This window comes from Streptomyces sp. NPDC059787, from assembly GCF_042732315.1.
Classification (GTDB): Bacteria; Actinomycetota; Actinomycetes; order Streptomycetales; family Streptomycetaceae; genus Streptomyces; species Streptomyces atrovirens.
Genome location: NZ_JBHWHX010000034.1, coordinates 1 through 49,402, shown reverse-complemented (window position 1 = coordinate 49,402; position 49,402 = coordinate 1). Strand labels below are relative to the sequence as shown.

The 49,402-nt window shown below is 73.1% G+C and carries 48 protein-coding genes and 1 pseudogene; 20 read left to right on the top strand and 29 right to left on the bottom strand.

Features of this window, described 5'->3' with window-relative positions; all coding sequences use genetic code 11:
• Nucleotides 1-105 precede the first annotated feature (105 nt).
• The 4 genes and pseudogenes from ACFV5H_RS27245 to ACFV5H_RS27230 form a co-directional block, all read left to right on the top strand.
• Nucleotides 106-864: pseudogene (locus ACFV5H_RS27245) on the top strand (substrate-binding domain-containing protein); the annotation flags it as partial.
• Nucleotides 865-964: 100 nt separating this feature from the next.
• Nucleotides 965-2,266, top strand: coding sequence for an alpha/beta fold hydrolase (locus ACFV5H_RS27240; RefSeq protein ID WP_385059430.1), 1,302 nt, complete (start codon nt 965-967; stop codon nt 2,264-2,266).
• 57 nt (nt 2,267-2,323) lie between these two features.
• Complete coding sequence (locus ACFV5H_RS27235) at nt 2,324-3,067, top strand: PIG-L deacetylase family protein (protein WP_385197677.1); 744 nt, start codon at nt 2,324-2,326, stop codon at nt 3,065-3,067.
• Nucleotides 3,068-3,072: 5 nt separating this feature from the next.
• Entirely contained in the window at nt 3,073-3,963 is an 891-nt protein-coding gene (locus ACFV5H_RS27230; RefSeq protein WP_385197697.1) for a sigma-70 family RNA polymerase sigma factor, read from the top strand.
• A 292-nt stretch (nt 3,964-4,255) separates the two neighbouring features.
• Here the strand turns inward: ACFV5H_RS27230 and ACFV5H_RS27225 are convergent, their stop codons facing one another.
• Nucleotides 4,256-5,698: a cytochrome P450 gene (locus tag ACFV5H_RS27225; protein WP_385054686.1), complete on the bottom strand. Its 1,443-nt coding sequence runs from the start codon at nt 5,696-5,698 to the stop codon at nt 4,256-4,258.
• A 118-nt stretch (nt 5,699-5,816) separates the two neighbouring features.
• Here ACFV5H_RS27225 and ACFV5H_RS27220 point away from each other — a divergent pair, with 118 nt between their 5' ends.
• Complete coding sequence (locus ACFV5H_RS27220; protein WP_385197676.1) at nt 5,817-6,425, top strand: TetR/AcrR family transcriptional regulator; 609 nt, start codon at nt 5,817-5,819, stop codon at nt 6,423-6,425.
• Between the two features lie 88 nt (nt 6,426-6,513).
• Nucleotides 6,514-7,242: a DUF2470 domain-containing protein gene (locus ACFV5H_RS27215; RefSeq protein ID WP_385054692.1), complete on the top strand. Its 729-nt coding sequence runs from the start codon at nt 6,514-6,516 to the stop codon at nt 7,240-7,242.
• 41 nt (nt 7,243-7,283) lie between these two features.
• Here ACFV5H_RS27215 and ACFV5H_RS27210 read toward each other — a convergent pair whose 3' ends face one another.
• Together ACFV5H_RS27210 and ACFV5H_RS27205 are read right to left on the bottom strand one after the other, a co-directional pair.
• Complete coding sequence (locus tag ACFV5H_RS27210) at nt 7,284-8,519, bottom strand: aromatic acid exporter family protein (protein ID WP_385054694.1); 1,236 nt, start codon at nt 8,517-8,519, stop codon at nt 7,284-7,286.
• A gap of 80 nt (nt 8,520-8,599) precedes the next feature.
• Entirely contained in the window at nt 8,600-9,088 is a 489-nt protein-coding gene (locus ACFV5H_RS27205; protein WP_385054697.1) for an FBP domain-containing protein, read from the bottom strand.
• Between the two features lie 173 nt (nt 9,089-9,261).
• Here ACFV5H_RS27205 and ACFV5H_RS27200 point away from each other — a divergent pair, with 173 nt between their 5' ends.
• Both ACFV5H_RS27200 and ACFV5H_RS27195 read left to right on the top strand, forming a co-directional pair.
• Nucleotides 9,262-10,242, top strand: a complete 981-nt coding sequence (locus ACFV5H_RS27200; RefSeq protein WP_385197675.1) for a phosphotransferase family protein — start codon at nt 9,262-9,264, stop codon at nt 10,240-10,242.
• 91 nt (nt 10,243-10,333) lie between these two features.
• On the top strand, nt 10,334-11,623 hold the full coding sequence (locus ACFV5H_RS27195; protein WP_385054702.1) for an ROK family protein: 1,290 nt from the start codon (nt 10,334-10,336) through the stop codon (nt 11,621-11,623).
• A 304-nt stretch (nt 11,624-11,927) separates the two neighbouring features.
• Here the strand turns inward: ACFV5H_RS27195 and ACFV5H_RS27190 are convergent, their stop codons facing one another.
• The 5 genes from ACFV5H_RS27190 to ACFV5H_RS27170 all read right to left on the bottom strand — a co-directional run bounded on the left by ACFV5H_RS27190 (nt 11,928) and on the right by ACFV5H_RS27170 (nt 16,529).
• Entirely contained in the window at nt 11,928-12,209 is a 282-nt protein-coding gene (locus ACFV5H_RS27190) for a hypothetical protein (RefSeq protein ID WP_385054705.1), read from the bottom strand.
• 67 nt (nt 12,210-12,276) lie between these two features.
• Nucleotides 12,277-13,308 carry an SDR family oxidoreductase gene (locus ACFV5H_RS27185; protein WP_385054708.1) on the bottom strand — a complete coding sequence of 344 codons (1,032 nt, stop codon included), beginning with the start codon at nt 13,306-13,308 and terminating at the stop codon, nt 12,277-12,279.
• A 47-nt stretch (nt 13,309-13,355) separates the two neighbouring features.
• Nucleotides 13,356-14,324 (bottom strand): SDR family NAD(P)-dependent oxidoreductase, encoded by a 969-nt coding sequence (locus ACFV5H_RS27180; RefSeq protein WP_385197673.1) that lies wholly within the window; start codon nt 14,322-14,324, stop codon nt 13,356-13,358.
• A 286-nt stretch (nt 14,325-14,610) separates the two neighbouring features.
• A complete protein-coding gene (locus ACFV5H_RS27175) occupies nt 14,611-15,807 on the bottom strand; it encodes an aromatic acid exporter family protein (protein WP_385197695.1) in 1,197 nt (398 codons plus the stop codon).
• Nucleotides 15,808-15,872: 65 nt separating this feature from the next.
• Nucleotides 15,873-16,529, bottom strand: a complete 657-nt coding sequence (locus ACFV5H_RS27170) for an HAD family hydrolase (protein WP_385197671.1) — start codon at nt 16,527-16,529, stop codon at nt 15,873-15,875.
• A gap of 234 nt (nt 16,530-16,763) precedes the next feature.
• Here ACFV5H_RS27170 and ACFV5H_RS27165 point away from each other — a divergent pair, with 234 nt between their 5' ends.
• Nucleotides 16,764-17,573, top strand: coding sequence for an SDR family oxidoreductase (locus ACFV5H_RS27165; protein ID WP_385197670.1), 810 nt, complete (start codon nt 16,764-16,766; stop codon nt 17,571-17,573).
• A 67-nt stretch (nt 17,574-17,640) separates the two neighbouring features.
• Nucleotides 17,641-17,886 carry a hypothetical protein gene (locus ACFV5H_RS27160; RefSeq protein ID WP_385054720.1) on the top strand — a complete coding sequence of 82 codons (246 nt, stop codon included), beginning with the start codon at nt 17,641-17,643 and terminating at the stop codon, nt 17,884-17,886.
• Nucleotides 17,887-17,919: 33 nt separating this feature from the next.
• Here ACFV5H_RS27160 and ACFV5H_RS27155 read toward each other — a convergent pair whose 3' ends face one another.
• From ACFV5H_RS27155 to ACFV5H_RS27145, 3 genes are all read right to left on the bottom strand, one after another.
• Nucleotides 17,920-18,465, bottom strand: coding sequence for a VanZ family protein (locus ACFV5H_RS27155; protein ID WP_385054722.1), 546 nt, complete (start codon nt 18,463-18,465; stop codon nt 17,920-17,922).
• Between the two features lie 59 nt (nt 18,466-18,524).
• Nucleotides 18,525-19,196, bottom strand: a complete 672-nt coding sequence (locus ACFV5H_RS27150) for a DUF4230 domain-containing protein (RefSeq protein ID WP_385054724.1) — start codon at nt 19,194-19,196, stop codon at nt 18,525-18,527.
• Between the two features lie 131 nt (nt 19,197-19,327).
• The gene (locus tag ACFV5H_RS27145) at nt 19,328-19,708 is read right to left on the bottom strand and encodes an anti-sigma factor antagonist (protein WP_385197668.1); all 381 of its coding nucleotides are present in this window, start codon (nt 19,706-19,708) and stop codon (nt 19,328-19,330) included.
• A 612-nt stretch (nt 19,709-20,320) separates the two neighbouring features.
• On the opposite strand from ACFV5H_RS27145, the gene ACFV5H_RS27140 reads away from it, so the two are divergent.
• Entirely contained in the window at nt 20,321-20,713 is a 393-nt protein-coding gene (locus tag ACFV5H_RS27140; protein ID WP_385054797.1) for a VOC family protein, read from the top strand.
• Between the two features lie 41 nt (nt 20,714-20,754).
• Here ACFV5H_RS27140 and ACFV5H_RS27135 read toward each other — a convergent pair whose 3' ends face one another.
• Complete coding sequence (locus tag ACFV5H_RS27135; protein WP_385054730.1) at nt 20,755-21,066, bottom strand: DUF4235 domain-containing protein; 312 nt, start codon at nt 21,064-21,066, stop codon at nt 20,755-20,757.
• A gap of 65 nt (nt 21,067-21,131) precedes the next feature.
• Nucleotides 21,132-22,160: a glutathione S-transferase family protein gene (locus ACFV5H_RS27130; RefSeq protein ID WP_385054733.1), complete on the bottom strand. Its 1,029-nt coding sequence runs from the start codon at nt 22,158-22,160 to the stop codon at nt 21,132-21,134.
• Between the two features lie 101 nt (nt 22,161-22,261).
• On the opposite strand from ACFV5H_RS27130, the gene ACFV5H_RS27125 reads away from it, so the two are divergent.
• A complete protein-coding gene (locus ACFV5H_RS27125; protein WP_385054735.1) occupies nt 22,262-23,227 on the top strand; it encodes a cation diffusion facilitator family transporter in 966 nt (321 codons plus the stop codon).
• A 61-nt stretch (nt 23,228-23,288) separates the two neighbouring features.
• Here ACFV5H_RS27125 and ACFV5H_RS27120 read toward each other — a convergent pair whose 3' ends face one another.
• Together ACFV5H_RS27120 and ACFV5H_RS27115 are read right to left on the bottom strand one after the other, a co-directional pair.
• A complete protein-coding gene (locus tag ACFV5H_RS27120) occupies nt 23,289-23,735 on the bottom strand; it encodes a nitroreductase family deazaflavin-dependent oxidoreductase (RefSeq protein WP_385054738.1) in 447 nt (148 codons plus the stop codon).
• 88 nt (nt 23,736-23,823) lie between these two features.
• Entirely contained in the window at nt 23,824-24,456 is a 633-nt protein-coding gene (locus tag ACFV5H_RS27115) for a LysE family transporter (RefSeq protein ID WP_385054741.1), read from the bottom strand.
• A 244-nt stretch (nt 24,457-24,700) separates the two neighbouring features.
• Between ACFV5H_RS27115 and ACFV5H_RS27110 the strand changes: the two genes are divergently transcribed.
• Nucleotides 24,701-25,669: an aldo/keto reductase gene (locus tag ACFV5H_RS27110; RefSeq protein ID WP_385054743.1), complete on the top strand. Its 969-nt coding sequence runs from the start codon at nt 24,701-24,703 to the stop codon at nt 25,667-25,669.
• Between the two features lie 7 nt (nt 25,670-25,676).
• On the opposite strand, the gene ACFV5H_RS27105 is transcribed toward ACFV5H_RS27110, so the two are convergent.
• Both ACFV5H_RS27105 and ACFV5H_RS27100 read right to left on the bottom strand, forming a co-directional pair.
• Complete coding sequence (locus ACFV5H_RS27105) at nt 25,677-26,303, bottom strand: DUF4232 domain-containing protein (RefSeq protein ID WP_385054745.1); 627 nt, start codon at nt 26,301-26,303, stop codon at nt 25,677-25,679.
• A 13-nt stretch (nt 26,304-26,316) separates the two neighbouring features.
• Nucleotides 26,317-28,695 (bottom strand): SpoIIE family protein phosphatase, encoded by a 2,379-nt coding sequence (locus ACFV5H_RS27100; RefSeq protein ID WP_385197666.1) that lies wholly within the window; start codon nt 28,693-28,695, stop codon nt 26,317-26,319.
• Between the two features lie 221 nt (nt 28,696-28,916).
• On the opposite strand from ACFV5H_RS27100, the gene ACFV5H_RS27095 reads away from it, so the two are divergent.
• From ACFV5H_RS27095 to ACFV5H_RS27080, 4 genes are all read left to right on the top strand, one after another.
• On the top strand, nt 28,917-31,160 hold the full coding sequence (locus ACFV5H_RS27095; protein ID WP_385197665.1) for a glycoside hydrolase family 9 protein: 2,244 nt from the start codon (nt 28,917-28,919) through the stop codon (nt 31,158-31,160).
• Nucleotides 31,161-31,277: 117 nt separating this feature from the next.
• On the top strand, nt 31,278-31,523 hold the full coding sequence (locus ACFV5H_RS27090) for a hypothetical protein (protein WP_030863804.1): 246 nt from the start codon (nt 31,278-31,280) through the stop codon (nt 31,521-31,523).
• A 3-nt stretch (nt 31,524-31,526) separates the two neighbouring features.
• Complete coding sequence (locus ACFV5H_RS27085) at nt 31,527-31,904, top strand: toxin Doc (protein WP_073935323.1); 378 nt, start codon at nt 31,527-31,529, stop codon at nt 31,902-31,904.
• Between the two features lie 375 nt (nt 31,905-32,279).
• Complete coding sequence (locus tag ACFV5H_RS27080; RefSeq protein ID WP_385197663.1) at nt 32,280-33,923, top strand: RICIN domain-containing protein; 1,644 nt, start codon at nt 32,280-32,282, stop codon at nt 33,921-33,923.
• Nucleotides 33,924-33,965: 42 nt separating this feature from the next.
• Here ACFV5H_RS27080 and ACFV5H_RS27075 read toward each other — a convergent pair whose 3' ends face one another.
• From ACFV5H_RS27075 to ACFV5H_RS27065, 3 genes are all read right to left on the bottom strand, one after another.
• Nucleotides 33,966-35,135, bottom strand: coding sequence for a lactate 2-monooxygenase (locus ACFV5H_RS27075; RefSeq protein ID WP_385197662.1), 1,170 nt, complete (start codon nt 35,133-35,135; stop codon nt 33,966-33,968).
• An 88-nt stretch (nt 35,136-35,223) separates the two neighbouring features.
• A complete protein-coding gene (locus ACFV5H_RS27070; RefSeq protein ID WP_385054760.1) occupies nt 35,224-35,919 on the bottom strand; it encodes an alpha/beta fold hydrolase in 696 nt (231 codons plus the stop codon).
• 35 nt (nt 35,920-35,954) lie between these two features.
• The gene (locus ACFV5H_RS27065; RefSeq protein ID WP_385054763.1) at nt 35,955-36,512 is read right to left on the bottom strand and encodes a hypothetical protein; all 558 of its coding nucleotides are present in this window, start codon (nt 36,510-36,512) and stop codon (nt 35,955-35,957) included.
• Nucleotides 36,513-36,849: 337 nt separating this feature from the next.
• Here ACFV5H_RS27065 and ACFV5H_RS27060 point away from each other — a divergent pair, with 337 nt between their 5' ends.
• Entirely contained in the window at nt 36,850-37,284 is a 435-nt protein-coding gene (locus ACFV5H_RS27060; protein WP_385054766.1) for a subtilase-type protease inhibitor, read from the top strand.
• A 159-nt stretch (nt 37,285-37,443) separates the two neighbouring features.
• On the opposite strand, the gene ACFV5H_RS27055 is transcribed toward ACFV5H_RS27060, so the two are convergent.
• The 3 genes from ACFV5H_RS27055 to ACFV5H_RS27045 are packed head-to-tail and all read right to left on the bottom strand — an operon-like array spanning nt 37,444 to nt 39,311.
• Nucleotides 37,444-37,641 carry a CDGSH iron-sulfur domain-containing protein gene (locus tag ACFV5H_RS27055; RefSeq protein WP_385054769.1) on the bottom strand — a complete coding sequence of 66 codons (198 nt, stop codon included), beginning with the start codon at nt 37,639-37,641 and terminating at the stop codon, nt 37,444-37,446.
• Entirely contained in the window at nt 37,622-38,308 is a 687-nt protein-coding gene (locus ACFV5H_RS27050) for a HemK2/MTQ2 family protein methyltransferase (protein ID WP_385054772.1), read from the bottom strand. The genes ACFV5H_RS27055 and ACFV5H_RS27050 overlap by 20 nt, the downstream gene beginning before the upstream one ends.
• A complete protein-coding gene (locus tag ACFV5H_RS27045) occupies nt 38,298-39,311 on the bottom strand; it encodes an iron-containing redox enzyme family protein (protein ID WP_385054775.1) in 1,014 nt (337 codons plus the stop codon). The genes ACFV5H_RS27050 and ACFV5H_RS27045 overlap by 11 nt, the downstream gene beginning before the upstream one ends.
• A gap of 79 nt (nt 39,312-39,390) precedes the next feature.
• Here ACFV5H_RS27045 and ACFV5H_RS27040 point away from each other — a divergent pair, with 79 nt between their 5' ends.
• The gene (locus ACFV5H_RS27040; RefSeq protein ID WP_385054778.1) at nt 39,391-39,999 is read left to right on the top strand and encodes a flavodoxin family protein; all 609 of its coding nucleotides are present in this window, start codon (nt 39,391-39,393) and stop codon (nt 39,997-39,999) included.
• A 10-nt stretch (nt 40,000-40,009) separates the two neighbouring features.
• On the opposite strand, the gene ACFV5H_RS27035 is transcribed toward ACFV5H_RS27040, so the two are convergent.
• The 6 genes from ACFV5H_RS27035 to ACFV5H_RS27010 all read right to left on the bottom strand — a co-directional run bounded on the left by ACFV5H_RS27035 (nt 40,010) and on the right by ACFV5H_RS27010 (nt 47,513).
• On the bottom strand, nt 40,010-40,186 hold the full coding sequence (locus ACFV5H_RS27035; RefSeq protein ID WP_385054780.1) for a hypothetical protein: 177 nt from the start codon (nt 40,184-40,186) through the stop codon (nt 40,010-40,012).
• A gap of 29 nt (nt 40,187-40,215) precedes the next feature.
• Nucleotides 40,216-41,226, bottom strand: a complete 1,011-nt coding sequence (locus ACFV5H_RS27030; RefSeq protein ID WP_385054783.1) for a Ppx/GppA family phosphatase — start codon at nt 41,224-41,226, stop codon at nt 40,216-40,218.
• Between the two features lie 107 nt (nt 41,227-41,333).
• Entirely contained in the window at nt 41,334-44,159 is a 2,826-nt protein-coding gene (locus ACFV5H_RS27025; RefSeq protein ID WP_385054785.1) for an NHLP bacteriocin export ABC transporter permease/ATPase subunit, read from the bottom strand.
• Between the two features lies 1 nt (nt 44,160).
• The gene (locus tag ACFV5H_RS27020; protein WP_385054787.1) at nt 44,161-46,383 is read right to left on the bottom strand and encodes an NHLP family bacteriocin export ABC transporter peptidase/permease/ATPase subunit; all 2,223 of its coding nucleotides are present in this window, start codon (nt 46,381-46,383) and stop codon (nt 44,161-44,163) included.
• Nucleotides 46,380-47,186 carry an HlyD family efflux transporter periplasmic adaptor subunit gene (locus ACFV5H_RS27015; protein WP_385054789.1) on the bottom strand — a complete coding sequence of 269 codons (807 nt, stop codon included), beginning with the start codon at nt 47,184-47,186 and terminating at the stop codon, nt 46,380-46,382. Before ACFV5H_RS27015 ends, ACFV5H_RS27020 begins: the two co-directional genes overlap by 4 nt.
• Before the next feature lie 111 nt (nt 47,187-47,297).
• Nucleotides 47,298-47,513: a hypothetical protein gene (locus ACFV5H_RS27010; protein WP_030863769.1), complete on the bottom strand. Its 216-nt coding sequence runs from the start codon at nt 47,511-47,513 to the stop codon at nt 47,298-47,300.
• Between the two features lie 572 nt (nt 47,514-48,085).
• On the opposite strand from ACFV5H_RS27010, the gene ACFV5H_RS27005 reads away from it, so the two are divergent.
• Nucleotides 48,086-49,354 carry a S1 family peptidase gene (locus tag ACFV5H_RS27005; protein ID WP_385054793.1) on the top strand — a complete coding sequence of 423 codons (1,269 nt, stop codon included), beginning with the start codon at nt 48,086-48,088 and terminating at the stop codon, nt 49,352-49,354.
• The last annotated feature ends 48 nt before the right edge of the window (nt 49,355-49,402 follow it).

Here is a 49,402-nt window from a genome sequence, read left to right as displayed (position 1 = left end):
GTCCGGGGGGGCGCCGCCCCCCCCCCATGCTGGGCGGGCTTCTCCTCCTAGTGGCCCCCCTTTTTTTGGGCCCCGCCCGGGGGCGCCCCCCCCCCCCCCCCCCCCGAGGCCGGGCTCGGCGTGATGGTCTGCAACAGCGCCCAGAACCCGGGCGAGGAGGCCGAGTACCTCTCCCTCTTCGCCGAGCAGCGGGTGCGGGGCGTGCTGCTCACCCCGGCGGACGCCACCGGCCGCAACATCGAGGCGTTCCGCCGGCACGGCATCCCCTTCGTACTGGTCGACCGGGTCGCCGAGGGCACCACCGAGTGCTCGGTCTCCGTGGACGACGTGGCGGGCGGCGCGCTGGCCGTGCGGCACCTCGTCGACGCCGGGCACCGCTCCATCGCGTACGTCTGCGGCCCGCCCGGACTGAACCAGGTCCGGGACCGCCGCACCGGCGCCCTGAACGCCCTCGCCGAGGCCGGACTGGGCCCCGACTGCCTGCGCGAACTGCCCACCGAGCGGCTCGACGTCGCCGCCGGCCGCGACGCGGGTGCCCGCCTCCTCGGACTCGCCGACCGGCCCACCGCCGTGTTCTGCGCCAACGACCTGCTCGCCCTCGGTGTGCTCCAGGCGATGTACGCGGCCGGCGTCGGTGTCCCCGACGACCTCGCGATCGTCGGCTACGACGACATCGAGTTCGCCGCCGCGGCCGCCGTACCGCTGACCTCGGTGCGGCAGCCCGCGGTCACCATGGGTGCCCTGGCGGCCGAGCTGCTGCTGGAGGAGACCGAGAGCGAGAACGCGGCCGAGCCGCACGAGCACCGCCGGGTCGTGCTCCGCCCGGAACTGGTGGTCCGGCGCTCCAGCCTGGCGGCCCGCTGACGGGCATTCGGCAAAATTCCATGATCCCGGGCTCGTTGGCCGGACGAACATGTGCTGAACTGGGTCACGATCCGACAATCCGTTCGTCCCTGGAGCCCTGTTGTCCGTCAGCTACCGCCAGCCCGGAGTGGTCCTCACCGACCGTCGCTTCACCGTGCCCCTCGATCACGACAACCCCTCGGGGGAGACGATCGAGCTGTACGCGCGCGAGGTCGTCGCCAGTGACAAGGCCGGCCAGGACCTGCCCTGGCTGCTCTACCTCCAGGGCGGCCCCGGCTTCGGGGCGAACCGTTTCGTCGGGAAGCCCGCCTGGCTCGGCCGTGCCCTGGAGGACCACCGGGTCCTGCTCCTCGACCAGCGCGGCACCGGCCACTCCACCCCCGCCGGCCGGCAGACGCTCCCGCTGCGCGGCGGCCCCGCCGAGCAGGCCGACCACCTCACCCGCTTCCGCGCCGACTCGATCGTCCGGGACTGCGAGGCCATCCGCCCCGAGGTGACCGGCGGCGCCCCCTGGACCGTCCTCGGCCAGAGCTTCGGCGGCTTCTGCACCGTCGCCTACCTGTCCATGGCCCCCGAGGGCCTGAACACCGCGCTGATCACCGGCGGACTGCCCTCCCTGGACGCCCACGCCGACGACGTCTACCGGGCCGCCTACCCGCGTGTCGAACGCAAGGTCGCCGCGCACTACGCCCGCTACCCGCAGGACGTCGAACGCGCCCGCCGCATCGCCGACCACCTCCTCACCCACGACGTGGTCCTCCCGGGCGGCTACCGCCTCACCGTGGAGGCCTTCCAGTCCCTCGGCATCATGCTGGGCGGCAGCGAGGGCAGCCACCGGCTGCACTTCCTCCTGGAGGACGCCTTCGTCCGCACCCCGGGCGGCCACGAACTCTCCGACGCCTTCCAGGAGCAGGCGCAGGGCCTGCTGTCGTACGCCGGACACCCGCTCTACGCGCTCGTCCACGAGGCGATCTACGGCCAGGACGCCCGGCCCACCGCCTGGTCCGCCGAGCGCGTGCGGGCCGAGTTCCCGCGGTTCGACGCGGCCAAGACGCTCGCCGGCGACGAGCCGCTGCTGTTCACCGGCGAGACCATCCACCCGTGGATGTTCGACTGCGACCCCGCGCTGCGCCCGCTGCGCGAGACCGCCGAACTGCTCGCCGCGCGCACCGACTGGACGCCCCTGTACGACCCGGCGCGCCTCGCCGTCAACGAGGTCCCGGTCGCGGCGGCCGTCTACCACGACGACATGTACGTCGACACCGCCCACTCCCTGCGGACGGCCCGCGCGATCCGCGGCCTGCGCACCTGGGTCACCGACGAGTTCGAGCACGACGGTCTCCGGGCCGGCGGTCCCCGCGTCCTGGACCGGCTGCTCGCCCTGGCGCGCGACGAGGCGTGAGTCCGGGGCCGGGCGCGGGCCCGGTGGGATGTCGGTGCGGCGGGTTAGTCTGCGGACATGACCGAGCCGACGATCAGTCAACTCCCACCCATGCCCGACGACTGGCGGCGCGCCCTGGCCGTGGTGGCCCACCCGGACGACCTCGAGTACGGCTGTGCGGCGGCGATCGCGTCCTGGACCGACGCCGGCCGCGAGGTCTCCTACGTCCTGGCGACCCGTGGTGAGGCGGGCATCGACACCCTGGAGCCGGCGAAGTGCGGCCCGCTCAGGGAGCGCGAGCAGCGGGCGAGCGCGGCCGTGGTCGGCGTCTCGGAGGTCGGCTTCCTCGACCACGCGGACGGGGTCGTCGAGTACGGCCCCGCGCTGCGCCGCGACATCGCCGCCGCCATCCGCCGGTACCGGCCCGAGCTGGTGATCACCCTGAACCACCGGGACACCTGGGGCGGCACCTACTGGAACACCCCGGACCACGTGGCCGTCGGACGGGCCGTGCTCGACGCGGCCGGTGACGCCGGCAACCGCTGGATCTTCCCGGAGCTGGTCGAGCGGGGCCTCGAACCCTGGAACGGCGTCCGCTGGGTGGCGGTCGCCGGTTCCGGCAGCCCCACGCACGCGGTGGACGTGACGGACGGACTGGAGCGTGGGGTCGCGTCGCTGCTCGAACACCGTACCTACATCGAGGCGTTGACCGACGAGGACCCGGAGGCGTACGCCCGCGGTCTGCTGACCGGTTTCGCCGAGGAGACGGGGAAGCGGTTCGGCAACCGGCCCGCGGTCGCCTTCGAACTGTTCTCCCGGTGAGCCCCGTGGCCGGAGACAAGGAACTGCTGGCGGAGCGCTTCGAGGAGCACCGCGGGCATCTCAAGGCGGTCGCCTACCGCATGCTCGGCTCGCTGCCCGAGGCGGAGGACGCCGTCCAGGAGGCCTGGCTGAGGCTGGGCCGCACCGACACCGGCGACATCGACAACCTCGGCGGCTGGCTGACCACCGTGACCGGCCGGATCTGCCTGGACCTGCTGCGCTCGCGGACCGCGCGCCGTGAGCAGCCGATGGACGAGACGTTCGTCCCGGACGCGGTGATCAGACCCCTCTCCCAGGTGGACCCGGAACAGGAGGCGCTGCACGCCGACTCGGTGGGCGTGGCGATGCTGGTGGTCCTGGAGACGCTGGAGCCCGACGAACGGCTGGCGTTCGTCCTGCACGACATGTTCGCCGTGCCGTTCGACGACATCGCCCCGGTGGTGGAGCGCAGCTCGGCCGCGACCCGGCAGCTCGCCAGCCGGGCCCGCCGCCGGGTACGGGACACGGCCCCTCCGTCCGACCCCGACCTCGGCCGGCAGAAGCAGGTCCTCGAAGCGTTCATGGCCGCCGCGCGCGGCGGTGACTTCGAGGCGCTGGTCGCCGTCCTCCACCCGGACGTGGTGCTGCGGGCGGACGCGGGCGCACTGGTCCGGGGCGTGGCCGGATCCAAGATCCTCCGGGGCGCGAAGACGGTCGCCGAGTCGGCGATCATGTTCGCCCGCCACACCGCGGACGGCCGAATGGCCCTGGTCAACGACTCCCTGGGCCTGCTCAGCGTGGTCGACGGCCGCATCCGATCGGTCATGTCCGTCACCGTCACCGACAACCACATCACCGCCATGTACATCCTGGCCGACCCCGACCGCCTCACCCACCTGGAGCCACCGAAGGACTGACCACTCCCGCGGGGACCTGCCACCGTTCCCGCGGCCCTCACCGTTCCCGCGGGGACCTGCCGCCGTTCCCGCGGCCTTCGCCGTTCCCGCGGGGACCTGCCGCCGTTCCCGCGGGCAGCCGCATGCCGCGTCCCCGCGGCTCCCCGCCGTTCCCCGCGGGCAGCCGTATGCCGCCCGTTCCCGCGGGCAGTCGTGCCGCTGGGGCGGCACGGGTGGGCGCGACGGCACCCCGCGAGCGCCGGGCTGCGCAAACCCACCCCCGCCCCACCCCGACGCACCTGAGACCCGAGACTCACCCCCGCCGTTCCGGATGCAGCCGCAGCCCCTCCGGCATCAGCGTGAGCCGCTCGGTCACCCGCAACCGATACCCGGGCTCGGCCCGCAACTCGTACCGCCGCAGCAGCAACCCCAGCACCAGCACCGCCTCATGCAGTGCGAACTGCCGCCCGATACACGCCCGAGCCCCCGTCCCGAAGGGCTTGAACACATGCGCGGGCCGCCCCCGCACCGCCCCCGCATCGAACCGCTCCGGATCAAACCGCTCCGCATCCGCCCCCCACACCTCGGGATCCCGGTGCAGCATCAGCGTCAGCACCAGCGTCCACGCCCCCCGCCGCATCGGATGCTCCCCACCCAGCACCGTGTCCCGCGTAGCCTCCCGGGCGAAGGCCGGCGCGGTCGGCCACAACCGCAGCGACTCGTCCAGCACCCTGCGCACATAACGCAACTTGGCCACCTGCTCGTACCCGGGCGCCACCGCGTCGCCCCAGACGCGGTCCACCTCGGCACGGGCACGGGCCGCGACATCGGGATGCCGGGAAAGATAGTGCAGCGCGAAGGAGAGCGCGCCCGAGGTGGTCTCATGACCGGCGACCAGGAATGTGATCACCTGTCGGCGGACGTTCTCCGCCGACAACCGCTCCCCGGTCTCCGGATGCGAGGTCTCCAGCATCCGGTCCAGCAGATCCCCGCCCCCGCCGCCCTCCGCCCGCCGGACCCGGACCACCTCGTCGACGATGCGGTCGAGACACGCGATGTCGGCCGCGTTCCGTCGCCCCGCCCGGCGCAGCAGCAGCGGGCTCAGCGGCGCGGGAACGCTGTTCAGCCGCTGGGCGTGGCTGAGCGTCCCGACCATCGCCGTGACGAACGGGTGCGGACGGGACCGTTCGAAGGACCCGAAGTCGTGCCCGAACCCGGTGCGCGCGATCGTCTCCAGCGTCAGCCTGGTCATGTCCCCGGGCACGTCCACCGACCGTCCCCCGGCCGCCGCACGGTCCCAGTGGTCCGTCAGCCGCTCCGCCACGGCCAGCATCATCGGGTGGTAACCGGCCATGGCCTCCCGGCTGAACCCGGGGGCCAGCACATCGTGCGCGAGCTGCCAGTTGGGCTCGTGGTTGTACGCGGTGAACAGCCCGTCGCCCGCGACCGGCCGCAGATTGGCGACGCCCAGCCCGACGTGCTTGGCGAACCGCGACTCGTCGGCCAGATCGGCCACCAGCCCGGCACCCCAGGTGAACACGAACTCCTTGCCGAAGGCGCTCCGCCGGAAGACCGGCCCCAGCCGGCGGGCGTACTTCAGTGAGTCCTGCACGGGCGTGCGCCTGCTCGCCCCGAGGACGTCACCGAGCAGCGGCAGGCGGTACGGCGGGTGGGGGATGCGGTGCAGTTCCGGCCAGCCGTGTTCCGCGCTGCGGAACCCCTTCGGCGGTACGGCCCGTGTCGTCGTCTCCGCCATGACGCGATCTCCTTCGGCCCGGCGCGCGAGTGCGACGCGTTGACGTGTTGTACGCGAGTTCAATAAGGCGGGTTCAGTCTGGTCCGGCCGCTGAACGGGCGTCAAGTAAAGTGCGGGGATGGCCGTGAACCAGGGCGGGCGCACGCGCCGTCGGCTCAGCACCGCGGAGCGCCGGGAGCAGCTTCTGTCGGTCGGTGCGCGGCTGTTCTCGGAGAGCCCCTACGACGACGTGTGGATCGAGCAGGTCGCCGAGATCGCCGGGGTCTCACGGGGGCTGCTCTACCACTACTTCCCGACCAAGCGGGACTTCTTCGCGGCGGTGGTGGAGCGGGAGAGCGAGCGGATGCTGCGGATGACGGCGGCGGTTCCCGGCGTCCCGGTGCGCGAGCAGCTCGCGGCGGGCCTCGACGCGTACCTGGAGTACGTCGAGGCCCACGCGCACGGCTACCGCGCCTTCCACCGTGCCGACGCGGCGGGGGACCAGGCGGTGCGCCGGGTCTACCAGCGGGCGCTGGCCGCGCAGGAGCGGCAGATCCTGGCGGCGCTCGCCGCGGATCCCGAGTTCGGCCCCGTCTTCGAGGCGCGACCGGACACCCGGCTCGCCGTGCGCGGCTGGCTGGCCTTCACCACGGCGGTCTGCCTGGAGTGGCTGCGCGGCCCGGAACAGGACCGCGAGCAGGTGCGTGACCTGTGCGCACGCGCCCTGCTGGGCGTCCTCGCGCCCTGAAAGGTCTGGTGAGGATCACCCCACCCGGTTGGCGCGCACCCCGATCTTCGATAGGTTAGGCAAGGCTTACCTAAGAGGAGGTTCGGGGATGGCTGACGACACACACGGCTGGACGGCCGCGCCCGGCGCGGCGGAACGGGCCCGCTCGGTGCTCGCCGCCGCATGGTCCTGCGCGGTGACCGCGGAGGGCACCAGGGAGGAGCTCGTCGGCGCGCACGGTGTGACCGACGACGGAAGGGTGCTGCTGCACGTGCCCGAGGACAGCGCCCTGCTCGCCGCCGCGATCTGCGCACCCCGCGGCGAGCCGTCCGCCGTGCTGGAGTTCGCCGACGTGGCACCCGTCCCCGTACGCAACCGGATCCGCGCCCGGCTGTGGCTGGCCGGCTGGTTCGCCGTGCGGGACGGCCACCTCGTCTTCCGGCCCACGCGCGTGGTGCTGCGGCAGCCGTCCGGTGCCCTGGTGGTCGACGCCGACGAGTTCGCCGCCGCCGGGCCCGACCCGCTCGCCGCCGCCGAGGCCCGGCTGCTGACCCACCTCGCCGACTGCCACGCCGACGCGGTCGAACGGCTGACCCGGCTGGTCGACCACGGCAGCCTGCACGGCGCGGTCCGCGTCCAGCCGCTCGCCGTCGACCGGCACGGACTGACCCTGCGCATCGAACGCCTCCGCGCGGACGGTGACGTGCGCCTGCCGTTCCACGCGCCCGCCGACGACGTCTCGCAGCTCACCGAGCGCGTGCACGTGCTGCTCGCCCAGGCGGGCGCCGCCTCCTGCCCCCGTGCGCTGCAGCGGCAGCGCACGGACGGCGAGGGATGACACGGAGGACTCGGCCACACGGGTGCCTCCGGCCGGGTACGTCACTGGGAACGGTGGGAGGCGCCCTCGCGCCTGCGGTGCAGCCGCTCCCGCATCCGGGTGAGCCGCGGCAGCCGCTCGCGCTGCTCCCGCGAGTGCCGGTCCAGCTCCTCGAGCAGCCGGCGCGTGCGGTGCTCGGTGTCCATCTCGTCGAGGATGCGGTTGACCTCGGTCAGCACGGCGCCCAGCAACTGCCACTGGCGGGCGTCGCGCCGGGCCTCCTCGAAGAGCAGCCGGGCCAGCCTGTCGCGGGTGGCGGCCGCCTGCCGCAGCTGGGAGGCGAGCCGCTCCTCCGCCGACTCGGCGTTCGCGCTCACGCTCGTGGTCACCAGCACCGAGAAGCTGACCACGGCGTCCGCGATCTCGGACAGCAGCTCCTCGAAGACGGCGCCCGTCTCCGGATCGAACAGCCGTTCCGGGTCGCGCTCCTTGGTCAGGTCGGTCAGTGTGCGCGCCAGCACCCGCAGCACCACCGTGCAGATCTCCAGCGTGTCGAGGCCGGTGCGCAGCACCACCCGGTGCAGCAGGCCCTCGCGCACCCGCGGATTGAGCCGCAGGCTGTCCTCCGCCTGCCGGAGATCCGCGTCGACCTCGGTGATGTCGTGGTCCAGTCGGCGGGCCTCGTGCAGCCGGGCCTCCGCGTGGTGCGGGGGTGTGCGGCCCGCCGCCTCCTCGCCGATCCGCAGCATCAGCTGCCGTACCCGGCGCGCCAGCTCCTCGATCGACTCCCCGGCCTCCTCCACCCACACGGGCGGGGCGAGCAGGAGGTTGAACCCCATCCCGACGAACGCCCCGATCAGTGTCTCCACGATCCGGGCCCAGGCGGTGTCCCCGTGCGTGGTCACGCCGAGCACCAGCATCGCGCTGATCGCCACCTCGGGCACGAACTCGTCCACCCGCACCAGATGGCCGATGATCAGCGACGCCAGGATGAGCAGGCCCAGACTCCACCAGGTCAGGCCCACCAGGAGGCTGAAGAGGATCGCCACGACGACGCCGGTCACCACGGAGTTCACCCGGCGCATCCCGGTGGTGAGCGTGGAGTACAGGGTGACCTGGACGACGAGCAGCGCGGTGAGCGGCGCGGTGAGCGGCGCGGCCTCCGGACTCAGCCGTACCGCGATGACGTAGGCGACCGTCGCCGCGGCGGTCGACCTCACCATCTGCACGGTCATCGGGTCCCGGCGCCGCTTGACGAACTCGACGGCCGGCGCGGTCATCTCACGTACCACTTGCATCCTCGGACGGTTCCCCTTCCTCGGACGCATCGAACGTGTTCACCTGCGACGGCAGTCCCCCGGAGGACAGACGGCCGCTCCTACAGCTTGTCGAGGAAAGCGAACAGGTGGCCCCTGGTGCGGGCGATCTGCTCCTCCAGGGTGAGGCTCTCCTCGAAGCGGGCACCGGTCTCCGGGACCTTCCTGCCGCGCAGATAGAGGGAGCAGGCGAGGTCGGTGCACATGTAGGCGCCGACCGAGTTGCCCTCTCGGCCGGCCGGGCCCGCCTTGCGCGCGGTCATCAGGGCGACACCGCCGCGCGGGTGGGTCGTCAGGCACAGGGAGCACATGCTGCGGTGCAGGAAGCCGCGCCGGGCCGGCTGGAAGCGCATGGCCACCCCGACGAGACGGTCCTCCCGCTCGGTGACGAGATAGCTGCGGTCGGGTGCGCCCGGATCGCGCCAGCCCAGGAAGTCGAGGTCGTCCCAGGGGCGTTCGCCCAGGTCGCGCGGTACGGCCAGCCGCTTGGCCTCACCCTTCGAGCAGTTGATGAACGAACCGCGGATGTCCTGCTCGGTGAGTGCTCGCATGGGGTCGTCTCCTGGCGTGTTCTCTGTGTGCTCTTTCGAAACCTAGGGGGTCTAGGTTTCTGGTTCAGGGTAGATATCCGGTGTCGGGGGGAGCCAGCGATTTTCACCGGGGACCGCGCCCCCGTGCGTTCCGTACGCTGTACCGCAGTCGCCGAAGGGGAGGGGTGCGGACGATGGGGGACTCCTGGGAGCGGGCCCGCCGGGTGCTCGCGGAGGCGGGACTGCCGCCCGGCACGCTCGCCGGGGTGCGCCCGCTGAGCGGGGGCACCTACAACACCGTCGAGGAACTCCTCCTCGCCGACGGCAGCCGCTATGTGCTCAAGGTCCCGCCCCCGCCCGCCACCCCCGGCCTCCGGCACGAGCGGCGCCTGCTCGTCTCCGAGGCGGACTTCTGCGCCGGAGCCGCCGAGGCCGGCGTATCCGCCCCGCACGCCGTGTCCGTCGGCGGCGACACCTCCGTACCGTATCTGCTGATGACCGCCTGTCCGGGCGAGCCCTGGACGCGGGTGGAGCCGGCCGGCGGGGAGCGGGCGGCGCTGCGTACGGAGCTCGGCCGTCAGGTGGCCCGGCTGCACCGGGTGACCGGGCCGGGGTTCGGCTACCCGTCCGGCGCCCTCGGCCCGCTCGCCCCCGACTGGCGGACCGCGTTCACCACGATGACCGACGCCGTCCTCGCCGACGCCCGGGACTACGGTGCCCGGCTGCCCCGCCCCGTCGACGAGGTGGCGGCCGTGATCCGTACCGCCGCCGGGGCGCTCGACGAGGTCACCGTGCCGGTTCTCGTCCACTTCGACCTGTGGCCGGGCAACATCCTGGTGGAGCGCCCGGCGGCGGGGGAGGCCCGGATCGGCGGGATCGTCGACGGGGAGCGCATGCTCTGGGGCGACCCGCTCGCCGACTTCGTCTCCCTGGCGCTGCTCGGCGACATCAGGACGGACGAGGCGTTTCTCACCGGATACGGGGAGGCCGGGGGCCGGGCCGTCTTCGACCCGGCGGCCCGTGTCCGGCTCGCCCTCTACTGCGCCTACCTCTACCTGATCATGCTCACCGAGACGGTTCCGCGGGCGAGCGGGGACGAGCACGAACGATGGCTTCAGGCCGCCGTCGCCCCGGAACTGGAGGCCGCGTTGGACGAAATCGGCGAACCCTGTTAGTTCACATCATGAAATAAGGGTGCTGAAAAGTCGCGCCCGGCCGGTTCCCGGCGGTATGTTGCAGGTCGGACAGGGTTTCGGAAGGAGCCACATGGCGGGGCGGAACGGGCGCACGGTGCGCGACCTCAGGCGGGCCAACCGCACGGCCGTGCTGCAACGGCTGTACTTCGACGGCCCGCTGAGCCGCTTCGAGCTCGGCCCCGCGACCGGGCTCAGCTCCGGATCGGTGAGCAACGTCGTCGCGGACCTGGTCGCCGACGGCCTCGTGGAGGAGGCCGGCAGCGTCGACTCCGACGGCGGCCGCCCACGCACCCTGCTGCGGGTGGCACCGGTCAGCGGCCACATGATCGGCGTCGACGTGGGCGAGACCCGGGTCCGCGTCGAACTGTTCGACCTGACCCTCACCGAGCTCGCCCGCGCGCAGCGCCCGCTGGAGCAGCAGCGCTACGAGGTCGAGGTCATCGTCGACCACATCCGCTCCGGCATCGCCGAGGTGCTCGCCGGCGCCGGCCTCGCCCCCGAGCGGCTGCTCGGCGTCGGCATCGGCGTCCCCGGCATCGTCGAGCACACCCCCGACCGGGGCGCCGTCGTGCACGGCCAGACCATCGGCTGGGACGCCGTCCCCCTGGAGTCCCTGCTGCGCGCCGGGTCCCCCCTGCCCGACACGGTGCCGTACTTCATCGACAACGGCGCCAAGACCCTCGGCCAGGCCGAGATGTGGTTCGGCGCCGGACGCGGCGCCCGCAACGCCCTCGTCGTCCTCTTCGGCTCCGGCGTCGGCGCCTGCCTGGTCACGCCCGAGGTGGAACACGGCCGGGCGGTCGAATGGGGGCACCTGACCGTACGGGTCAGGGGACGCCGCTGCCGCTGCGGCGCGCTCGGCTGCCTGGAGGCGTACGCGGGTGCCGAGTCACTGCTCGCCCGGTGGCGCGAGGAGGGCGGCCGGGTGCCCGGGGGCACGGACGAGGAGACGGCACTGACGGCCATGCTCGCCGCCGCCTACCCGGCCGACGACAGCGCCCCCGACCCCGTCGCGCTGGCCGTGCTGGAGGAGACCGCCGAGTACCTGGGCGCGGGCCTGTCCGACCTGATCAACCTCTTCCAGCCCGAGCGCATCCTCATGGGCGGCTGGGCCGGCCTCCAGCTCGGCTCCCGCTTCCTGCCGGCCGTGCACCGGCACGCCCTGTCGTACGCGCTGCGCCACCCGGCCGAGAAGGTGACGATCGAACTGGGCCGGCTCGGCCCCGACGCGGTCACCGTCGGCGCCGCTATCCTGCCGCTCGCCGACTTCTTCGCCCGCGGCGGCCGCCGCCCCGACCCGGACCCGCAGTCCCCGCCGCCCGCCTGGCACACGGCCCTCCAGGAACGCACCCCGCGCTAGGGGGTGCCGTCCGGGTCGGGCCGGCTTCGGACGACGGCGCCTCGCGGCCGGGCCGAGCGGGGGCGACGGGGGTCCCTCCCGCGCAGGGGCCCTCCCGCTCGGGCGAAGCCGGGCGTGGGGGAGTCGAGGACCGACGACAACGCCGCTGGGTCCTCCCTCCGGGGGAGCGCGTACCAGGGCCCGCGGCCCCGGCACGATCCGAACGACGCCCCCAGCGGGGCCGCGGGGCCCGGCGCGACGGCCCTGCGCGGCGGGCCGGCCGTGTGACGTGGACGCCGCCGCCGACCCGCCCCGCGCGGGCCGGTCACGCGGAGGACTCGTCCGGCACGGGCTGTTCCGGGTTGGGGGACGCCGAGTGCGGGGCACCCTGCCGGCCGGTACCGGCCTCGTCCGTGTCCGGCACGTCGGACCCGGCTTCGCCGGACTCGGGCTCCTCCGACTCGTCGGCCTTCTTCCCGCTCTCCCGCTCCGCCGCGGCGGGCGCGACCTCCCAGGGGTCCTCACCGGGGCCGGCCTGCTGGTCGGGCAGGTCGCGGGGGACACCGGCGCCGTTCTCGCCGGGCCCTTCGAGGCGGTGGTCGGTCACGACGCTCTCCCTTCGTTCGTACACGACCCTCGCGGGTACCTCCGCGCGGACCGGTGAAACCCGGTGCTCAGCCGACCTTGCGGCCCCGCATCGGTTCCGTGTCCTCCCCGGCGCCCTGCTCCATGCCCAGCAGGAACTCCTCGACCACCTGCGTCGCCGTGTGCTCCGGCCGCCAGCCGAGCTCCACGCGCGCACGCGTGCAGTCCATCAGCGGCAGCCTCAGCACGGCGTCGAACAGATGCGGCGACGCCGGCAGCAGCCGCAGCCCCCACGCGGCGGCGACCGCCGAGCGCGCGGCGGTACGCGGCAGCCGTACCCGGCGCGTGCCGAGCATCTCCCCGAGCAGCTCCGCGTCGACCGTCGGCTCCGCGGCGAGGTTAAAGGCGCCCCGCGCCTCGGCGGACAGCACGGCCAGCCGGTAGGCGTGGGCCGCGTCGTCGGTGTGCAGCGCCTGCACCCGCAGCCCCGGAACGTCCGGGAGGACGGGCAGCAGATCGGGCCGCGCGAGCTGGCCCGGCAGGAAACGGCCGCCGAAGATACGGCGCTGCTCGCTCCCCGACTCCCGCTTGAAGAGGAACGCGGGCCGCATCCGTACCACCCGCGTCCCCGGATGATCACGCTCGAACGTGTCCAGGGCCCGCTCCAGGTACGCCTTCTCCCGGCAGTACGCGGCGTCCGGCCAGCCGTGCGTCGGCCACGACTCGTCCACCGCGTGGTCCTTCGGGCCCGGCGAGTACGCCCCGACCGACGAGGCGTGCACCAGAGCCGGCACCCCCGCCTCGGCCACCGCGTCGAACACCCGCATGCTGCCCAGCACATTGGTGCGCCAGGTGGCCGCCGGATCGTGCGTCGGCTGGAACGCCCACGCCAGATGGACCACCGCGTCCGCGCCGGTGAACTCCCCGACGAGATCGGACCGGTCCGAGGCCAGGTCCACCGCCGACCACTCGGTCCCCGGAAGCGACAGGTCGGGGATCCGCCGTGCCAGGCCCCGTACGGAGCCGACCTCCGGTTCCTGCGAGAGGACCCGCACCACGCTGGTCCCGACATTGCCGGTGGCGCCCGTGACGACGACCCTCCTGCCCGCTGTGCTGCTCACCTTCCGCTCCTCTCGGCCGCTGCTCCGCGGAACCGGCCGAGTACCCCTCACGCGAAGGCGTTCACGCCCGTCAGACGGGCCGAGAGTTCCCACAGGCGGGCCGCCTGCTCCGGGTCGACCGCCCAGTCCTTGACCCCGGTGCGGCCGTCGTCGTCCGAGGCCGGCTCGGCGACGTCGCAGTCCTCCAGGTAGAGCCCGCCCATGCCGTCCAGCCGTGCCGAGGTGGCGGCCCAGACCTGGGTGGCCGCGCCCTGCTGCGGGGTCTTGAAGCCCTCCGGGTTCAGCGGGTTTCCCTGCTCGTCGATCCACCCCCGGTCCACCATCTCCTGCCGGGGCAGATGCCGCTGGAGCGGGGTGAGGATGCCGCCCGGGTGGAGGGAGAAGGCACGGACGCCACGGTCCCGGGCGAGGCGGTCGAGGTGCACGGCGAACAGCACGTTGGCGGTCTTCGCCTGCCCGTACGCCTCCCACTTGTCGTAGCCGCGCTCCCAGTGGACGTCGTCCCAGCGGATGCCGGAGGCGTGGTGCCCGCGCGAGGAGACGGACACCACGCGGGCGCCGCCGGGCTCGACGGCCGGCCACAGACGGTTGACGAGGGCGAAGTGCCCGAGGTGGTTGGTGGCGAACTGGGCCTCCCAGCCGGGCCCGACCCGGGTCTCCGGACAGGCCATGATCCCGGCACTGCCGATCACGATGTCCAGGGTCCGCCCGGACGCCAGGAAACGGTCGGCGAACAGGCGCACGCTCTCCAGGTCGCCGAGGTCCAGCTCGGACACCTCGACGTGCTCCAGGCCCTCCAGCGCCTCCCGCGCGGAGCCGGGGCGGCGAGCGGGGACGACGACCCGGGCACCGGCCTTGACGAGGGCGCGGGTGGTCTCCAGGCCGAGTCCGGAGTAGCCGCCGGTGACCAGCGCGAGCCGTCCGGTCAGGTCGACGCCCTCGAGGACGTCGTCCGCGGTGCTGCGGGCACCGAAGCCCGAGCCGATCCTGTGCTGGGTGCTGCTGTTGTCGTTCATGTCCGTCACGCTACGAATTGGAGCGCTCTCGAAGTCAAGCGACGCCCGGAGCGGGGCAGGAGGAAGCCCCGGCCGCGACGGGGGAATCACGGCCGGGGCGGCTCGGTGGTGGGTACGCACGGCGGTCGCCTCTCGGCGAGGGGCTCCACAGGGCTTCAGCCGGACGATCGTCCCTGTGGGCGAATGGTGAGGCCCGGGGACACTGTCCCGTCCGCACCCACGGTCTGTTCAACGGGGAACCACCCCTCGGTGTTCCGCTTCCGGTCGCTCGTGGGCGTGACGTGTGTCACCGGTCCCGCGCACCGCTGTCGAGGTCGGCCCAGAGGTTCTCGGCCTGGAGCACCAGCGTGCCCAGGACGGCCGTCCGCGCGGCGCCCTCACCGGCATGGACGCGCAGACTGTCCTGGAGCTTCTCGTGAAGGTCCCGCATCACGGTCTCGGTCCGCTCGTCCAGGAGGGCGTCCACGCGCGTGCCGCCGTCCAGGAGCCGGTCGGCCTCCGCGTGGCAGGCGTCGCCGAGCAGCTCCAGCAGTTCCGCGTAGCAGCTCAGCACCGCGGCGTCCGGCGCGGCGGGCGTACGGTCCTCGTCGGCGGCCACCGCGAGCGTGCGGGTCAGCGCCGTGACATGTCCGGTGACGCGGCTGAACCGCTCGTCCTCGTACTCCGGCGGCAGCGCCTCCGTCGGCGCCCGGTGCACGGCGCGCAGGACGCCCGAGGTCAGCCGCAGGCTCTCCCTGCTCCAGCCGCGGGCCGAGCGCAGCGCCTCCAGACGGCTCTGCAGCCGTGCCGCGGCGTCGAGCCGGCCCGTGGCGGTCTGCGCGTCCCACTCGCCCCCGCGCAGATCCCCGGCGACGGCGTGCAGTACGTCACCCGCCTCACGGGCGAGCGCCGCCAGGTTCTCCCGTACGTCCCGCAGGTGGACCGGCGGCAGGACCAGCGCGTTGACGGCGACACCGATGACCGCGCCGAGCGCCGCCTGCCCCAGCCGGTGCCCGACGGCGACCGCGCTCACCGTTCCCGTGGCGATCGTGAAGACGGCCGTGGTGGCGGCGTAGATGCCCTGGTCGCCGAAGCGCGACCAGTTCGACAGCAGCACCAGCACCGGCACGGACAGCGCCAGGGCGCCCGTGGTGTCGCCGGTGACCGCCTGCGCCCCCGACGCCACGAGGGCTCCCACGCAGATCGCCGTGAACTGCCGTGCCGCCTGCACCAGCGAGCTGTAGACGGTGGCCTGCACCAGGACCAGCGCCACCCAGGGCGCCATCAGGGCCATCGGGTCGTCGAGCCACACCCGCGCCAGCAGCCAGGCCAGCAGCGCCGCCGCGGCGGCCTTCAGCGACTGGACGAGCAGATCCCGTTCCCGCCCCGGCCCCCGCCACGCGGCCCGTGCCGCGCGGCCGACGGACCGCGCGTCCCACCGCACGGCGTCCCGCACCCGCGCCACCGGAGCCGTCCGCCTCACGGCGTCCCGGACCCGCGCCATCGGAGCCGTCCGCCTCACGGCGTCACCCCGCCCGGCCTTTTCCCGCACTCGTGACATGCCCTGCGTCATGCCAGAGGGCTGTCCGACAGGGACGCCAGGAGATGCGCCGGGTCGGCGTAGACCGCGTCCGCGCCGGCCTCCTCCAGGTCGGCGCGGGGAATGCCGCCGCACAGCACACCCACGCAGCGCACCCCGGCACGGCTGCCCGCCCGCATGTCCCACACCGTGTCACCGACGAACACCGCCCGCTCCGCGGGCACCCCGGCCAGCTCCAGGGCGTGCTCGACGGGCTCCGGCGCGGGCTTGCCCTCCGCCACGTCGTCGGCGCTCGCCGTCGCGCCGATCGCCTCGTCCGCGTCGATCGCCCGGCGCAGCGCGCTCAGCTCGGCACCGCTCGCCGAGGTGGCGAGCACCACCGTCCAGCCGTCCCGGTGCAGCCGCTTCAGCAGCCGGCCGGCGTCCGGCAGCGCGGGCAGCCGGTCGAAGTACTGCCCGTACAGCGCCTTGTGCGCCGCGCTCAGCTCGTCGTCGCGGCCGGTGTCCCGGTCCTCGCCCAGCAGATGGGCGACCAGGTCGGAGGAGGGCAGGCCCACGGCCCGGTGGACGGCGTGCATCGGCACCCGGTGCCCCGCCTGCCGGAAGGCCTCCCACCAGGCCGTCACATGCAGATGGTTGGTGTCGACCAGAGTGCCGTCGACGTCGAACACGGCAGCCCGTTCCATACGTGGTCCTTCCTTGAGGGGAGCGGTACGGGTACCACCTCGGCCGCCCGCCACTCCGGAAGGCGCCTTCCGCTCCCGGGCCCACGCCGGCGGCCCGTCCACGGGCCAGGGGCGACCACCCGGTCCGGCGGCGCGCGCGTGCCGCGGTGCGGAAGACGCGGACGCGGGGGTTGGCCCCGTACGTGCGGGGTACTGCGACGTCCCGCACCCGCCGTCGTCGGTCAGGAGGCCCGTATGTCCGTTCCCGCCACCCCGAGCGGCAGGGTCGCCGTGATCACCGGCGCGGACTCCGGCATCGGCCGGGCCACCGCCGTACGCCTGGCCGCCGCGGGCATGGACGTGGGCGTCACCTGGCACAGCGACCGCGAGGGCGCCGAGGAGACGGCGCGGGAGGTGCGGGCGCACGGACGGCGGGCCGAGGTGGCGCACCTGGACCTCACCCGGCTGCCCGCCGCCGCGGACACGGTCGACGAGCTGTGCGACCGCCTGGGCCGCGTCGACGTGCTGGTCAACAACGCCGGTACGGGCACCATGACGCCCTTCCTCGACCTGGAGCTGTCGAAGGTGCGCGAGGTCCTCGACGTCGATCTGATCGGCCCGTTCCTGTGCGGGCAGAAGGCGGCGCGGCACATGATCCGGCAGGGCGACGGGGGCCGCATCGTCAACGTGACGTCCGTGCACGAGCACCAGCCCCGCGTGGGCGCCGCGCCGTACTGCGCCGCCAAGGGCGGCCTCGGACTGCTCACCCAGGTGATGGCGCTGGAACTCGCCGAGCACGGCATCACCGTCAACGCGGTCGCCCCCGGGGAGATCGCCACGCCCATGACCGGCCAGGAGGACACCGACCCGCACACCGAGAGCCGTCCCGGCGTCCCCCTGGGACGGCCCGGCGACGCCCGTGAGGTCGCCGCGGTCATCGCCTTCCTCGCCGGGCCCGACGCCTCGTACGTCACCGGTGCCTCCTGGAGCGTGGACGGCGGAATGCTCCGGATGGGACCGCAGGCCGGGTCGCACCTGACGAGTGACGACTGGCGGCGGCCCTGACGGGAGGCGCGCCCGCGCACCGCGCCCGCACACCGCGTTCGCACCGTTCGCGCTCTACCCTCGATGCATGACCGAAAGCGCGAGCCCGTACATGTCGCACCCGCGGATCATGGTGCTCGGGGTACAGCCCGGGACTCCGCCGTTCCGGATCGTGGAGATCGACGGACAGGTGGTCGGCGAGGCGAAGACCGTCACCGACGTCCTGCACGCCGCCGCCGCGTTCGGGATCACGGTCCACGACCTGGACGACCCGGACGTGGTCCGCTGGGTGGGCGGCGACAAGTTCACCTGGACTCTGCGCGGAGCCCCATGACCCCCTCGGGACCAGAAGCAGCGGCCCCGGGGGTCAGGCCTTCGGGCGGCGTGCGTGTACGGCCCGGCTCAGGCGGCGGCCCACCAGCAGGTAACCGAGCAGCGCCCCGCCGGTGTTCAGGATGACGTCGTCGATGTCGAAGGCGCGTCCGGTCACCAGGGCCCCCTGCGCGCACTCCACCAGCAGCATCACGACGGCCGTCAGCACCAGCACCCGCAGAAAGCCGCGCGTGCGCGGTGCGACGACCGGCGCCAGCACACCGAAGGGCACGCCGAGCAGGATGTTGCCGCCGATCTGGCGCACGGCGTCACGCAGCGCGGGCTGGTCCAGATAGGCCCTCAGCGAGCGGCCCGGATGCAGATTGGTGTGGGTCAGCGCCTCCGAGGCGGGGGAGGGGTGCAGGGTGAGCCGGGCCAGGACCACGGCGAAGACGACCATGAACATGAAGGCGCACAGCATCGCCAGCAACCGCGGAAGCAACGGAAGAGGCCGCCGCGGGCCGCCCTCCGCGGTGCCGCGCCCGGACGGTCGCGGACGCCGGTGGAACAGTGAGCGCGGATGCGGGACGGCGCGGGCCATTCTGTCCTCCAGTCGTCAACTTCCTTACGTGGTACGCCGATTACCCCCGGCCGTGCGGGTCACTCGCCGTAGCTGACCCGCACCTCCTCGAACCCCAGGGAGCGCAGCAGTCCTTCGAGCATCTCCGTGGTGTTGGTCTCGGCCCGGGTGGTGAGTCCGCTCTCCTTCGCCGCGTCGCCGATGTGCCGCACGGCGAGCTTCTGGACGGCCTGCTCGCTGTTGGGGTTGTCCGAGAAGAGGTCGCCGAGCCGGTCGAACAGCCCGCGCTGCTTGGACACGGCGTAGGAGCGCTCGGGGTCCAGGGCCGGCTTGCCCAGGCGGGCGTGCGGCAGCCGCAGCGTGGCGGACGTACGGTCGTCGTCGACCCGTACGTCGTCCTTGTCCAGCTTCCCGAGGTCGACATAGGCGTCGACGGTGCCCGCGCCCACGTACAGCGTGCGGCTGCCGCGGACGGCGTCCGGCAGGAACTTCGCGTCCTTCTCCAGGTCCACCACCACCTGGAAGTTGCCCGAGGCGGCGTCGTAGCGGCTGATGTCCTGGATGGACTCCAGGAGCGCGGGCCCGGAGCGGTCCTCGGTCTCCGTGCCGAACAGGTCCTTCAGGCCCGGCAGCAGGCTCAGCCGGATCCCGGCGAACAGCACGACGAGCAGCAGCACCACCGCGCCGAGCGCCTTCACCCATCCGGGTACGCGCGCGATCCGTCCCTTGACGGGAGTCGTCGGAGTCGTCATGGCGACGGCCCTCCTTCCTCCCTGACCGAATGCCCCTCAGTTCCCGGTACAGACAGGGAAGTCGAGGAACGGACGACCGCACCGGGGGCACGCGGGGGCGCACGGCGGGCGTCAGGCCGCGGACCCGGTGGTCAGGCCGGTCCTGAGGGGGCCTCGGGCCGTTCCAGGGCCGCGTCCAGGGTCGGCCACGGCGGCAGCAGGCGGGAGGTGCCGGTGATCCGCAGCATGCGCAGGGTCAGCGGGTGGGCGCACACCAGACGCAGCCGGCCGGGCCCGTCCGCGAGCCGCTGCCGGGCCCGGTACAGCAGGCGCAGCCCGGAGAGGTCGAAGAACTCGACGTGGGTCAGGTCGATCACGATCCGGGCGTCCGGTTCGGCGGTCGCCATGTCCAGATGCGGGACGATCTCCGCGGCCGCGGCGATGTCGATCTCACCGCGGAGCTCCAGCACCGTGTGTCCCCGGTCGTGGCGGACGCGCAGATGCCGGGTCAGCGGTGCAGGTTCGTACCGCACGACGCCATCGCCTCCAGCCTGCTCTGTGCAACGGGGGTGTGAACCGGTCCCAACGCCGGTTCACACCCTGCAAGTTACCTTCGGTCGAGTGCATTTGAGCATGTTCGATTGACATATGTCTTCGAATTGCGACCGACTTCTTTCGAACCGGCCGGTCGGCCCGGGAAAGCCTCGCCGGAGCGTGGCGGAATCCTTGCTTCCGGCAGCGGGCGAACTTGATCAACAGGATTGCCGACCCGATAAGTTCCTTACGGACGACGCGAGTTGACCATTCCGCGACGGGTCGCTTCGCGGCGCGGGCCCCTGTCGCCCGGCACGGCCGTCTCACACGGTCGGCAGACCGTCCACCGGGCCCCGCCCGGCCCGCTCGGACGGCCGCCCGGGCACTCGAACTCGGCTGCCAGATGAGTGAGTCGAATCGGGAAGCGCTACGGGAACGCCCCGACCCCAAATGATCTACGTCATGGCCGCTGGTGATCTCCGTTGCCGCGTACGCCAGTTGAGGCGCGTGCGCCCGCACGTGAACATGACTGAATCCGGCGAGCGGGGACAGGTGTCACGTACAGGGCGGGGCAGGAGCGCCCCGTGCCCCGGACTCCCGCGGAGGAGAACATGACCCTGGTGACGGCCGGCGTGGTGGTGCTCGACTGTGCCGAACCCGAGAAACTCGCCGAGTTCTACAAGGAGTTGCTGGGTGCGGAGGACGTCGACGCCCATGTCAACCGGGTGGAGATCCGGGCCGCCGACGGCTTCCGTATGGCGCTGCGCCGCGACGTGAACGCGACCGCCCCGAGCTGGCCCCGCCCGGAGAACTCCCTCCAGGCGCACCTGGAGTTCGTGGTGGACGACCTGGACGCGGTGGAACGCCTGATCGTGGGCCTCGGCGGGCGACCGATGGAGGCGGGCGACGCCTCGGGGCCCACCGGGGAACGCGGCTACGCCGACCCGGCGGGCCACTCCTTCACCGTCCGCCGGGGCACGTCGACGGCGCCCAAACAGGGCTGACCCGCCGCCGTGGGGGGGCGGCGGGCCGGCCGTACGGCGCGTCAGTCGCGGCCGCCCTTGTCCGGGACCGGCCAGGTGCCCGTGGAGCGTTCGATGGCCTTGGCACCGGCCCGGTCCACGGCACTGCGCACCACCGCGAAGATGGCGCCCTGGATCGCCGCGGCCAGCAGGATCTCCCCCCAGCGGCGGTCCCGGTCCAGCGCGTCCGGCGCGTTGTCCTCGTGCCGGATCACCTTCCAGGTCTTCTGGAACGCCATCCCCGCCACGGTGCCGCTGGTCCAGCCCAGCGCGAAGCCGATCGGCTTGTACGCCAGGGGCAGCTTCTTCTTCGCCTTCTTGCTCTTCTTCGCCACGTGGATCTCCTAGGTCGGCTGTGTCGTCTCGTCGGTGGATGGATCGTCGGGGAGGACCGGGCGGCTCAGGGGCGCCCCGGCGCCGGCACCTCCTCGCCTGCCCGCACCGGACCGGGCGCGGTGCCGTCCCCGAACGGCCGGCCGCCCAGCTCCTCCCGGTGGTGGGGCGCCGTCCAGCCGGCCAGGTCGGGACCGAGGGGCACGATGCCGGACGGGTTGATGCCGGTGTGCACCTGGTGGTAGTGCCGCTTGATGTGGTCGAAGTCCACGGTGTCGCCGAAGCCGGGCGTCTGGTACAGATCGCGGACGTACGCCCACAGCACCCGGTTCTCCGCCAGCTTCCACCGGTTGCACTTGAAGTGGCCGTGGTACACCGCGTCGAACCGCACCAGCGTGGTGAACAGACGGATGTCCGCCTCGGTGATGGTGTCGCCGACCAGGTACCGCTGCTGCTCCAGCCGCCGCGCCAGCAGCTCCAGCCGCCGGAACACCGCCGTGCACGCGGCCTCGTACTCCTCCTGCCCGGTGGCGAACCCCGCCCGGTACACGCCGTTGTTGACGTCCTGGAAGACGTCCTCCGTCACCGCGTCGATCTCGTCGCGCCGCGCCCGCGGGTACAGGTCGGGCGCCCCTTCACGGTGCAGGGCCGTCCACTCCGTCGCGAGGTCCAGGGTGATCCGCTGATAGTCGTTGGTGACCAGCTTCCCGCTGGGCACGTCCACGACCGCCGGCACGCTCACCCCACCCGGGTAATCCGTCTCCCGCCGGTCGTACGCCTCGCTCAGATACCGGATGCCGAGCACCGGGTCGCGGCCGTCCGGATCCAGGGTGAAGCGCCAGCTCCGGTCGTCCTGGACCGGGTCCGTGACGGCCAGGGAGAGCGCGTCCTCCAGCCCGAGCAGCCGCCGGGACACCAGCGCCCGGCTCGCCCACGGACAGGCGCGGCTCACCACGAGCCGGTAGCGCCCGGCCTCCACCGGCCACCCGTCCCGCCCGTCCGCCGTGATCCGGTCCGCGAAGTGGGCCTTCGACCGCTTGAACGCCTTCCTGCCGTACGCGCTGTTGCCGCCGCCCCCGTCGTCGCGGCCACCCATGATGGTCTCCTTCTCGCCGTCGGTACGTCCCTGTGACCGCGTTCCCCGTTTTCCGCCGACGGCACGGTGTGGCATGGGCCGACCGGGGCAATCGGCCGAGGGTGAGTACTCGATCGGATCGCAGAACCCGGATCACGGTGCTGGTGGCGCTCGCCGCCAATCTGGTGATCGCCGTCGCCAAGGCCGTCGGCGGACTGGCCGCGTCCTCCCCCGCACTGCTGTCGGAAGCGGCGCACTCGGTCGCCGACAGCCTGAACGAGGTGTTCCTGCTGGCCGCACTGCGGCGCAGCCGGCGCCCGGCCGACCGCCGTCACCCGTTCGGCTACGGCAAGGAGCGGTTCTTCTGGTCACTGCTCGCCGCCGTCGGGATCTTCGTGATGGGCGGCTGCTTCAGCTTCTTCCAGGGCGTCGAGGCCCTCAGGAACGGTGGCGACGAGAAGCTGAGCGGCTATGTCGCCGGACTGATCGTGCTCGGCGTCGCCCTGCTCGCCGAGGGCGGCTCCCTGCTGCGCGCCCTGTATCAGGTGCGCCGGCAGGGCGGCCTGGGCAGCGGACTGCGTGATCCGGCGCTGCGCACGGTGGTCGCCGAGGACGGCACCGCGGTGGTGGGCGTCACCCTGGCGATCGTGGGCATGGCGCTGCACATGATCACCGGACAGGTGGTGTGGGAGGCGTCCGCCTCGCTCGCCATCGGGGCGCTGCTGGTCTACGTCGCCTTCCGGCTCGGCCGCGACGCCCGCGACCAGCTGATCGGCGAGGCCGCCGACCCGGAGGCGAGCGACCGGATCCGGGAACTGCTGGGGGAGCAGCCCGAGATCGACAGCGTGGAGGCGCTCTTCACGATGAAGACGGGCCTGGACACCGCCCTGGTGGCGGCCCGCGTCGACCTGATGCCCGGGATGGACAGCGAGCGGGTGGAGGAGGTCGCCGTACGCATCAAGCGGTCCATCGCCCGTGAGGTGCCCGAAGCGGAACAGATCTTCCTCGACGTCACCGAACGGGGGGACCCGGAGGCGCGGGAGGCATGGGAAAGCCCCGCCGCGACGGGGGAACGCGGCGGGGCCTGAACCACGCGTGCCCGGATCCCGGAGCTTCATGCACACCGGAACACGGGAAATTCTCCGGGGCTCAGTCCCGCTGCCCGTCCGGCTCCAGCACGAAGACCGGGATCTCGCGGTCCGTTTTCTTCCGGTAGTCGGCGTACGGGGGGAAGGCCGCGACGGCGCGCTTCCACCACTCGGCCTTCTCCTCCCCGGTGACCTCACGGGCCGTCATGTCCTGCCTGACCGGCCCGTCCTGGAGTTCGACGTGCGGGTCGGCCGTGACGTTGTGGTACCAGACCGGGTGCTTGGGCGCGCCGCCCAGCGAGGCCACCGCCGCGTAGCGTCCCTCGTGCTCGACCCGCATCAACGGGGTCTTGCGCAGCCTGCCGCTCTTCGCGCCCCGGCTGGTCAGCACGATGACGGGCCTGCCCTGCAGGGTCGTCCCCTCCGTGCCGCCGGAACTCTCGTACAGCTCCACCTGTTCGCGCACCCACTGTGTCGGACTGGGCTCGTACTCACCTTGCAGGGGCATGGCATCCATCCCGTCGCTCTCGTGTCACTGCGGCCGAGTCGATCACCCCTGCAACACCACCGCACGCCGAATTCATCCGAACCGGGTGTCAGGCGGGTGCCACCGCCATCCGCAGCGCGAGCGCCGCCATCACGCCGCTCGCCACCAGCGCGGTCACCAGCCGGCCCCGGTGGCCGGTCAGCGCCCGGCCCAGCAGGGCGCCGCCGCCGGCGAGCAGCACCTGCCAGCTCGCGGACGCGGCGAAGGCCGCCACCACGAACACGCCCTGCTCCACCGGCCCGGCCTCCTCACCGCTCTGCGAGCCGAGCACCAGCGCCGCGAAGTAGATCACGGTGGTGGGGTTGAGCAGGGTGATCCCGAGCAGCGACAGGAACGCGCGGGCGGCTCCCGGGGGAGCGGCCCCCGGGCGGGCGGTGAGCCGACGGCCGCGGTACCGGCGTACGGCGCCGGCCGCGCCCCGTACCGCCAGCGCCAGCAGCACCAGCACACAGACCCACCGCAGCGGCCCCAGGACCGGCCGCAGCACCGACGCGAGAGCCGGACCGCCGAGCGTGGCCACGAGGGCGTACAGCCCGTCGGCCGTCGCGACGCCGAGGGCCGCGCAGACCCCGGTGCGCAGGGTGGTGCGGGCGGTGAGGGAGACCAGGTAGGTCCCGACGGCGCCCACGGGGACGGCGATGCCGTAGCCGGCGAGCAGCCCCGCGAGCAGCGCGGCCGTCATGAGCGCGACGGTGCCGGACCTCCCCGGGGGCCGGGCTGCCGCTGTCGGCCCGCCGAGGGGGCGGTGGCGGACAGCGGCAGCGGGAGGGCGCTCGTAGGCATGGCAGGATCCTGGGGCCTCCCGTCCGGGGCGGGCAATCGGTTTTCCGCCCCGGACGCCGACGGGCCGGCACCCGGCTTCGAGTGCGCACCAACACGTACGCTCCCCCTGGCGACAACCGTTCCCGCAGACAGGAGCAGCAACGATGCAGTACGTGAAGCTCGGTTCGACGGGCCTGGACGTGTCACGGATCTGTCTGGGGTGCATGACCTACGGCGCGCCCGACCGCGGCAACCACGAGTGGACCCTCGACGAGGAGGCGTCCCGCCCGCTGATCCGGCAGGCGCTGGAGGCGGGCATCACCTTCTTCGACACCGCGAACGTGTACTCGGACGGCACCAGCGAGGAGATCGTCGGCCGGGCGCTGCGCGACTTCGCCCGCCGGGACGACATCGTGCTCGCCACGAAGGTGCACGGCCGGATGCGGCCCGGCCCCAACGGCGGCGGCCTGTCCCGCAAGGCGATCATGACCGAGCTGGACCACAGCCTCACCCGCCTCGGCACCGACCACGTCGACCTCTACCAGATCCACCGCTGGGACCCCGAGACCCCGGTCGAGGAGACGATGGAGGCGCTGCACGACGTCGTCAAGGCGGGCAAGGTGCGCTACATCGGAGCCAGTTCGATGTACGCCTGGCAGTTCTCCAAGGCGCAGTACACGGCGGAACGGCACGGCTGGACCCGGTTCGTGTCCATGCAGAACCACTACAACCTCCTCTACCGCGAGGAGGAGCGCGAGATGCTGCCGCTCTGCGCCGACCAGGGCGTGGGCGTCCTGCCCTGGAGCCCGCTCGCCCGGGGCCGGCTCACCCGGGACTGGGACGCCACCACCGGGCGCAGCGCCACCGACGTGTTCGGCGGCACCCTGTACCAGGAGGGGGACCGTTCGGTCGTCGAGGCGGTCACCCGCATCGCCGAACGGCGCGGCGTACCGCGCGCCCGGGTCGCCCTCGCCTGGCTGCTCCACCAGGACACGGTCACCGCGCCCATCGTCGGCGCGGCCAAGCCCCATCACATCGAGGACGCCGTGGCCGCCGTCGAACTGGAGCTCACCGACAAGGAGCTGGAGGAGCTCCGGCAGCCCTACGTCCCGCACCCGGTGGCCGGGCACTGAGGGGGCTCTAGGGGCCGGTGCCCGGCTGAAGCACCGTGAGGAACACCGAGGACGCGTTGCCGGACACCGGGACCGCGCCGGCCTTCCACGGCACCTTCAGGGGCTCCCGTTCGTCCGGTGGGGTGACGAGGAGCGCCGCCGGGGTGGCCGTACGGGCGCCGCTGACACCGGGGCTCGCGTAGCGCAGCCCCGCCCAGGCACTGGCGCCGGGCCGCAGTGTGACGGTCGCCGGGTCACCGGGGGTGCGCTCCGGGTCCCGGCCCAGCTGCTCGCCGGCCGCGTCCACGAAGGCGGCGCCCGGATGGCCGTACAGGGTGCAGGTGCGGGAGGAGACGTTCGTCAGCACGACGGGGAAGTTGCGCTGGCCCGCACCCGGGTCCATCCGGCCGACGGCGGCGCTCAGCTCGGCGGTGCGGCACCGGGACGCCGGAGACCGGTCGTTCGTGGAACCGGCGGCGTCGCTCGGGACGGCGCTGTGCGGGGAGTCCCCGGCCGGCCGTCCGGCGGACGCGGAGGGCCGCGGGGAAGGGCCCGCGGTACCGCTCCCGCTCTCGGCGCCGCAGGAGGTCAGCGCGCCCAGCAGGGCCAGCGCACCCGCCACCGCCGCCGTCGCGTGCCGTGACCCGTTCGCCATGGTCCACCTCGTGTCACATCTCGTCCGCCAGGGCCAGTTCCGACCAGATGGTCTTGCCGTCGGCGGTGTGTCTGCTGCCCCAGCGCTGGGTGAGCTGGGCGACCAACAGCAGACCCCGGCCGCCCTCGTCCCAGGTCTTGGCCCGCCGCAGGTGGGGCGCCGTGTGGCTGGTGTCGGACACCTCGCAGATCAGCGTCGAGGCGTCGTGGATCAGCCGCAGCCGGATGGGCGGGGCGCCGTACCGGATGGCGTTGGTGACCAGCTCGCTCACCACCAGCTCCGCCGTGAACGACGCCTCGGTCAGCTCCCAGGTGGCCAGTTGGTCGAGGACCTGCTTGCGGACGGGGGCGACCAGCGCCGGATCGGCGGGGATGTCCCAGGTGGCGACCTGCGCGGACGGCAGACCGCGGGTACGGGCCAGCAGCAGGGCCACGTCGTCCGTGGCGCCGCCCGGCGCGAGCACGGTGTGCAGGACCCGGTCGCAGGTCTCGTCGAGCGGGCCGGCGGCGTTGGACAGCGCCTCACGGAGCAGGGCGTGGCCGTCCTCGGTGTCCCGCCCGCGGGACTCGACCAGCCCGTCGGTGTAGAACGCCAGCACCGCGTCGTCGGGCAGCTCCAGCTCGACCGACTCGAAGGGCAGCCCGCCCAGGCCCAGCGGCGGCCCGGAGGGCAGTTCGAGGTGCCGGGCCGGGCCGCCCGGCGGGATCAGGACCGGCGGGGGGTGCCCCGCGCGGGACAGGGTGCAGCGCCGTGACACCGGGTCGTACACCGCGTACAGGCAGGTCGCGCCGACCTCGCCCGACCCGGGGTCGCCGCCCGACTCGTGCGAGAGGTGGAGCACCAGGTCGTCGAGATGGGTGAGCAGTTCGTCGGGCGCGAGGTCGATGTCGGCGAGGGTGCGCACCGCCGTGCGCAGCCGGCCCATGGTCGCGGACGCCTGGATGCCGTGCCCGACGACGTCCCCGACCACCATGGCCACACGCATCCCGGACAGCGGGATCACGTCGAACCAGTCACCGCCCACACCCGAGCGCGCGGCCGGCAGGTAGCGGGTGGCCGCCTCCACGGCGGCCGTGCGCGGCAGGGCGCGGGGGAGCAGGCTGCGCTGGAGCGCGAGGGTGGTCTCGCGTTCGCGGGAGTAGCGGCGGGCGTTGTCGATGCAGACGGCGGCGCGCGCGGTGACCTCCTCGGCCAGCAGCACGTCGTCGTGGGTGAACGACTCGGGACGGGTGAAGCGGGTGAAGGCGGCCACACCGAGCGTCGTACCGCGCGCCTGGAGCGGGACGGACAGCATGGAGTGGACGCCGAACTCCCGGACCTGCCGGGCGCGGGTCTCGTCCACCGCGAGCCACGGGTCGAGGTCGCCGGACGGCACCGAGGCCACGATGCTGTGGCCCGCGATCAGCGAGTCCGCCTGCGGCGCGGCGGCCGGGTAGACGACCACCTCGCCCGCGCGGGCGACCGACTCGGGGCTGCCCGGCGTGAGGGACTGATGGGCGACCCGGCGCAGCGAGACCGGCGTGGTCAGCGGGCCGGTGGGCTCGCCTCCGGGTTCCTCGGGCTCCAGCAGGTCCACGCTGACGAAGTCGGCGAGCGCGGGCACGCACACCTCGGCCAGCTCCTGCGCCGTCCGAGTGACGTCCAGGGTGGTGCCGATGCGGCTGCTGGCCTCGTTGACCAGTTGCAGCCGCTCCCGCGCCCGGTACTGCTCGGTGAGGTCGTGGGCCGTCGCGCACACGCCCCGCACCCGGCCGGACCGGTCGGTGAGCGGTGCGAGCCGGGCCAGCCAGGCGTGCGCGCGGCTCTCACCGGTGGCCTTCATGTACGTCTGCATGTCGTGCGGCCGGCCGGTGCGCAGCACCTGACGCAGATGCCGCTCGAGTTCGCCGTGCTGCGGCCGGCCGCCGATGTCGGTGGGCCTGAGTCCCCGCAGGTGGGGGGCGGGCAGGCCGAGAAGGTGGGCCATGGCGTCGTTGATCCCGCGCAGGCGCAGCTCTTCGTCGAAGACCATCGAGGCGCAGGGCGACTGGAACACGGCCGTCCTGACCAGCGGATCGTCGGGCAGTTCCCGGTCCGTGGCTTCCAACGGGGTGACGGCGAGCCAGTCACCGGGACCGTCGTCCGCCGGCTGTCTGTGGTGGGCGAGCACCCACACCGTGACGGTGGAGCCGTCGCGGTGCCGCAGGGTGAGGGTGCCGCTCCAGCGGGCGGCCGGGAGCCGGGGCGGGCCCGAACCCCCGGCCAGCAGCTCGGCGGCCGGGCGGCCGACGACCTCCTCGGCCGTGTGTCCCAGCAGCAGGCACGCACCCTCGTTCCACCGCGTGAGCGTGCCGTCGGCGGCGATGACGGCCCGGGCCGTCACGGCATCGTCGAACGGGTCGTCCGGCCTCATTGTCGCCACTCCATCGCGCACACTCACCGTGAACCGGTGCATCGCCTGAGTTCCAGCCTAGTGGGTCGAGGCCCGCCGCGGACTGCGAACCTCCGCTCCGGGGGAGCGTCACCAGTCCTGTCCCAACCGTTGACGGAGTGTCACACCTGCCACAACCATGTTCTGCGCACGGAAATGGGAGCGCTCCCAAACCCCCGCACCTCCCCAAGAGGAGCCCAGACGTGAACAGACGCAGAACCGCTCTGCTGTCCCTCACCGGCCTGCTGGCGACCGCGCTCACCGCGCTGCCCGCCGCCCCGGCCGGGGCGGACGAGGTCGAGCAGGTCCGCAACGGAACCTTCGACACCGGCACCGACCCCTGGTGGGCCTCCGCCAATGTCACCGCGGGCCCGTCCGACGGACGCCTGTGCGCCGACGTCCCCGGCGGCACCACCAACCGCTGGGACGCGGCCGTCGGCCAGAACGACATCACCCTGGTGAAGGGCGAGTCGTACCGCTTCTCCTTCAGCGCCACCGGCTCGCCCGCGGGTCATGTAGTGCGGGCGATCGTCGGCCTGCAGGTGGAGCCGTACGACACCTACTACGAGGTGTCCCCGCAGGTCAGCGTCTCCGGGGACACCTACTCGTACACCTTCACCTCGCCCGTCGACACCGCACAGGGCCAGGTCGGCTTCCAGCTCGGCGGCAGCGCCGACCCCTGGCGGTTCTGCGTGGACGACGTGTCCCTGCTGGGCGGGGTCGCCCCCGAGCCGTACGAGCCCGACACCGGACCCCGGGTCCGCGTCAACCAGGTCGCCTATCTGCCCTCCGGGCCGAAGAACGCCACCCTGGTCACCGATACGACCGAGCGGCTGCCCTGGCGGCTGGAGGACGACGACGGCCGGGTCGTCCGGCGCGGCTGGACCGTGCCGCGCGGCACCGACGGCTCCTCCGGGCAGAACGTCCACTCCATCGACTTCGGCGGCCACCGGGGGCGCGGGACCGGCTACACCCTGGTCGTGGACGGCGAGACCAGCCGGCCCTTCGACATCGACGCGAGCGCCTACGAACAACTGCGGCTGGACTCGGCGAAGTACTACTACACCCAGCGCAGCGGCACCGGGATCCGCGACGACCTGCGCCCCGGCTACGGCCGCCCGGCCGGACACGTGGACGTCGCCCCCAACCAGGGCGACGGCGACGTGCCCTGCCAGCCCGGCGTCTGCGACTACACCCTCGACGTCACCGGCGGCTGGTACGACGCCGGCGACCACGGCAAGTACGTCGTCAACGGCGGCATCAGCACCTGGGAGGTGCTCAGTACCTACGAGCGCGCCCGGCACGCCCGCACCGGCGAGGCGGACAAGCTCGGCGACGGCACGCTGGACATCCCGGAGAGCGGCAACAAGGTCCCGGACATCCTCGACGAGGCCCGCTGGGAGCTGGAGTTCCTGCTGAAGATGCAGGTCCCCGAGGGTGAGCCGCTGGCCGGCATGGCCCACCACAAGATCCACGACGAGCAGTGGACCGGACTGCCGCTGCTGCCCAGCGCCGACCCGCAGAAGCGGGAACTGCACCCGCCGACCACCGCCGCCACCCTGAACCTGGCGGCCACGGCCGCCCAGGCGGCACGGCTGTACCGCTCCTACGACAAGGAGTTCGCGGCCGAGACCCTGGCCGCCGCCCGCGAGGCCTGGACGGCGGCCCTCGCCCACCCGGACGTCCTCGCCGACCCGAGCGACGGCATCGGCGGCGGCGCCTACAACGACGACACCGTGGCCGACGAGTTCTACTGGGCGGCCGCCGAGCTGTACATCACCACGGGTGAACGTCAGTTCAAGGAGTACGTCCTGAACTCCCCGGTGCACACCGCCGACATCTTCGGCCCGCTGGGCTTCGACTGGTCCCGCACCGCCGCGGCCGGCCGGCTCGACCTCGCCACCGTGCCCAACCGGCTCCCCGGCCGGGACAAGGTCCTCCGCACCGTCGTCGAGGGCGCCGACGGCTACCTGGCCACGCTGAAGGCCCACCCGTACGGCATGCCGTACGCGCCGGCCGGCAACGTCTACGACTGGGGCTCCAGCCACCAGGTCCTCAACAACGCGGTCGTCCTCGCCACCGCCTACGACCTCACCGGCGCGCGCAAGTACCGGGACGGCGCGCTGCAGAGCATGGACTACATCCTGGGCCGCAACGCCCTCAACATGTCGTACGTCACCGGCTACGGCGAGGTCAACGCGCACAACCAGCACAGCCGCTGGTACGCCGACCAACTCGACCCGAACCTGCCGAACCCGCCCGCCGGCACGCTCTCCGGCGGACCCAACTCCAGCATCCAGGACCCCTTCGCCCAGTCGAAACTCCAGGGCTGCGTCGGTCAGTTCTGCTTCATCGACGACATCCAGTCCTGGTCCACCAACGAACACACCATCAACTGGAACGCGGCCCTGACCCGCATGGCCTCCTTCGTGGCCGACCAGGGCTGACACCCCTCCCCGCGGGGCCGGCGGCCACTCGGCCGCCGGCCCCCTGTCGGTACCCCCTCGCATGCCGTCTGACCTGCGCATATTTACGTTCCAGTACCCGAGCGGTACCGTGAAGGCATGCCAGCTCTCAACGTGGAGTTCAGCGACCGCGAGCTCGAGGACCTGCGGCAGATCGCCAAGGAACGCGGTACGTCCATGAAGGCGCTCGTGCGGGAGGCGGCCGCGGCGGACATAGCCCGCCACCGCGCCCTGCAGGAGGGCGCGGAGGCCTTCCGCCGGTTCTTCGCCTCCCACGCCGATGAATTCGCCGCCGCCTTCCCGGACGACGAACCTTCCGCCAGGGGCGCGGGGCGGGCCGCCTGACCGATGGCACCCGTGCTCCACATCGACGTGCCCTGGCTGCTCCAGCGGCACGAGGAGGTCCTCCCGGACCAGCCCACCGTCAACGACTTCTCCGCCCTCGTCGCGGCCGTCGCCCGCCATCGCGTGGACCCGCCACGGCTGGGCGTCGACTCCGACCCGGCCTGGCGGGCGGCGGCCCTGCTGCACACCCTCGCCGTGCTCCGTCCGCTGCCCTCGGCCAACGCCCGCTTCGCCTGTGCCACGGCGGTCGCCTACATGTTCGTCAGCGGGGTCGGCATCGACCCGCCCTACGGCGCCCTGGTCGATCTGGCGCGCGACCTGATCTCCGGCGAGGCGGACGTCTACGGCGCGGCCGACCGGCTGCGCTCCTGGCAGATCTGAACCGCGCCGGACGGGCCCCGCGGGACGCCGGGGGCCCTCTCGGGCACCCCTTGTGCCGGGCCGGATGTGAACGGCGTGAAAACCCGGGCCGAAAACCGGGGCGAGGGCCACGGGCCGGCCTTCCTTTCTGACTTTCTGTCAACGCGCAGATGTTGCTCAGGCGCCTTGTTGGCCGAGCGCGGGTTGTGCGAGAGTGAGCCACCCGTGCGGGGGGTAATGGCCGGGGTCGCACGCGAGTCGATGAACCGGGTCCGATTCACCGTCGGTGAATTCGCGCCCCCCGTGCCCCGCCCAAGAGGTATGCACCAACCGGTCTTCCTTTTCGGCGTCGGAAACCCTCGAATGGCACATGCGCTGTGGGAAGGAACCATCTCAGTGCACACCCCCCACCCCCCTCGACCCCCGTATCCCCCGCCCGGCGGGGATCCGGGCGAATCCGACGAGTTCCTCGCCGCCCGGCTCCGGGACCGTCCGGAGGGCGAGGCCGCCCACTCCGTCGCGCTGCTGACGGCGCGGCACTGGCAGTCGATGCACGACTACGCGGCCGTCTGCCTCGCGTCGTCGGGGCAGCTCGCCGCCATGGTCACCGCGGCCGCCCTGCACCGGGCGCTGGACCGGATCACCGTCGGCGAACCGGCCGTCGCGCTCCGGCCCGTGCTGCTGGTGGCCGTGCGGGACACGGTCCGCGAGTGGGCCGCGGACGACCGAATAACCGGAGTTATGCCGGAGCTGCAGAAACCGGCCGGCGGGCGCGGCATGCGCGCGGCGAACACCATGACTCCGGAAAACCGCTCACTCGCTCAACGGGCATTCCGGTCGCTGCCCGCACGCGCGCGCTGTTTGCTCTGGCACGTCGAGGTCGAGGCCGAGCCGATTTCCGTACCGGCCGGTCTGCTCGGTATGGACCTCGCCGTCGCGTCGGGCGCACTCGAACAGGCGCGGGACAAATTCCGTCAAGCTTGTGTCCACGCCCATCAGGAACTGGCACCGACGAAGGACTGCCGCTTCTACAACCGCCTCCTCGACGTCCCGATCCGCCGGGGCGGGGCCCTGCTGCCGGACGTCCGGCAGCATCTGGCGGAGTGCCGCCACTGCCGGAACGCGGCCGAGCAACTGAGCCACTTCGAGGGCGGCCTGGGCCCGCTGATCGCCGAGGCGGTGCTCGGGTGGGGGGCCCGGCGCTACCTCGACTCGCGTCCGGGACGCACGACGGCCGGCCCGCGCGGCGGACGCGCCGCCCGCCGCCGGCGCCGGGGCGGGGACGGACCGCCCGGCGGCGGCAGGCACCGCGTGCTGTCCCGCATCCCCGTTCCCGCCCGTCTGACGGGCATCGCGCTCCCGGACCCGGTGCGCTCCACCAGAACCCTGCTCACCGGCATCGGCGCGGTCTCCGCGGGGGTGCTGGTGAGCGTGCTCATCGCCGGGTCCTCCACCCCGGACGGCGGTGCCGCCGACCCGACGGGCTCCACCGGAGCGGCGGGCGGCCGCGCGGCCGTGCCGTCCGCGTCCCCGCCCGGCGCCGCCGGACTCCCCACCGCACCGGGACGGACGCGGCTGCGCAACGTCGCCTCCGGCCTGTGCCTCGACACCAGGGGCGAGCCCCAGGACGGCTCCGGGACCCGGCTGGCGGACTGCTCCTCGGCGTGGACCCAGCAGTGGACGTACGAGGACGACGGGCTGCTGCGCAGCGTGGCCGACCCCGGTCTGTGCCTGGACTCGCACAAGGACGCCGGTGTCGTCGTCCTCGGCACCTGCGCCGACCCCGGCGACCAGCGGGGCGCCGACGTGCGGTACGACCTCACCGTGCAGGGCGAACTGGTGCCCCGCTGGGACGTCCAACTGGCCCTTACTCCGGCGACCCCTGACGCGAACGCCGACATCGTCGTCAAGGTACGCGACCGGACCGTGAACCAGCGCTGGGCGGCCGAACCGGTACGGACGGCCGCGGACTCCCTGTCCATCAGCGGCACCCACACCCCGCCGGCCCGCCGTGCCGGGCTGGCGGAACCGGTGACGTGAGCCGTGCGGCCGGGGCGGGGAGGACACCCCGTCCCGGCCGGGTCAGACGGAGGCCTCCGTGAGGGCGTCGGGGCCGATCGCGTCCGGGGTGGCGTGGCCCGACAGGGCCATGGTGAGGTCGAGTTCGGCGAGCAGGCAGCGGATCACGTGTTCCACCCCCGCCCGTCCGTCGAGGCCGAGCCCGTAGACGTACGGACGCCCCAGCAGGACCGCCCGTGCGCCGAGGGCCAGGGCCTTGAAGACGTCGTCGCCGGTGCGCACCCCGCTGTCGAAGAGCACGGTGAGCCGGTCGCCGACGGCCTCCACCACGCCGGGCAGCGCGTCCGCCGCGGCGATCGCCCCGGCCACCTGACGCCCGCCGTGGTTGGACACCACCACACCGTCCATCCCGGCGTCGGCGGCGCGCCGCGCGTCGTCGGGATGGAGCACGCCCTTGAGGACGATCGGCCCGTCCCAGTTCTCCCGCAGGAACGCCAGGTCCGGCCAGGACTTGGCGGGATCGGCGAACATGCCGACGAAGTGCATCACCGCCGCGTCCGGATCCTCGTGCACCGGCTTGGCCAGCCCCGCCCGGAACGCCGGGTCCGAGAAGTAGTTCGCGGTGCCCACCCCGTGCAGGAACGGCAGATACGCCTGGTCCAGGTCGCGCGGACGCCAGGACAGCAGGGGGGTGTCCAGCGTGACGACGAGCGCCGTGAACCCGGCTGCCCTCGCCCGGTCCAGGAAGCTCCGGGCCACCTCCACGTCCTTCGGCCAGTACAGCTGGAACCAGCGCTCCGCCTCTCCCATCGCCTCCGCGACCTGCTCCATCGGCGTGCTGGACGCGGACGACAGCACGAACGGCACACCCTGCGCGGCCGCGGCCCGGGCGGCGGCCGACTCGGCGTCCGGATGCATGATCGACAGCACCCCGACCGGTGCCAGCGCGAGCGGCGCCGGCAGCGACCGGCCCAGCACCTCGACCGACAGATCGCGCTCGTGCACGTCCCGCAGCATGCGCGGCACGATCCGGCGGCGGTCGAGCGCGGCCCGGTTGGCGCGGGCGGTGCTGCCGTCCCCCGCGCTGCCGGCGACGTACCCGACCGGACCCGGACCCAGCCGCCGCTCGGTCAGCTCCTCCAGCCGGGTCAGATCGGTCGGCAGCCGGGGCACGGCACCCGTCATCCCGTTCAGGTAGATCTCGTACTGGAAGTCGGCCCAGTGCTTCGCCATCCGCCCCGCCCTGTCTCGTCGAGCCGTGTCGTCCCGGAGCATACTGGCCGGTATGCGCGGGGCGCGTCCAGCGCCGGGCGGCCGTGGATCAGCGGCCGGTGGCCGCCTCCCGCAGGATCCGGGCCAGTTCGCGCGGCCGGGAGAACATCGGCCAGTGTCCGGTGTCCATCGTCACCAGCTCCCACCGGTCGCTCCTCAACAGCTCCGCCACGGCCGGCAGGGGTTCCTCCCCGTCCAGCAGGCACTTGACGTACGTCGTCGGCAGCTCGCCGAGCGGCCGCTCCAGCACGGCCGGTTCGGTGAGCGTGGCACCCGGGTGCGGGGTCGATCCGGCGATGAACCGGGCTGTCTGCTCGTCCGTCAGGTCCTGGCCCGCGCAGTCGTCGGCGGCCGGCGGCGGCCACCGGCCGTCGTGCGCCTCGATCGACCTCCGTACCTCCTCGCTCGGCCAGCCGGACAGGAACGACTCCCCGTCCACGGGCGCGTTCGCGTCGACGAGCACCACCCTCCGCAGCCGGTCGCCGATCCGCTCGGCCGCCTGGCCGACCGGTATGCCGGCGTAGCTGTGCCCCACGAGGACGACGTCCCGCAGACCGAGCCGCTCCACCTCGCCCACGATGTCCCGCACATGGGTCCGCTGCCCCGCCGGCACCCCCTGCTTCTCCGCGAGCCCGGACAGCGTCAGCGGATGCGCCTCGTGCCCGCCCGCGCGCAGTTCGGCCGCCACCTCGTCCCACGCCCACGCCCCGAGCCAGGCACCGGCCACCAGTACGAATCGAGTCATGCCCGCACCGTAACGAACGCCACTGACAACGCCGTTCACCCGCCGTCGGTGCCGGGCTCCGCCTCCTCGGGCCCGGTGTCCGGCCCCTGGGCCCGCACCCGCTGGACGTGCTCCAGCGACTCGCGCAGCTCGGTGAGCCAGTCGTCGGTGTGCCGCTGGACCAGCCGTACGCACCAGGCCAGCGCCTCGCTGCGGCTGCGGGCGACCCCGCTCGCGATGAGGGTGTCGAGGACCTGCCGCTCCGGCTGGCGCAGCCGGGTCATGACGGGCGCGGCCACGTGCGTGAACAGGGCGCGGTGCCCGTCGCACTCCACGCCCCAGGAGACCTTCCGGCCGAAGCGGTGCTCGGCGTCCCGGGCGACCGCGATCCGGTCGTCCCGGGTGCGTTCCCGGAACTCCTGGACGCGGCCCTCGACCGCCGCCTCCCGCTCGGCCGGCGAGGCGCCCTCGGCCGGCCGGGGACCGGGAATGCGGCCGATGACGGTGATCTCCTCGCGGTCGACCGTGACCTCGGTCAGCTCCTCGAAGAGACCGTCGGGGAGCCGGCCGGTGAACCAGCCCCGCAGTTGCTCTCGCTGCTCTGCCGTAATCATGTAATGACGATTACTCGCCCTGTCCATGAACACAAGGCGTCGCGGAACGGTCTGCCGAGAGCGGAATCGGAATGTTTCAGGCCGATTGCCGAACTGCCGTATTCCGGCCGTCTGGCCACTTCGCGCACTCGCCGTCCGTGCGGTTGCAAGGGGCACGATCCCGTCTTCCCTTACTTCACGCCACTGATTCAACACGCAAGGTTACCGAAATCCGCATGCCCGACGTGAAGTTCCGGCGCGGACTCGGCAGACTCCGGCACGCCGGTTCGGCACCGACCGAGCACGAGCCGGCGACCTGTCGACACGCCTCGTCGACACGAGCGGAAGGATGCACACAATGCGGAACACCGCGCGCTGGGCCACCACCCTCGGCCTCACGGCCGCAGCCGTCTGCGTACCCCTGTCCGGGGTGGCGCCGGCCGCCGGGGGAACCGCCCCGTCCGCGCTCTACGCCCCCTCGGCCCTGGTGCTCACCGTGGGCCACGGCGACAGCGCGATGACCGTCACGCCGGAACGCGCGGTCACCCTGACCTGTGCCCCCGGCCCCTCGGGCACCCACCCGGCCGCGGACGCGGCCTGCGCGGAGATGAACCGCCTCGGCGGCGACCTGGACGCCCTGACGATGCGGGAGGGCGTCTTCTGCACCAAGCAGTACGACCCGGTGCTCGTCACCGTCGACGGGGTGTGGCGGGGACAGCGCGTCTCCTACGAGCGGATCTTCTCCAACACGTGCGTGATGAACGCTCACGGTTCGAGCGTCTTCGCGTTCTGAGACCGGGATCGCACGGTTTTCCCGTGACCGCGCGGCGGCCGGCGGACTGGGGAGTACCGGCCCTCTCGCGGAACGTGCGATCCCGCGCAAGGAGGCCGGCGGGCGGAGTGGGGCCGCCCGCCGGCCTCCGGGCTTCTCACGGACCCCCGGCCCCGGGGCTCACGCCCGGTCCCGGTGGCTGGTGTCGCACCACGGATACCGCCGACTGCGGCGACAGGTGCACAGGGCCACCCGGAAGCGGTCGGAGGTGACGACCGTGCCGTCCTCCAGTTCGACCTCCACCGGGCCCTCCACCAGCAGCGGCCCCTTGCGCCGGACGGTGACGCGACGCGGGGTGTCAGACGGGGAGTTCTGCACGGATCACCACCAGCTCTTCCGTTTCCTCGGTCCCGGACAGCAGCCCCCGCTCCCGCAGCCAGCGCTCCCTGCCCCGTACCACCGGGCCGAAGGCGATGCGCCGGCGCCGGATCACCGCGGCCTTCGTCCCGGCCGCCCGCAGCCGGCCGACCGTCAGCCCGGGGTCGCTGAGTGCCGACTGCACCAGCAGCAGGACACCGCCCGGCCGCAGCAGCGCGGGCGCCTCCCCGCAGATCCGGTCCAGGACGAGCCGTCCGTCACCGCCGGCGTCCCAGGCCCGGGCCGCGCCCCGCGGCAGCGAACCGCCGCCGGGCGCCGGGACGTACGGCGGATTGGCGAGGATCAGATCGAACGTCTCACCCCGCACCGGCGCGAACAGGTTGCCGCGCCGGACCCGGACCGGCACACCGGCCCGCAGCGCGTTCAGCCGGGCCGCGCACACCGCCCGCCGGGAGACGTCGACCGCGGTCACCCGGCAGCCGCGCCGGGCGGCCCCGACCGCGAGCGCGCCGGACCCCGTGCCCACGTCGAGAACGTCCGCGCCCGGAGGGACGGGTTCGTCGTACAGGGCGCCGGCCAGCAGCTCGGTGTCCTCCTGAGGGGCGTACACGCCCGGGGGTGCCAGTGGGCTCACGGACCGCCGGGTACCCCCGCCGTCAAGAAGCATGGGTGAACTCCTGGGGCAGGGGAGTGCGCAGCGACGAGCGGCCCGCGCTCCAGTCCGCGAGCAGCCTCTCGCCGAGGCGGTCCTCGGCGAACACGGTGGCGTCGACGCCGAAGGCGATGTCCGCCGCGAGGTGCGGCTCCACCTCCAGCAGGCCGGCGACGACCTCGTGGCGCACCACCTGCTCGTGCACCGCGTCCGCCTCCACGTGCTCGTCGTAGAAGTACTCGGCGGCGGGACCCGCGCCCGTGCGGCGCATCGCCTCGGCGAGCCGCCGCGAGCCGGGCGACGAGGTGATCTCGACCGTCGCGAAGTGGCCCACCAGCGCGCCCCTGAGGGAGCGGCGCAGCCCGAAGAGGGACATCAGGTTCACCGTCACGAGCAGTTCCGCGCAGGCCGCGTCCAGATAGCGGCCGTACGCCGTGTCCAGTCCCAGGTCGGTCATCAGGTCGGCGAAGAGACGGGCGTGCACCCGGTCGGCGCGGCCGCCGCCGTACTCGTCGAACTCGACCGCCGCCATCGCCGCCTTGGCCCGCCCCCACAGCCGGGGCAGCACCCACGCGTGCGGGTCGGCCTCCTTCAGGTGGTACAGGGACCGCTGGGCGGCGTACTCGCGGACGTGCCACAACTCGCCCCTGTCGCGCAGGAAGTGGCTGACGCCCGTGCCGTCCACCGGTTCCACCAGGATCCCGGCGAACGCCTCGTCGACGCCGTCGTGCCGACGGGCGTCCGCGCGGAGCGCGGCGAGGAAGCGGTCCTCCAGGGCGGCGCGGACACGCAGCAGCTCCGGGTCCCATTCGCGGTCCGCCGCCACGCCCGCGAACCCGCGGTAGTGCAGCTCGTAGCACAGGTACAGGGCGAGCTGGAGGTCGTCGCCGTACACGGGGGCGGCGGTGATCTCCTCGTCCGGGGGCAGCGGGCCGGTGCCCCGCAGGTGGTCCTCGACGGCGCTGCTCAGGGGGCCGCGCGGTGCTGGCAGCCGGGGTTCTTCACAGGGGTGTTCCATGAGCCCCGGGTACCCGGACGGCCCAACGGCACCCCCGTCCGCGTGGCAACCGGCCGCCCACGGGGTACTCCGTGACCGCATGAAGGCACTAGTGATCAACTGCACCCTCAAGAAGTCACCGGACACCTCCAACACCGAGGCGCTGTCCCGGACCGTCACCGAACACCTGGAGAAGGACGGCGTGGAGGTCGACGTCGTCCGCGCGGTGGACCTGGACATCGCTCCGGGCGTGGTCAGCGAGGCCGTGCACGAGGGCGACGCCTGGCCGGGCGTCCACGAGAGGATCCTCGCCTCCGAGATCCTCGTCATCGCCTCCCCGACCTGGCTCGGGCAGCCGTCGTCGGTCGCCAAACGGGTCCTGGAGCGGATGGACGCCATGCTGTCCGAGACGGACGACGACGGCCGGCCGGTCGCCTACAACCGGGTCGCGGGCGTCGTCGTCACCGGCAACGAGGACGGCGCGCACCATGTGATCAGCGAGATCACCGGCGGCCTGCAGGACATCGGCTACACCATCCCCGGCCAGGCGTGGACCTACTGGAACCAGGGCCCCGGCCCCGGACCGAGCTTCCTGGAGGGCGGAAGCGGCCACGACTGGTCCCGCAGGACGGGCCGCGCCATGGCCGCCAACCTGCTGGGCGTCGCCCGGGCCCTGGCGGCCCGGCCCCTCGGCCCGCCGCCGGAGTAGAAGAACGGCGCTAGTCGCCCCGGGACTCCTCCTGCGCCTCGGTGTTCGGGGTGACGGCCTCCCCGGCCTCGCCCCGGTGGCGGCGTCGCCCGGGGGAGTCCTCGGGGCTCCGTTCGGCCTCCTCGACCTCGCGCAGCACCTCGTCGACGGCCGTCTCGGGCTTCTTGTGGTCGTCCCGCTCGGACACGGGGTGTCTCCTCTCGTCGTACGTCCGGGTCAGCCGCGCGCGGTGGCGATGCGCAGCGGTACGGGGCCGTCGGCCGCCGTCTCCTTCTCGTTGAGGCGGATGACCTCCGCCCACCAGGACGGGCCGTCCTCGATGTGGCGCAACAGCACCCCCTCGCGCAGCGCCCAGGGGCAGATCGTCACCGTCCCCAGGCCGGTCAGCTTCATCGCCGTGTGCCCCACGACCGCGCCCGCCAGGCTCTGCGCGGAGCGCGGGGCGGAGATCCCGGGCAGCCGGGCGCGTTCGGCGGCGGGCAGGGCGGCCAGCCGGTCGATCGCCACCCGCAGGTCGGCGCAGGACAACTCCCGCTCCACGAACGGACCGTGCCGCCCCGGCGCGGCCCCGCACAGCCGCCCCAGCTGCTGGAAGGTGCGGGAGGTGGCCACCGCCGTACGGGGTCCCTCCCAGCGGATCCGGGCCGCCACGTCCCGCAGCTGGTGACGCACCCGCCGGCGCAGCGCCCGCACCTGCTCCGGGGAGGGCGGGTCCGCGTCCGCGAAGTACTCGTGGGTGAGCCGGCCCGCCCCCAGCGGCAGCGAGGCGACGAAGTCGGGCAGCCGGCCGCGTCCGAAGGCGACCTCCAGCGAACCCCCGCCGATGTCCAGCAGCGCCAGCGGCCCGCAGCGCCAGCCCATCCAGCGCCGGGCCCCGAGGAACGTGAGCTCGGCCTCCACCTCGCCGGGCAGTGTGCACAGGTCGACGCCGGTGCGGGCCCGGACCGTGCTCAGTACCTCCCGCCGGTTCGGGGCACCGCGCACCACCGCGGTCGCGAACGCCAGGGGACCCGACGCACCCCACCGCGCGGCGGTCCTGTCCGCCGCGGCGACGGCGTCCACCAGGCGCTCCACGGCCTGCTCCGGCACCGGTTTCCCGGGCGTGATCTGCTCGGAGAGCCTGAGCGGCCACTTCGCCGTGTGCACCGGCAGCGGCGCCCCGCCCGCCGTGTCCGCCACGACGAGTCTGACGGTCTTCGATCCGACATCCATCACGCTGGTTCGCATGGCCCGTGGGTACCCATTTACCGCGCGGAGCAACGGACGGACCCCCGTATACGGCCAAGACACGCCCCAGGTGTGACCTGACGGTGACCGTCCGTTGACGGTCTCCGTCACGCCATCTGCCGCCGCACCAGTTCGTGCAGCCGCCCGCCGGTGTCGGCGAGCAGCCGGCCGGGCGGGCCCTGCTGGACCACCTTGCCGCCCTCCATCACCACCACCCGGTCCGCGTCGAGCACCGTCGACAGCCGGTGCGCGATGACGATCCGGGTCGCCTCCAGAGCCTTGGTGCTCTCGATGACCGCGCGCTGCGTCTCGTTGTCCAGGGCGCTGGTCGCCTCGTCGAAGAAGAGGATCCGCGGCCGGCGGATCAGCGCCTGGGCGATCATCAGCCGCTGCCGCTGGCCGCCGGAGACCGCGCCACTGCCGGAGACGATGGTGTGCAGTCCCATCGGCATCCGCCTGATGTCCTCGGCCAGCCCCGCCATCTCCGCCGCCGCCATCGCCTCCTCCGGCGTGTACGGCTCGCTCCCGCAGATGACGTCCAGGATGGAGCCGGTGAACGGCTGTGCGTGCTGGAGCACCACACCGCACTGCCGCCGTACCGCCGACCGGTCGAGCGCGGCCAGGTCCTGGCCGTCGTACAGCACACTGCCGGACACCGGCCGGTCGAAGCCGATCAGCAGCCGCAGCAGGGTGGACTTGCCGCAGCCGCTGGGGCCGACGACCGCCACGAACTCGCCCGGCCGCGCCTCGAAGGACACGTCGTCGAGGACCAGTGGGCCGTCGTCGGAGTAGCGGAAGGACAGCCGCCGCGCCTCGATCGCCCCGGACAGCGGACCCGGCCGGGTGCTCGCCGCGCGCACCTCGGGCGTGGCGTCCAGCACCGGCCTGATCTGCTCGAACAGCGGCAGCGCGGCGACCGCCGAGACGAACGCCCCGGTGAGCTGGGTGACCGAGGTCAGCACCATCGTCACCGACGTGTTGAAGGTGAGGAACTCCGCCGCCGTCATCGAGCCGCGGGCCGGCCCGGCCAGCAGCATGAACATCGCCAGCGTGACCAGCGGCAGGTAGACCGCGCCCAGCACCGCCGTCAGGTTCTTGATCCGGCCGGCCTTCTGCTGCAGCTCACGGCTGTGGGCGAACTGGGACGCCCACGCGGCGTACGCGTAGTTCTCCGCCGCCGCCACCCGCAGCTTCGGCAGTCCGCGCAGCGTCTGGAAGGCCTGGTTGTTCAGCTTGTTGGTGAGCACCACCAGGCGGCGCTGCCAGCGCACCTGCCACAGCCCGAGCCCCAGGAACACCCCCGCGACGACCACCAGCATCCCGAGCGCGGCCAGCGCCATCGGCACGCTGAACCACAGCAGCAGCCCCAGGTTCACCGCGCCGACGGTGACCGACTGGGCCACCGTCGGCCCGACCCCGGCCAGCATGCGGCGGATCGCGCTGATGCCCATGGCCGCGCTCGCCAGCTCACCCGTCGAACGCTCGGTGAAGAACGTGGTCGGCAGCCGCAGCAGCCGGTCCCACACGGCCGGCTGGAGGGTCGCCTCCACCCGGCCCTCGAGACGCAGCAGCGTCAGGTTCTGCAGCAGCATGAAGGCGGCGGCCACCACACTGCTCAGGATCACCGCGAGACACACCTGCACGATCAGCTCGGTCCGCGCCTCCGGCACGAACTCGCCGAGCACCTTGCCGGTCGCCAGCGGCACCAGGGACCCGATCGCCACCGTCACCAGACCGCTCAGCAGCAGCCCGGTCAGGTCACCCCGCGTACCCGTCATGCAGAACCGCAGCAGCCGCAGCGGGCTCAGCCGCCGCTCGGGCAGCGGACGGTAGAACATCACCGCGCGGGGCTCGAACTCCTCGGCGTTCGCCTTCTCGACCGGGGTCTCCCTGCCGGTCGCGGGATGCACCGCCACATAGCCGCCGCGCCGCCACAGCAGCGCCACGGGCGCCCCCGACAGGGCCCGGTGACCCACCAGCGGACCGACGTCGTCCCGCCACCAGCGGCCGTCCAGCCGTACGACACGGGTGCGCACGCGGGAGGCCAGGGCGATCCGCTCGACCGGATCGAGCCGGTCCCCGCCGGTGCCGGACTGCGCGGGGGCGGTCAGCGGGATCCCGGCCGCCCGTGCCACCAGCTCGCAGGCCGCGTACGTGGCGTCCGCGTCGGCCGCCGTCGTGCGCTGCCCCGACCGCTTGCCGATCGCGGCGAGCAGCGTCCGGTCGGCCCGGGCACGGACCGCCTCACCGGCCGCGATGCCCTCCGCCGTCCGCGTCTCGTGCGTCTGTTCCAGCTGCTCGATCCACCGGTCCAGCGTGGTCATCAGCCGGTACTGCTGGTCGACCATGCTCTGCCACAGCGCCGGGTCCATCAGCAGATCGGCGGCGGCCTCCGCCCCGTACAACGAGCCGTACTGCACGCTGCCCGGCGGGACCTGCATCCAGAACACGTCGTCGTCGCTGGGCGCGCCGGCCCGCTCCGTGGCCATCGGCGCCTGGAACAGCACCGCCAGACCGCGGCCCACCCCGAGCGCGAGCGCGTACTCCAGGGGGCTCGTCGTGGGAGGTACGTACTGCGGGTTTCCGTACTCGTCGTACGACCAGGTCTGGGTGCTCGCCGGCTGGTACAGCTCGCGCAGTCCGATGCGGTGCACCACGCAGTCCCGCAGTGGACGCGCCACCAGCGTGTGCGCCGGACCGGCCACCGGGCCCAGCACCAGCGAGCCCGCCTCCAGGCGGCCCAGATGGTGCCAGTGCCCCTGCTGCTCGGCGTCCACCGCGAACAGGTCCACGGCACCGGACGCGATCAGCCACAGCACCTGCGGCCCCTCCAGGTCCAGCCGGCCGAACCCGGAGCAGTCGACCGGGGTGCCCAGCGACCCGAGCGCGCCCAGGACGAGGTCGCCGCCCTGGCTCCCGTGCACGGCTGTCATATCAACGCTCCCTGACCAGCGCCGCGTACGCGCCGCCGCGCGCCACCAGCTCCTCGTGCCGTCCGCGCTCCACGACCGTGCCGTGGTCCAGGACGACGATCTCGTCGCTGTCGCGCACCGTGCTCAGCCGGTGCGCGATCACCACACAGGCACAGCCGCGCCGGCGCAGGTTGTCCATCACCACCAGCTCGGTCTCCGCGTCCAGCGCGCTGGTCACCTCGTCGAGCACCAGGATGCTCGGCCGGCGCACCAGCGCCCGCGCGATCTCCAGGCGCTGGCGCTGACCGCCGGAGAAGTTCCGGCCGTCCTGCTCGACCGGGCTGTGGATGCCGCCCGGCCGGCGCAGGATCACGTCGTACAGCACCGCGTCCTTCAGCGCCTCCACCACCGCCTCGTCCGGGATCGACGGGTCCCACAGCGCCACGTTGTCGCGGACGGTGCCCTCGAAGAGGAACACCTCCTGGTCGACGAAGGAGACGGAGGCGGCCAGCGCCCCGCGCGGGATGTCCTCGATGCGCTGCCCGTCGATCCGGATCACGCCCTCCCACGGCGCGTACAATCCCGAGAGCAGCCGGGACACCGTCGACTTGCCGCTGCCCGAACCGCCCACCAGCGCCACCTGCTGCCCGGGGCCCACGGTCAGGTCGAAGCCGGTCAGCAGCGGCTTGTCCAGCGGGTTGTAGCCGAAGGCGAGGTTCTGCAGCTCGACGTGGCCGTGCAGCCGGCGGGTCGACTCGCCGGTGCCGGGACGGCCGTAGAGCGGGTCCGCCCGGAAGTTCTCCACGTCCTTCAGCCGGGCCACGTCCGCGGCGAAGTCCTGGATCCGGCCCGCGACGCCGTTGAGCCGGGTCAGCGGGGCGGTGAAGCGGGCGACCAGCGCCTGGAAGGCGACCAGCAGACCGACCGAGATGTGCCCCTCGACCGCCCGCATACCACCGATCCACAGGATCAGCGCGCTGTTGAGGGTGGCGAGCGTCGGCGCGACGACGCCGAGCCAGGCGCCCGGCACCCCGAGCCGCTGCTGCTCCTCCAGCGTGGTGGCGTGCTGCCCGGCCCACTTGCGGAAGTAGCCGTCCTCCCCGCCGGTCGCCTTCAGCGTCTCGATCAACTGCAGACCGGTGTACGCCGTGTTGGTGAGCCGCGCGCTGTCCGCCCGCAGCTTCGCCGTACGGGTCGCGCGCAGCCGGATGACGATCCGCATCGCCACGATGTTCAGCAGCGCCACCCCGATGCCCACGAACGTGAGCTGCGGGTCGTACGTGTACAGCAGTACCGCGTACAGCACGACCACCACAGCGTCCACGCCCGCCGCCGACAGATCGCGGGCCAGCGTCTCGGCCACCGCGTCGTTGGACTGCAGCCGCTGCACCAGGTCGGCCGGGCTGCGCTGGGCGAAGAACGTCACCGGCAGCCGCAGCAGATGGCGCAGGAAGCGGGCGCTGGACAGGGTGGAGGAGATCAGCCGGCCGCGCAGCAGGTTGCCCTGCTGGAGCCAGGTCAGCACCAGTGTGAGCAGCACGCACGCGCCCATGGACGTGAACAGCACGCCCAGCATCGAGGTCCGGCCGCCGATCAGGAACTCGTCGATGAAGGTACGGCTGAGCCCCGGCACCGCCGCGCCGACCGCCACCAGCAGCAGGCTCGACAGCACCACCGCGGGCATGGTGCCCGCCGTGCCGCGCAGCCTGGCCGGCATCGCGCCGAGCACGCCCGGCTTGCGTCCGCCCCGGGCGAAGTCCTCGCCGGGCTCCATCACCAGCACGACGCCGGTGAAGCTGCCGTCGAACTCCTCCAGGGGGACGAACCGCCGCCCCTTGCCGGGGTCGTTGATGAACACCCCGCGGCGGCCGAACCGGCGGCCCATGCCGTCGTAGACGACGTAGTGGTTGAACTCCCAGAACAGGACGGCCGGCGCCGTCACCTCGGCGAGGGCGGCCAGATCCATCTGCATGCCCTTGGCGGTCAGCCCGTAACCGCGGGCCGCCTTCAGCAGGTTGCTGGCGCGCGAGCCGTCCCGCGAGACGCCGCAGGCGATGCGCAGCTCCTCCAGCGGGACATGGCGGCCGTAGTGGCCGAGCACCATCGCGAGCGAGGCGGCGCCGCACTCCACGGCCTCCATCTGGAGCACGGTGGGCGTACGGACGGTCTTCGCCCGGGACGTGGGCACCTTGCGCTTCGGCGGCGCGGCACGGCGTCTGCCGCGGGTCTCCTGGGCGGTGGTCACGGGAGCAGCCAATCGACGGGACGCTGATCGGCCAGCCGGATCGAACCCGTGGCCAGGGTCATCGAGGTCAGCTCGAACGGCGGACCGTCCGCGGAGGACCACGCGTAACCGCTTTTCGTGCCGGGCGACTTCTCCAGCTCGACGGTGACGGCCACCGGCCTGCCCTTCTTCGTGAACTGCTCGCCCAGCTGGGCGTCCCCGAGGAACGCGGCGATCTGCCGGGCGGACTGCGCCGAGCGGTCCACCGACTTCACCTCGCCGTGCAGCACGCCGTACTCCTGGCTCGGCACCGACTGCACCGTCAGGTCGACGGAGGCGTGCGCGGGGATGCCCGCGGCGCTCTCGGCGGGGACGTACACCGTCGCCTGCAGCGGAGCCTTCGCGCGGGCGACCTTCTCCACGGCGGCGATGTTCGCACCGGTGGAGACGATCTGCCCGCTGCCGGCGGCGAGCGCGGTGATCCGGCCCGCGTCGAGGGTGCGGACGACCTCGTCGCCCCGTTCGGTGCGGACCTTCAGGACGGGGGAGCCGGCGGGCAGCCGCTCGCCCTCCTTCGCGAGGACGGCGGTGACCTGACCGGCGACGGGGCTCTGCAGGACGTAACTGCCCTGCCCGTACGTGAGGACGGCGGGCGCGCCGACCGTGGAGGACACCGAGCCGGTCAGCGCCCACACCGACGCGGCCGCCATCGCGACCACCGTCACGGACAGCACCAGCCAGCCCTGCGGGCGCGCGAAACGCACCGGCAGGTCGAGCTCCTCCGGTGACTGGAGCCTGGCGAGGGCCTGTTGGCGGAACTGCACGGGTCTTCCCCCACCTGCGTGAACTGTGCGACGTGACGCGTGGACCGTGGAGGCACCGCGAAGTCCCGGAGCCGGCGGGCGGCTCCGGGACTTCGCGGCACAAAGGCGCGATCAGAGACCGGCGACCAGGTTCGTGACCGGGGCGGTGTTCAGGCCGGTGACACCCTCGACGGTGCCGACGACCGTGTCGACCAGGCCGGAGACCGGGGCGATGCCGTCCACCGCGCCCGTGAGGGTGTTCACGGCGTTCACGGACAGGCCGCCGGAGACGTTGTCGAGGTCGGCGTCGGAGATCTCGGCGGTCTCGACCTGGGGGGTGGAGTTCATGATGGAACTTCCCTTCGTATGGATATTTCACAAGGGGGGAGCGGCCCCCTCCGGTGACAGATGAAGGCCGCGACCGCGGGCGCCGAACGCCCGTCGCCGGGAGCCCGAAGCGGCCTTGCGGTGCGATGGATCAAAGCACGCGGCGGGCGCGGCCTTCCAATCAATCAAACGTCTCACCAGGCAATTCGTGCTCCACGGGGGTACAGACGTGCAGACGCGGGCACGGCTCGGCGGCGACTTCTTCACATGCCCCACCGCATCGACTCGTCCGGCCACTTGCGCCCCGGTGGCCGGAATCCGGCACACCGGTCCCAAAGGCGTGGCCCGGCCCGCCGGCCTGTGGACGAATCCCGGCTCCGGTGACCGGGTTGGGTATTCGATGTGCAGATTCGCTGAAGCCGGGATTCCGCTACGTGATCGCGACCGACCGCTCACGACCGGTCGCCGAGAGTGATCGACCGGGCGGGATTGAACGCCCCTCGTGGCCCGTGCGTACCAACAGCCGTCCGGGCGCCCCACAGTTGCCGAACACCGGCGCGACTCCGGTCCCCCCCCCCAGGAGGTCGAGAAGTTTGAGTCACAAGCGAATTCCGAAGCGCAAGGCCGCGATGGCGGTGGGCGGCGTGGTGGCGCTCGGCGCCGCCGCGATCCTGCTCCCGAACGCGAACGCGTCCCAGGACGGCGCGTCGGACGGTGCCGCGGCGGCGCCGAAGACCCTGAAGGCGGGCGATGCCTCGGATCTCGCCTCGCAGCTCGCCGGGCTCCTCGGCGACGCGTTCGCCGGCTCCTACTACGACGGCGACAACAAGCAGCTCGTCGTCAACGTCGTACCGGGCGACAACAACAACGTGATCGTGCAGGCCGAGAAGGCGGGCGCGGCCGTCCGCGAGGTCGACAACAGCATGACCGAACTGGAGGCCGGGGCGCGGACGCTGAAGTCGGAGGCGACCATCCCGGGCACCTCCTGGGCCGTCGACCCGCGCACCAACAGGATCCTCGTCACCGCGGACAGCACGGTGACCGGCGACAGGTGGAACAGACTGGAGTCCACCGTCGAGAGCCTCGGCTCCGGCATGGCGACCATCAAGAAGTCCGCGGGCACGTTCAGGACGTTCGCCTCCGGCGGCGACGCCATCTTCTCCGACGGGGCACGCTGCTCGCTCGGCTTCAACGTCACCGCGGGCGACGGCTCCCCGGCGTTCCTGACGGCCGGTCACTGCGGTGTCGCGGCCGAGCAGTGGTCCGACGCGCAGGGCGGACAGCCGATCGCCACGGTCGACCAGGCGGTCTTCCCCGGCGAGGGCGACTTCGCGCTCGTCCGGTACGACGATCCCGCGACCGTCGCGCCGAGCGAGGTCAACCTCGGTGACCAGACCCTCCCCATATCCCAGGCCGCGGAGGCCACCGTCGGTCAGGAGGTGTTCCGGATGGGCAGCACCACCGGGCTCGCCGACGGCCAGGTGCTGGGCCTGAACGCCACCGTGAACTATCCGGAGGGCACGGTCACCGGCCTCATCCAGACGAACGTCTGCGCCGAGCCCGGCGACAGCGGCGGCTCGATGTTCACCCGGGACGGCCTCGCCGTCGGCCTGACCTCGGGCGGCAGCGGCGACTGCACCTCGGGCGGCGAGACGTTCTTCCAGCCGGTCACCACGGCTCTGGCGGCGGTCGGCGCGACCCTCGGCGACGCGGGCGCCGCCGGCGAGGAGGCCGACGGCCAGGAGATCGGCGGCGAGGAGGCCGGAGCGGGAGACCAGCCCGGCGACGGGGCCGGCACGGGCGCCGGTGACGCCGCGGACCAGGGTGCCCAGGACGGCTCCGGCCTGACCGGAACCCATTGACGCACCCTCGCCCCGAGCACAGACCCCGGCCCCGGCCCGCCACCCACG

Coding starts and splice junctions, on each gene's coding strand:
- ACFV5H_RS27235 (WP_385197677.1), top strand. CDS start 2,324: ATGACCGAGCCGACGATCAGTCAACTCCCACCCATGCCCGACGACTGG.
- ACFV5H_RS27225 (WP_385054686.1), bottom strand. CDS start 5,698: ATGGCGGAGACGACGACACGGGCCGTACCGCCGAAGGGGTTCCGCAGC.
- ACFV5H_RS27220 (WP_385197676.1), top strand. CDS start 5,817: ATGGCCGTGAACCAGGGCGGGCGCACGCGCCGTCGGCTCAGCACCGCG.
- ACFV5H_RS27215 (WP_385054692.1), top strand. CDS start 6,514: ATGGCTGACGACACACACGGCTGGACGGCCGCGCCCGGCGCGGCGGAA.
- ACFV5H_RS27210 (WP_385054694.1), bottom strand. CDS start 8,519: ATGCAAGTGGTACGTGAGATGACCGCGCCGGCCGTCGAGTTCGTCAAG.
- ACFV5H_RS27205 (WP_385054697.1), bottom strand. CDS start 9,088: ATGCGAGCACTCACCGAGCAGGACATCCGCGGTTCGTTCATCAACTGC.
- ACFV5H_RS27200 (WP_385197675.1), top strand. CDS start 9,262: ATGGGGGACTCCTGGGAGCGGGCCCGCCGGGTGCTCGCGGAGGCGGGA.
- ACFV5H_RS27195 (WP_385054702.1), top strand. CDS start 10,334: ATGGCGGGGCGGAACGGGCGCACGGTGCGCGACCTCAGGCGGGCCAAC.
- ACFV5H_RS27180 (WP_385197673.1), bottom strand. CDS start 14,324: ATGAACGACAACAGCAGCACCCAGCACAGGATCGGCTCGGGCTTCGGT.
- ACFV5H_RS27175 (WP_385197695.1), bottom strand. CDS start 15,807: ATGGCGCGGGTCCGGGACGCCGTGAGGCGGACGGCTCCGGTGGCGCGG.
- ACFV5H_RS27170 (WP_385197671.1), bottom strand. CDS start 16,529: ATGGAACGGGCTGCCGTGTTCGACGTCGACGGCACTCTGGTCGACACC.
- ACFV5H_RS27165 (WP_385197670.1), top strand. CDS start 16,764: ATGTCCGTTCCCGCCACCCCGAGCGGCAGGGTCGCCGTGATCACCGGC.
- ACFV5H_RS27160 (WP_385054720.1), top strand. CDS start 17,641: ATGACCGAAAGCGCGAGCCCGTACATGTCGCACCCGCGGATCATGGTG.
- ACFV5H_RS27155 (WP_385054722.1), bottom strand. CDS start 18,465: ATGGCCCGCGCCGTCCCGCATCCGCGCTCACTGTTCCACCGGCGTCCG.
- ACFV5H_RS27150 (WP_385054724.1), bottom strand. CDS start 19,196: ATGACGACTCCGACGACTCCCGTCAAGGGACGGATCGCGCGCGTACCC.
- ACFV5H_RS27140 (WP_385054797.1), top strand. CDS start 20,321: ATGACCCTGGTGACGGCCGGCGTGGTGGTGCTCGACTGTGCCGAACCC.
- ACFV5H_RS27130 (WP_385054733.1), bottom strand. CDS start 22,160: ATGGGTGGCCGCGACGACGGGGGCGGCGGCAACAGCGCGTACGGCAGG.
- ACFV5H_RS27120 (WP_385054738.1), bottom strand. CDS start 23,735: ATGCCCCTGCAAGGTGAGTACGAGCCCAGTCCGACACAGTGGGTGCGC.
- ACFV5H_RS27115 (WP_385054741.1), bottom strand. CDS start 24,456: ATGACGGCCGCGCTGCTCGCGGGGCTGCTCGCCGGCTACGGCATCGCC.
- ACFV5H_RS27110 (WP_385054743.1), top strand. CDS start 24,701: ATGCAGTACGTGAAGCTCGGTTCGACGGGCCTGGACGTGTCACGGATC.
- ACFV5H_RS27105 (WP_385054745.1), bottom strand. CDS start 26,303: ATGGCGAACGGGTCACGGCACGCGACGGCGGCGGTGGCGGGTGCGCTG.
- ACFV5H_RS27100 (WP_385197666.1), bottom strand. CDS start 28,695: ATGAGGCCGGACGACCCGTTCGACGATGCCGTGACGGCCCGGGCCGTC.
- ACFV5H_RS27090 (WP_030863804.1), top strand. CDS start 31,278: ATGCCAGCTCTCAACGTGGAGTTCAGCGACCGCGAGCTCGAGGACCTG.
- ACFV5H_RS27085 (WP_073935323.1), top strand. CDS start 31,527: ATGGCACCCGTGCTCCACATCGACGTGCCCTGGCTGCTCCAGCGGCAC.
- ACFV5H_RS27075 (WP_385197662.1), bottom strand. CDS start 35,135: ATGGCGAAGCACTGGGCCGACTTCCAGTACGAGATCTACCTGAACGGG.
- ACFV5H_RS27070 (WP_385054760.1), bottom strand. CDS start 35,919: ATGACTCGATTCGTACTGGTGGCCGGTGCCTGGCTCGGGGCGTGGGCG.
- ACFV5H_RS27065 (WP_385054763.1), bottom strand. CDS start 36,512: ATGATTACGGCAGAGCAGCGAGAGCAACTGCGGGGCTGGTTCACCGGC.
- ACFV5H_RS27060 (WP_385054766.1), top strand. CDS start 36,850: ATGCGGAACACCGCGCGCTGGGCCACCACCCTCGGCCTCACGGCCGCA.
- ACFV5H_RS27050 (WP_385054772.1), bottom strand. CDS start 38,308: ATGCTTCTTGACGGCGGGGGTACCCGGCGGTCCGTGAGCCCACTGGCA.
- ACFV5H_RS27045 (WP_385054775.1), bottom strand. CDS start 39,311: ATGGAACACCCCTGTGAAGAACCCCGGCTGCCAGCACCGCGCGGCCCC.
- ACFV5H_RS27040 (WP_385054778.1), top strand. CDS start 39,391: ATGAAGGCACTAGTGATCAACTGCACCCTCAAGAAGTCACCGGACACC.
- ACFV5H_RS27030 (WP_385054783.1), bottom strand. CDS start 41,226: ATGCGAACCAGCGTGATGGATGTCGGATCGAAGACCGTCAGACTCGTC.
- ACFV5H_RS27025 (WP_385054785.1), bottom strand. CDS start 44,159: ATGACAGCCGTGCACGGGAGCCAGGGCGGCGACCTCGTCCTGGGCGCG.
- ACFV5H_RS27010 (WP_030863769.1), bottom strand. CDS start 47,513: ATGAACTCCACCCCCCAGGTCGAGACCGCCGAGATCTCCGACGCCGAC.